General features: G+C 68.6%; 60 protein-coding genes, 2 tRNA genes and 1 pseudogene (2 of these 63 cut by a window edge). 37 read left to right on the forward strand and 26 right to left on the reverse strand.

Annotation, left to right across the window (positions count from 1 at the left end; all coding sequences use genetic code 11):
- The 3 genes in view from C3B61_RS01120 to C3B61_RS01130 are tightly spaced (at most 56 nt apart) and all read right to left on the reverse strand, a layout consistent with a single transcriptional unit that may run on beyond the window.
- Positions 1-1,770, reverse strand: the 5' portion of a protein-coding gene (locus tag C3B61_RS01120; RefSeq protein WP_103432229.1) for an RNA degradosome polyphosphate kinase. 405 nt of this gene lie to the left of the window's left edge; only the first 1,770 of its 2,175 coding nucleotides appear in the window; it begins with the start codon at positions 1,768-1,770; its stop codon lies beyond the left edge, outside the window.
- 56 nt (positions 1,771-1,826) lie between these two features.
- The gene (gene mshD / locus C3B61_RS01125; protein WP_240632255.1) at positions 1,827-2,744 is read right to left on the reverse strand and encodes a mycothiol synthase; all 918 of its coding nucleotides are present in this window, start codon (positions 2,742-2,744) and stop codon (positions 1,827-1,829) included.
- Positions 2,719-3,411, reverse strand: a complete 693-nt coding sequence (locus C3B61_RS01130) for a winged helix-turn-helix transcriptional regulator (protein WP_103432231.1) — start codon at positions 3,409-3,411, stop codon at positions 2,719-2,721. The genes mshD and C3B61_RS01130 overlap by 26 nt, the downstream gene beginning before the upstream one ends.
- A 100-nt stretch (positions 3,412-3,511) precedes the next feature.
- Here C3B61_RS01130 and C3B61_RS01135 point away from each other — a divergent pair, with 100 nt between their 5' ends.
- Positions 3,512-3,748, forward strand: coding sequence for a hypothetical protein (locus tag C3B61_RS01135; protein WP_088457063.1), 237 nt, complete (start codon positions 3,512-3,514; stop codon positions 3,746-3,748).
- 171 nt (positions 3,749-3,919) lie between these two features.
- Positions 3,920-4,558, forward strand: a complete 639-nt coding sequence (locus C3B61_RS01140) for a heme-binding beta-barrel domain-containing protein (protein ID WP_103459220.1) — start codon at positions 3,920-3,922, stop codon at positions 4,556-4,558.
- On the opposite strand, the gene C3B61_RS01145 is transcribed toward C3B61_RS01140, so the two are convergent.
- Positions 4,542-5,189 (reverse strand): Pr6Pr family membrane protein, encoded by a 648-nt coding sequence (locus C3B61_RS01145; RefSeq protein WP_103459221.1) that lies wholly within the window; start codon positions 5,187-5,189, stop codon positions 4,542-4,544. The two genes, C3B61_RS01140 and C3B61_RS01145, sit on opposite strands and share 17 nt — an antisense overlap.
- Before the next feature lie 154 nt (positions 5,190-5,343).
- Here C3B61_RS01145 and ygfZ point away from each other — a divergent pair, with 154 nt between their 5' ends.
- Together ygfZ and C3B61_RS01155 are read left to right on the forward strand one after the other, a co-directional pair.
- On the forward strand, positions 5,344-6,528 hold the full coding sequence (gene ygfZ, locus C3B61_RS01150; protein ID WP_103459222.1) for a CAF17-like 4Fe-4S cluster assembly/insertion protein YgfZ: 1,185 nt from the start codon (positions 5,344-5,346) through the stop codon (positions 6,526-6,528).
- A 76-nt stretch (positions 6,529-6,604) separates the two neighbouring features.
- Positions 6,605-7,354, forward strand: coding sequence for a phosphoglyceromutase (locus C3B61_RS01155; RefSeq protein WP_088457059.1), 750 nt, complete (start codon positions 6,605-6,607; stop codon positions 7,352-7,354).
- A gap of 60 nt (positions 7,355-7,414) precedes the next feature.
- Here the strand turns inward: C3B61_RS01155 and phoU are convergent, their stop codons facing one another.
- The gene (phoU, locus tag C3B61_RS01160; protein ID WP_103432235.1) at positions 7,415-8,074 is read right to left on the reverse strand and encodes a phosphate signaling complex protein PhoU; all 660 of its coding nucleotides are present in this window, start codon (positions 8,072-8,074) and stop codon (positions 7,415-7,417) included.
- 183 nt (positions 8,075-8,257) lie between these two features.
- On the opposite strand from phoU, the gene C3B61_RS01165 reads away from it, so the two are divergent.
- Positions 8,258-9,412: a sensor histidine kinase gene (locus C3B61_RS01165; protein WP_103459223.1), complete on the forward strand. Its 1,155-nt coding sequence runs from the start codon at positions 8,258-8,260 to the stop codon at positions 9,410-9,412.
- The gene (locus C3B61_RS01170; protein ID WP_088457056.1) at positions 9,409-10,089 is read left to right on the forward strand and encodes a response regulator transcription factor; all 681 of its coding nucleotides are present in this window, start codon (positions 9,409-9,411) and stop codon (positions 10,087-10,089) included. Before C3B61_RS01165 ends, C3B61_RS01170 begins: the two co-directional genes overlap by 4 nt.
- A gap of 83 nt (positions 10,090-10,172) precedes the next feature.
- Here the strand turns inward: C3B61_RS01170 and C3B61_RS01175 are convergent, their stop codons facing one another.
- Positions 10,173-10,715, reverse strand: a complete 543-nt coding sequence (locus C3B61_RS01175; protein ID WP_103459224.1) for a hypothetical protein — start codon at positions 10,713-10,715, stop codon at positions 10,173-10,175.
- 192 nt (positions 10,716-10,907) lie between these two features.
- Here C3B61_RS01175 and C3B61_RS01180 point away from each other — a divergent pair, with 192 nt between their 5' ends.
- The 4 genes from C3B61_RS01180 (at position 10,908) to rlmB (ending at position 15,271) form a co-directional block, all read left to right on the forward strand.
- Positions 10,908-11,390 (forward strand): CarD family transcriptional regulator, encoded by a 483-nt coding sequence (locus C3B61_RS01180; protein WP_088457054.1) that lies wholly within the window; start codon positions 10,908-10,910, stop codon positions 11,388-11,390.
- Positions 11,391-11,508: 118 nt separating this feature from the next.
- Positions 11,509-12,762: a 2-C-methyl-D-erythritol 4-phosphate cytidylyltransferase gene (gene ispD / locus C3B61_RS01185; protein WP_103459225.1), complete on the forward strand. Its 1,254-nt coding sequence runs from the start codon at positions 11,509-11,511 to the stop codon at positions 12,760-12,762.
- On the forward strand, positions 12,759-14,174 hold the full coding sequence (cysS, locus tag C3B61_RS01190) for a cysteine--tRNA ligase (protein ID WP_088457052.1): 1,416 nt from the start codon (positions 12,759-12,761) through the stop codon (positions 14,172-14,174). The genes ispD and cysS overlap by 4 nt, the downstream gene beginning before the upstream one ends.
- Positions 14,174-15,271, forward strand: coding sequence for a 23S rRNA (guanosine(2251)-2'-O)-methyltransferase RlmB (rlmB, locus tag C3B61_RS01195; RefSeq protein ID WP_103459226.1), 1,098 nt, complete (start codon positions 14,174-14,176; stop codon positions 15,269-15,271). The genes cysS and rlmB overlap by 1 nt, the downstream gene beginning before the upstream one ends.
- A 329-nt stretch (positions 15,272-15,600) precedes the next feature.
- On the opposite strand, the gene C3B61_RS01200 is transcribed toward rlmB, so the two are convergent.
- Together C3B61_RS01200 and C3B61_RS01205 are read right to left on the reverse strand one after the other, a co-directional pair.
- Positions 15,601-16,911: a DUF4032 domain-containing protein gene (locus C3B61_RS01200; protein ID WP_103459227.1), complete on the reverse strand. Its 1,311-nt coding sequence runs from the start codon at positions 16,909-16,911 to the stop codon at positions 15,601-15,603.
- A 153-nt stretch (positions 16,912-17,064) separates the two neighbouring features.
- A complete protein-coding gene (locus tag C3B61_RS01205) occupies positions 17,065-18,162 on the reverse strand; it encodes an ABC transporter ATP-binding protein (protein WP_088457049.1) in 1,098 nt (365 codons plus the stop codon).
- Between the two features lie 283 nt (positions 18,163-18,445).
- Here C3B61_RS01205 and C3B61_RS01210 point away from each other — a divergent pair, with 283 nt between their 5' ends.
- The 4 genes from C3B61_RS01210 (at position 18,446) to C3B61_RS01225 (ending at position 20,436) form a co-directional block, all read left to right on the forward strand.
- Complete coding sequence (locus C3B61_RS01210; protein ID WP_103459228.1) at positions 18,446-19,363, forward strand: DsbA family protein; 918 nt, start codon at positions 18,446-18,448, stop codon at positions 19,361-19,363.
- Between the two features lie 103 nt (positions 19,364-19,466).
- Positions 19,467-19,542 (forward strand) — tRNA-Thr (locus C3B61_RS01215).
- An 85-nt stretch (positions 19,543-19,627) separates the two neighbouring features.
- Positions 19,628-19,912, forward strand: coding sequence for a hypothetical protein (locus tag C3B61_RS01220; RefSeq protein WP_103459229.1), 285 nt, complete (start codon positions 19,628-19,630; stop codon positions 19,910-19,912).
- Positions 19,909-20,436: a nucleoside deaminase gene (locus tag C3B61_RS01225; RefSeq protein ID WP_241990262.1), complete on the forward strand. Its 528-nt coding sequence runs from the start codon at positions 19,909-19,911 to the stop codon at positions 20,434-20,436. The genes C3B61_RS01220 and C3B61_RS01225 overlap by 4 nt, the downstream gene beginning before the upstream one ends.
- A 16-nt stretch (positions 20,437-20,452) precedes the next feature.
- Here the strand turns inward: C3B61_RS01225 and C3B61_RS01230 are convergent, their stop codons facing one another.
- A complete protein-coding gene (locus tag C3B61_RS01230) occupies positions 20,453-21,814 on the reverse strand; it encodes a chloride channel protein (RefSeq protein ID WP_103459230.1) in 1,362 nt (453 codons plus the stop codon).
- Between the two features lie 176 nt (positions 21,815-21,990).
- On the opposite strand from C3B61_RS01230, the gene C3B61_RS01235 reads away from it, so the two are divergent.
- Positions 21,991-22,389, forward strand: coding sequence for a PLD nuclease N-terminal domain-containing protein (locus C3B61_RS01235; RefSeq protein WP_103459231.1), 399 nt, complete (start codon positions 21,991-21,993; stop codon positions 22,387-22,389).
- Between the two features lie 32 nt (positions 22,390-22,421).
- On the forward strand, positions 22,422-23,045 hold the full coding sequence (locus C3B61_RS01240) for a sugar O-acetyltransferase (RefSeq protein WP_240632253.1): 624 nt from the start codon (positions 22,422-22,424) through the stop codon (positions 23,043-23,045).
- 48 nt (positions 23,046-23,093) lie between these two features.
- Here C3B61_RS01240 and C3B61_RS01245 read toward each other — a convergent pair whose 3' ends face one another.
- A complete protein-coding gene (locus C3B61_RS01245; protein WP_103459232.1) occupies positions 23,094-23,321 on the reverse strand; it encodes an SHOCT domain-containing protein in 228 nt (75 codons plus the stop codon).
- 114 nt (positions 23,322-23,435) lie between these two features.
- Here C3B61_RS01245 and C3B61_RS01250 point away from each other — a divergent pair, with 114 nt between their 5' ends.
- Together C3B61_RS01250 and C3B61_RS01255 are read left to right on the forward strand one after the other, a co-directional pair.
- Complete coding sequence (locus C3B61_RS01250; RefSeq protein WP_103459233.1) at positions 23,436-24,410, forward strand: SDR family NAD(P)-dependent oxidoreductase; 975 nt, start codon at positions 23,436-23,438, stop codon at positions 24,408-24,410.
- Between the two features lie 58 nt (positions 24,411-24,468).
- Entirely contained in the window at positions 24,469-24,675 is a 207-nt protein-coding gene (locus tag C3B61_RS01255) for a helix-hairpin-helix domain-containing protein (protein WP_103459234.1), read from the forward strand.
- A 108-nt stretch (positions 24,676-24,783) separates the two neighbouring features.
- Here C3B61_RS01255 and msrB read toward each other — a convergent pair whose 3' ends face one another.
- Positions 24,784-25,185 carry a peptide-methionine (R)-S-oxide reductase MsrB gene (msrB, locus tag C3B61_RS01260; RefSeq protein WP_088457040.1) on the reverse strand — a complete coding sequence of 134 codons (402 nt, stop codon included), beginning with the start codon at positions 25,183-25,185 and terminating at the stop codon, positions 24,784-24,786.
- A 195-nt stretch (positions 25,186-25,380) separates the two neighbouring features.
- On the opposite strand from msrB, the gene C3B61_RS01265 reads away from it, so the two are divergent.
- From C3B61_RS01265 to groL, 5 genes are all read left to right on the forward strand, one after another.
- On the forward strand, positions 25,381-25,680 hold the full coding sequence (locus tag C3B61_RS01265) for a DUF3263 domain-containing protein (protein ID WP_208858749.1): 300 nt from the start codon (positions 25,381-25,383) through the stop codon (positions 25,678-25,680).
- A gap of 50 nt (positions 25,681-25,730) precedes the next feature.
- Entirely contained in the window at positions 25,731-26,291 is a 561-nt protein-coding gene (locus tag C3B61_RS01270) for a LytR C-terminal domain-containing protein (protein ID WP_103430959.1), read from the forward strand.
- A gap of 224 nt (positions 26,292-26,515) precedes the next feature.
- On the forward strand, positions 26,516-26,719 hold the full coding sequence (locus C3B61_RS01275) for a cold-shock protein (protein ID WP_088457037.1): 204 nt from the start codon (positions 26,516-26,518) through the stop codon (positions 26,717-26,719).
- Positions 26,720-26,982: 263 nt separating this feature from the next.
- Positions 26,983-27,948 (forward strand): DUF3048 domain-containing protein, encoded by a 966-nt coding sequence (locus tag C3B61_RS01280; RefSeq protein ID WP_165791108.1) that lies wholly within the window; start codon positions 26,983-26,985, stop codon positions 27,946-27,948.
- A gap of 140 nt (positions 27,949-28,088) precedes the next feature.
- A complete protein-coding gene (gene groL, locus C3B61_RS01285) occupies positions 28,089-29,717 on the forward strand; it encodes a chaperonin GroEL (RefSeq protein WP_088457035.1) in 1,629 nt (542 codons plus the stop codon).
- A gap of 86 nt (positions 29,718-29,803) precedes the next feature.
- Here groL and C3B61_RS01290 read toward each other — a convergent pair whose 3' ends face one another.
- The 3 genes from C3B61_RS01290 to C3B61_RS01300 form a co-directional block, all read right to left on the reverse strand.
- Entirely contained in the window at positions 29,804-30,094 is a 291-nt protein-coding gene (locus C3B61_RS01290; RefSeq protein WP_088457034.1) for a WXG100 family type VII secretion target, read from the reverse strand.
- A 152-nt stretch (positions 30,095-30,246) separates the two neighbouring features.
- Positions 30,247-32,028, reverse strand: coding sequence for a sensor histidine kinase (locus tag C3B61_RS01295; protein ID WP_103459237.1), 1,782 nt, complete (start codon positions 32,026-32,028; stop codon positions 30,247-30,249).
- Positions 32,029-32,057: 29 nt separating this feature from the next.
- Positions 32,058-32,750, reverse strand: a complete 693-nt coding sequence (locus C3B61_RS01300; protein WP_066597326.1) for a response regulator transcription factor — start codon at positions 32,748-32,750, stop codon at positions 32,058-32,060.
- 238 nt (positions 32,751-32,988) lie between these two features.
- Here C3B61_RS01300 and folP point away from each other — a divergent pair, with 238 nt between their 5' ends.
- Entirely contained in the window at positions 32,989-33,897 is a 909-nt protein-coding gene (gene folP / locus C3B61_RS01305; RefSeq protein WP_103459238.1) for a dihydropteroate synthase, read from the forward strand.
- Positions 33,897-34,616: a pyrimidine reductase family protein gene (locus tag C3B61_RS01310; protein WP_103459239.1), complete on the forward strand. Its 720-nt coding sequence runs from the start codon at positions 33,897-33,899 to the stop codon at positions 34,614-34,616. Before folP ends, C3B61_RS01310 begins: the two co-directional genes overlap by 1 nt.
- Positions 34,617-34,655: 39 nt before the next feature.
- Here C3B61_RS01310 and C3B61_RS01315 read toward each other — a convergent pair whose 3' ends face one another.
- From C3B61_RS01315 to C3B61_RS01325, 3 genes are all read right to left on the reverse strand, one after another.
- Positions 34,656-36,314, reverse strand: a complete 1,659-nt coding sequence (locus tag C3B61_RS01315) for a DNA repair helicase XPB (protein WP_103430964.1) — start codon at positions 36,312-36,314, stop codon at positions 34,656-34,658.
- Between the two features lie 76 nt (positions 36,315-36,390).
- A complete protein-coding gene (locus tag C3B61_RS01320) occupies positions 36,391-38,238 on the reverse strand; it encodes a helicase-associated domain-containing protein (protein ID WP_103459240.1) in 1,848 nt (615 codons plus the stop codon).
- A gap of 5 nt (positions 38,239-38,243) precedes the next feature.
- On the reverse strand, positions 38,244-38,519 hold the full coding sequence (locus C3B61_RS01325) for a hypothetical protein (protein ID WP_088457028.1): 276 nt from the start codon (positions 38,517-38,519) through the stop codon (positions 38,244-38,246).
- A gap of 94 nt (positions 38,520-38,613) precedes the next feature.
- On the opposite strand from C3B61_RS01325, the gene C3B61_RS01330 reads away from it, so the two are divergent.
- Complete coding sequence (locus tag C3B61_RS01330; RefSeq protein WP_088457027.1) at positions 38,614-38,994, forward strand: cold-shock protein; 381 nt, start codon at positions 38,614-38,616, stop codon at positions 38,992-38,994.
- Positions 38,987-39,808: a DUF3027 domain-containing protein gene (locus tag C3B61_RS01335; protein WP_244285797.1), complete on the forward strand. Its 822-nt coding sequence runs from the start codon at positions 38,987-38,989 to the stop codon at positions 39,806-39,808. Before C3B61_RS01330 ends, C3B61_RS01335 begins: the two co-directional genes overlap by 8 nt.
- Here the strand turns inward: C3B61_RS01335 and C3B61_RS01340 are convergent.
- A pseudogene (locus C3B61_RS01340) lies at positions 39,734-39,904 on the reverse strand (DUF2530 domain-containing protein); the annotation flags it as partial. The gene C3B61_RS01335 and the pseudogene C3B61_RS01340 sit on opposite strands and share 75 nt — an antisense overlap.
- 6 nt (positions 39,905-39,910) lie before the next feature.
- Positions 39,911-41,026, reverse strand: coding sequence for a phosphoserine transaminase (serC, locus tag C3B61_RS01345; RefSeq protein ID WP_088457025.1), 1,116 nt, complete (start codon positions 41,024-41,026; stop codon positions 39,911-39,913).
- Positions 41,027-41,100: 74 nt separating this feature from the next.
- Between serC and C3B61_RS01350 the strand changes: the two genes are divergently transcribed.
- From C3B61_RS01350 to C3B61_RS01380, 6 genes are all read left to right on the forward strand, one after another.
- Entirely contained in the window at positions 41,101-41,808 is a 708-nt protein-coding gene (locus C3B61_RS01350) for an iron-dependent transcriptional repressor DtxR (RefSeq protein ID WP_088457024.1), read from the forward strand.
- Between the two features lie 421 nt (positions 41,809-42,229).
- The gene (locus tag C3B61_RS19850) at positions 42,230-42,916 is read left to right on the forward strand and encodes a C40 family peptidase (protein ID WP_244285798.1); all 687 of its coding nucleotides are present in this window, start codon (positions 42,230-42,232) and stop codon (positions 42,914-42,916) included.
- A gap of 366 nt (positions 42,917-43,282) precedes the next feature.
- Positions 43,283-43,783 carry an HNH endonuclease gene (locus C3B61_RS01365; protein ID WP_088457022.1) on the forward strand — a complete coding sequence of 167 codons (501 nt, stop codon included), beginning with the start codon at positions 43,283-43,285 and terminating at the stop codon, positions 43,781-43,783.
- 146 nt (positions 43,784-43,929) lie between these two features.
- Complete coding sequence (locus C3B61_RS01370) at positions 43,930-45,111, forward strand: CHAP domain-containing protein (protein ID WP_103459243.1); 1,182 nt, start codon at positions 43,930-43,932, stop codon at positions 45,109-45,111.
- 90 nt (positions 45,112-45,201) lie between these two features.
- Positions 45,202-45,273: transfer RNA gene (locus tag C3B61_RS01375), tRNA-Arg, on the forward strand.
- Positions 45,274-45,346: 73 nt separating this feature from the next.
- Positions 45,347-46,342, forward strand: a complete 996-nt coding sequence (locus tag C3B61_RS01380) for a Gfo/Idh/MocA family protein (protein WP_103459244.1) — start codon at positions 45,347-45,349, stop codon at positions 46,340-46,342.
- A gap of 74 nt (positions 46,343-46,416) precedes the next feature.
- Here the strand turns inward: C3B61_RS01380 and C3B61_RS19380 are convergent, their stop codons facing one another.
- Positions 46,417-46,686, reverse strand: coding sequence for a hypothetical protein (locus tag C3B61_RS19380; RefSeq protein WP_133159737.1), 270 nt, complete (start codon positions 46,684-46,686; stop codon positions 46,417-46,419).
- 427 nt (positions 46,687-47,113) lie between these two features.
- Between C3B61_RS19380 and C3B61_RS01390 the strand changes: the two genes are divergently transcribed.
- The gene (locus C3B61_RS01390; protein WP_103459246.1) at positions 47,114-47,386 is read left to right on the forward strand and encodes a DUF2277 domain-containing protein; all 273 of its coding nucleotides are present in this window, start codon (positions 47,114-47,116) and stop codon (positions 47,384-47,386) included.
- Between the two features lie 23 nt (positions 47,387-47,409).
- On the opposite strand, the gene C3B61_RS01395 is transcribed toward C3B61_RS01390, so the two are convergent.
- The 3 genes from C3B61_RS01395 to C3B61_RS01405 form a co-directional block, all read right to left on the reverse strand.
- On the reverse strand, positions 47,410-48,351 hold the full coding sequence (locus C3B61_RS01395) for a S1C family serine protease (protein WP_241990263.1): 942 nt from the start codon (positions 48,349-48,351) through the stop codon (positions 47,410-47,412).
- A 160-nt stretch (positions 48,352-48,511) separates the two neighbouring features.
- Positions 48,512-49,399 carry a hypothetical protein gene (locus tag C3B61_RS01400; RefSeq protein ID WP_103459248.1) on the reverse strand — a complete coding sequence of 296 codons (888 nt, stop codon included), beginning with the start codon at positions 49,397-49,399 and terminating at the stop codon, positions 48,512-48,514.
- Positions 49,400-49,465: 66 nt separating this feature from the next.
- Positions 49,466-50,068, reverse strand: a complete 603-nt coding sequence (locus tag C3B61_RS01405) for a hypothetical protein (protein WP_088457015.1) — start codon at positions 50,066-50,068, stop codon at positions 49,466-49,468.
- Positions 50,069-50,246: 178 nt separating this feature from the next.
- Here C3B61_RS01405 and C3B61_RS01410 point away from each other — a divergent pair, with 178 nt between their 5' ends.
- Complete coding sequence (locus C3B61_RS01410) at positions 50,247-50,450, forward strand: hypothetical protein (protein ID WP_103459249.1); 204 nt, start codon at positions 50,247-50,249, stop codon at positions 50,448-50,450.
- Positions 50,451-50,482: 32 nt separating this feature from the next.
- Here C3B61_RS01410 and C3B61_RS01415 read toward each other — a convergent pair whose 3' ends face one another.
- Both C3B61_RS01415 and C3B61_RS01420 read right to left on the reverse strand, forming a co-directional pair.
- Positions 50,483-50,692 carry a hypothetical protein gene (locus C3B61_RS01415; RefSeq protein ID WP_103459250.1) on the reverse strand — a complete coding sequence of 70 codons (210 nt, stop codon included), beginning with the start codon at positions 50,690-50,692 and terminating at the stop codon, positions 50,483-50,485.
- Between the two features lie 138 nt (positions 50,693-50,830).
- The gene (locus tag C3B61_RS01420; RefSeq protein ID WP_103459251.1) at positions 50,831-51,133 is read right to left on the reverse strand and encodes a hypothetical protein; all 303 of its coding nucleotides are present in this window, start codon (positions 51,131-51,133) and stop codon (positions 50,831-50,833) included.
- A 122-nt stretch (positions 51,134-51,255) separates the two neighbouring features.
- Between C3B61_RS01420 and C3B61_RS01425 the strand changes: the two genes are divergently transcribed.
- Positions 51,256-51,843, forward strand: coding sequence for a hypothetical protein (locus C3B61_RS01425; RefSeq protein WP_103459252.1), 588 nt, complete (start codon positions 51,256-51,258; stop codon positions 51,841-51,843).
- Here the strand turns inward: C3B61_RS01425 and C3B61_RS01430 are convergent.
- Entirely contained in the window at positions 51,840-53,273 is a 1,434-nt protein-coding gene (locus tag C3B61_RS01430; protein ID WP_244285799.1) for an aminotransferase-like domain-containing protein, read from the reverse strand. The two genes, C3B61_RS01425 and C3B61_RS01430, sit on opposite strands and share 4 nt — an antisense overlap.
- Here C3B61_RS01430 and C3B61_RS01435 point away from each other — a divergent pair.
- Positions 53,272-53,335 carry the 5' portion of a DMT family transporter gene (locus tag C3B61_RS01435; RefSeq protein WP_208858750.1) on the forward strand. The gene runs 863 nt beyond the window's last position, so only the first 64 of its 927 coding nucleotides appear in the window; its start codon is at positions 53,272-53,274; its stop codon lies off the right edge, out of view. The two genes, C3B61_RS01430 and C3B61_RS01435, sit on opposite strands and share 2 nt — an antisense overlap.

Consider the following 53,335-nt stretch of genomic DNA (forward strand, 5'->3'; position numbering starts at 1 on the left):
AACGGGCACACCGGCCTGGCTGGCGCGGTACAGCGCGTCGATGATGTCCTCGTCCACCATCGAGTTGACCTTGATGCGGATGCCGGCGGGCTTGCCGGCCAGCGCGTTCGCGGTTTCATCGGCGATGCGCTTGAGCAGGGCCTTGCGCAGGTGCAGGGGAGCAACCAGCAGGCGCTTGAACTTCTTCTCGATCGCGTAGCCGGAGAGCTCGTTGAACAGCCGGGTCAGGTCCTTGCCGACCTGGTCATCCGCGGTCAGCAGCCCCATGTCTTCGTAGATGCGGCTGGTCTTGGGGTTGTAGTTGCCGGTGCCGATGTGGCTGTAGTGCCGCAGCACGCCCTTCTCATAACGCACCACCAGGGCCAGCTTGCAGTGGGTTTTCAGGCCCACGAGGCCGTAGACCACGTGCACGCCGGCCTTCTCCAGCTTGCGCGCCCAGGAGATGTTCGCCTGCTCGTCGAAGCGGGCCTTGATCTCCACCAGGGCGAGAACCTGCTTGCCCGATTCCGCGGCGGCAATCAACGCCTCCACGATCGGGCTGTCGCCGGAGGTACGGTACAGGGTCTGCTTGATGGCCAGCACGTTCGGGTCCGCGGCGGCCTGCTCGAGGAACGCCTGCACGCTGGTCGCGAAGGATTCGTACGGGTGGTGCAGCAGCACGTCGCCGCGGCTGATGGCGCGGAAGATGTCGGGTTCGTCGTTGGGTTCGCCGGTGAGCAGCTGCGCGGCCGTGGTGGGCACGTGCTTCGTGTAGTGCAGGTCGGGACGGTCGATGCGCAGGTCGAACAGCCCGCCGAGGTCCAGGGGCGCCGGCAGCCTGTACACCTCCTGCTCGGTCACGTCGAGTTCACGCACGAGCAGGCCCAGGGTCACCTCGTCCATGTCCTCGGTGACCTCAAGGCGAATGGGCGGGCCGAACCGGCGGCGCAGCAGCTCCTTCTCAAGGGCCTTGATCAGGTTCTCGGTGTCGTCTTCCTCGATGACGACGTCCTCGTTGCGGGTGACCCTGAACACGTGGTGTTCGAGGATGTCCATGCCGGGGAAGAGGTCCTCGAGGTGGTTGGCGATGAGGTCCTCGAGGGTGATGAAGCGCACCTTGTCGACGGACTCGGTGCGGTCCACCCGCACGAAGCGCGGCAGCATGGAGGGCACCTTGAGGCGGGCGAACTCCTGCTTGCCGGTCTTGGAGCTGTGCAGGCGCACGGCCAGGTTCAGCGACAAACCGGAAATATAGGGGAACGGGTGCGCGGGGTCGACGGCCAGCGGCATCAGCACCGGGAAGATCTGATTGCCGAAGTAGCCGCGCAACGACCGGCGGTCCACGTCGCTCAGGCTGTCCCAGGTGACGATGTCCACGCCGTGTTCGGCCAGCGCCGGGCGCACCAGCTCCTGGAACGCGTGAGCGTGCCGGTCCTGCAGCACGTGAGCGGCGGCGGCGATGTCGGAGAGCACATCCTGCGGGGCTCGGCCCACATTGGTGGGCACGGCCAGCCCGGTGAGGATGCGGCGCTTGAGGCCGGCGACCCGCACCATGAAAAACTCGTCGAGGTTGTTGGCGAAGATGGCCAGGAAGTTCGCCCGTTCGAGCACCGGCAGGGCCGGGTCCTCGGCGAGTTCGAGTACCCGCTGGTTGAAGGCCAGCCAGCTCAGCTCCCGGTCGAGGTACCGCTCGCTCGGTAGCGCCGGATCGTTTTTGCCGATCTGGGGGTCAAAATCGTCGTCGAGTTCGCTCTCGAGCCCTGAGGTGCCTGGGATGTTGTCGCCGTCCATCTGTCCATCTTGACACCCGGCGCCGAGCGGGCGCGACGTTCACGGTGAACGGAACGTTAACGAGGCGAACGGTGGTACTGCACATCCACCGTGCGGTCGGTGAATCCGAGGCTGCGGTACAGGCGAACCGGCCCGGCGCTCTCGGCCTCCACATACAGTTCCACGCTCGAGCAGCCGCGCCGCCGGAGGCGGGCCAGGCCCGCCAGCATGAGGGCGCGACCGAGGCCTGCGCCGGCGGCATCCGGATGCACGCCGAGCACGTAGATTTCGCCGAGCGGGGCGCCCGGTTCGATCTTGACCCAGTTGTAACCCAGGATGCGTCCGGGCGCGGCGTCATCCGTGCTCGCCCGGGCCAGCAGCAGGTCGCCGGCGTCGAACCAGGGCTCGGCCATGCGGGCGGCCAGATCGGCCTCGGTGACGGCGCCCTGCTCGGGATGCGTGGCGAAGACCAGCGCGTTCAGGCTCACCCAGTCGGCGTTGTCGCCGGGCTCGTCGGCGGTGGCCGCCCGGAACCCGGTGATGGCGACACCGTCGGGCAGCACGGGGGAGGCCTCGGTGTCGGCGTCGGTCAGCGGACGTTCCAGCTGCAGCAGGGTGCGCACGGCGCTGAAGCCGAACCTGTCGGCCAGGGTGCGGGCGCCGGGCAGGTCGCCGTGGGCCCAGGCGGTGAGGTCGCCGGACATGCCGCCCTCATCCTCGAACAGGCGGCGGAGCGCGGCGGTGGCGTGGCCGCGCCGGCGATAGCGCGGATGCACGACGAGGGCGATCTGCCCCTCCCCGACGATCGCGGCGCCGACAGCGTCTTCGCCCTCGAGCAGCAGCTGCGGGCTGCGCCGCCCCGACCGGGCATCGAGCAGGGCCTGTTCATTGAACGGGCGGTAGCCATCCGTGTGCGCAGCCGCATCGGCCACGTCGTGGAAGCGCGCCGCGAAAGCGGCGTCGGACAGGTCAGGCGCCGACAGAGTGCGGGACACGATCTCCTTCTTCCTCGTACACGTTGAACCTGTAGCCGACGTTCCGCACCGTTCCGATCAGGGACTCCTGGTCGCCGAGCTTGGCGCGCAGCCGCCGCACGTGCACGTCGACGGTGCGCGTGCCGCCGAAGTAGTCGTAGCCCCACACCTCGCTGAGCAGCTGCTCCCGGGTGAACACCCGCGACGGGTGCGCGGCGAGGAAGCGGAGCAGCTCGAATTCCTTATAGGTGAGGTCGAGCGGTTTGCCGTGCACCTTGGCGGAGTAACTGGCCTCGTCGATGACGACACCGGCGGCGCGGATGGTGGGGGAGGGCGAGTTGTGCGGGGTGCGGCCGGCGGCGAGCCGGATGCGAGCATCGACCTCGGCGGGGCCGGCGGTGTCCAGCACCACGTCATCGACACCCCAGTCCGGACTGACCGCGGTCAGACCGCCCTCGGTGATCACCAGGAGCAGCGGCACGCTGCTTCCCGTGGTGCGCAGAATCTGGCAGAGCGACTTGGCGGCCATCAGATTGGACCGGGCGTCGACCAGAATCAGGTCGGAATCGGGCGCTGTGATGAGCTGATCGGCCTGGGCCGGAATGAGTCGTGTGCTGTGGGACAGCAACGCCAGGGCCGGTAGAACGTCGTTATTCAGGGCCGAGGTCAGGATCAACAGCTGCGCCACGCAGGTCCTCCAAGTATCGTGCGGCCCATACTAGCGTGCCACGGAATGCGACTCGGGCGTGCAGAATGGGACAGTGAGCTGGAAGCGTTTGAGTGTAGTGATGATTTGGTTGGTCGCCGTCGTCTGTGCGGTGCTGACCGGCGTCCTTGTCGCCCCCGCGGACCGGCTGGTGTGGGTCAGCCTGTCCCTGGCCGGTTGTACCATCCTCACCCTCGCCGCCCAACTGTCCACGGGGCAGAAGGAAGGCTACGTGCACAGAGTCACGCTCAGCCTGGTGGGTGCCGTGCTCGTTCTCGGTGCCGCGACGGGGTTGTTCGCCCTGATCGGCCTCGTATAACACTTCGCCTCACCTGGCGGCTTCCGGCCGGCCAACGGCTAGAGTTGGGGCATGTCAACGCTCGCACTCGAAATCCTGTTCCTGGGCCTCCTCGCGCTGGCCAGCCTGTCGATCGCCTGGGTATCCGGCATCGTGCTGTTCAAGCTGTTCCGGGGCCAGCGGTAACCCAGCGTGTACGAACTTCCGGTCGGCCTCCCGTCCGAACTCGTTCCGCTGTCGTGGCTGATCGGCGTCTGGGAGGGGTCGGGGATCCTCGACTACACAGTCGACGGCAAGAAGGTCACCCGTGAGTTCGGGCACCGGATCAGTTTCAGCCACGACGGTCTGCCGCACCTGAACTACAGCTCGTATACCTGGCTCGAGCCCGAACCGGCCGACCCGGATGCCGACGGCACCGTCGCCCCGACCGGTGCACCGGTCCCGCTGATGACCGAAACCGGCTACTGGCGGCTCAGCCGCCCCCAAGAGGCCGGCGACCCCGGCCCCGGCCTGTTGCCCGGTGTCGGGCCGGCGCCGTTCCAGACCGCGGAAGCCGTGGAGACGCTGCGGAACACCGACGGGGGTTTCGACATCGAGGTGAGCCTGGTGCATCCTGGCGGCATCATCGAGCTCTACCTCGGCCAGGTGAAGGGTCCGCGCATCGATCTCGCCACCGATGCCATCGTGCAGACCAGCGGTGCCAAGCCGTACGCGGCCGCCACCCGGCTCTACGGCCTCGTCGACAGCCATCTGCTCTGGGCATGGGATATCGCCGCGCTCGGCCAGGACCTGCAATCGCACGCGTCCGGCCGGCTCAGCCGCGCGTCCTGACCGGCTCGCTGCGCACCGTGACCGGGCGCAGCCTGCTGAGCCCGAACACCGCCGCGCCGGCCGTGATGACGGCCACGGCGATCAGCAGCACGTAGAGCAGCACCGAGCCGTACCCGGTCACCGGGTTCAGGAACGGGTACGGCACCCAGCCGTCCGTCGCGCCGCGCACCAGGACAACCGCGCACCAGAGCACCGGATAGACCAGCACCACCCACAGGCGGCGCCACGGTAGCGGCCCCCGGTCGGCCACGAGCGCCCAATCGAGCAGGCAATACACCGGGAAGACAACGTGCAGCACGGTATTCGCCCAGGGCAGCTCCACGCCACCGGGCAGGCCGACAAGCAGGGTGTTGTAGACCAGGCCGACGACGATCATGTATGCCGTGGTCGCCGCCCTGGCCAGGACCAGCCAGGCCGGCGCCGTCCGGCCGAGCAGCACCAACACCGCGGTGGCGCTCAGCGCGGCGGCCGCCAGGAGGTTGGACTGGATGGTGAAGAACCCGAAGAAGTTGAACGGGTTGATGGTGGCCCGCGACGCCGTGGAGAAGAACGTGGCGCCGACGGCGATCAGGGTCAGTGCCGCCGCGCTGAGGCGGAGTACGGCGATCGAACGGGCGGGAAGACGCATCATTAGCTCCTTGCCGGGTGACGGCCGGGACGTGAGGGGAATACGGGGGACCGCTCAGACCGTTGGGCTAGCATATGGGCCGGAGTTCGCCCCTGTCGACAGCGCTCAGGCGGTCTCGTCGGCAGGGCGCCCGGAGCATTCACCGAAGGAGAGCTCGATGACCACCACCGCCGAACCGCTCGCAGCCGCCGCAGGGTCGCCGCTTCTCGAACTCGACGGCGCCGTGCAAGCCGACGGCATCGACGTCGGCGTCGCCGCGCACTACGGGAGCCCGAACACCGAACAACGCAAGCTGCTCGCCGGGACGGCCATCGTGGACCTGTCCCACCGCGGGGTGCTCTCCATCGCCGGCCCCGACCGGCTCACCTGGCTCAACTCGATGTCCAGCCAGGAGCTGCGCGGCCTCACCCCCGGCCAGTCCACCGAGACCCTGCTGCTCGACCCCGCCGGCCACCTCGAATACGCCATCGCCCTGATCGACGACGGAGTCGAGAGCTGGCTGCTCGTCGAGGCCGCCGAACTGCCCGGCCTGCAGGCCTGGCTCGACCGGATGCGGTTCACCCTGCGTGTGCAGGTGGTGGACCACACCCTCGCCTACGCCACCATCGGCACCATGGCCGCAGACCCCGCGGCGCTCCCGCTCGGCCCGGCGAGCCCGAACGGGGTGCCCGTGGTCTGGCACGACCCGTGGTCAGAGGTTGCTCCGGGCGGCTGGCAGTACGCCGCCGACACCGACCACCCCGGCGCCGCCTGGCACTGGACTGAGGTCCTGATCCCGCGGTCGGCGTTGCCGGCCCTGCGTGACGCCATCGCCGCCGGCACCGTGCAGGCCGCGGGGCTCCTGGCCCTGGAGGCGCTGCGCATTGCTGCCTGGCGCCCCCGCGGAGCCCTGGACGCCGACGAGCGCACGATCCCGCACGAACTGGACTGGCTGCGCAGCGCCGTGCACCTGAACAAGGGCTGCTACCGCGGTCAGGAGACCGTCGCGAAGGTGCACAACCTCGGCCACCCGCCGCGCCGGCTGGTGCTGCTGCACCTGGACGGTTCCGATTCGGTGTTGCCCGCGCACGGCGACGAGGTGCAGGGCGACAGGTTCGTCGCCAACGCCGCACCCGAGCGCCGCACCGTGGGCGCCATCACCTCCAGCGCCATCCACTACGAGCTCGGACCGATCGCCCTCGCCGTCATCAAGCGCACGGTGCCGGGAACGGTGACCCTGCACGTGCTCTCCCAGGGCCTCTCGATCACCGCCAGCCAGGAGGTCATCGTGCCGGAGTCGGCCGGGTCCGTGGCGGAGATCCCTCGGTTGCCGCGGTTGGGCGTGCGGGTTCCCCGCGGCTGAATGCGGGGTATCCGGCGGGACTTTCGTCACGCAGACGGGTACGGTGTGTCCGCGTGCGCCTCGCTAGAGTTGGATCATGTCTGCTCCCTATACCCTCATCCTCCTCCGCCACGGCAACAGCACCTGGAATCAGCAAAACCTCTTCACCGGTTGGGTGGATGTGCGTCTGAGCGACCAGGGCCGGGCCGAGGCTCTGCGCGCCGGCGAGCTGCTGGCCGAGTCCGGTCTGCTGCCGGACATCCTGCACACCTCCGTGCTCACCCGCGCGATCCAGACCGCGAACATCGCCCTCGAAGAGGCCGACCGCCTCTGGATCGACGTCAAGCGCTCCTGGCGCCTCAACGAACGCCACTACGGCGCTCTGCAGGGCCTGGACAAGGCCGAGACCCTCGCCACCTACGGTCCGGAGCAGTTCCAGACCTGGCGTCGTTCGTTCGACGTGCCGCCGCCCGTGCTCGACGACTCCTCCGAGTGGTCCCAGGCCAACGACGCCCGTTACGCGGACCTCGGTGACGACCTGCCCCGCACCGAAAGCCTCAAGGACGTCATCGCCCGGATGCTGCCGTACTGGGAGTCCGACATCGCCGCGGACCTCCGCACCGGCAAGACCGTGCTCGTCACCGCGCACGGCAACTCGCTGCGCGCCCTGGTGAAGCACCTCGACGGTGTCTCCGACGCCGACATCGCCGAGCTGAACATCCCCACCGGCATCCCGCTCGTCTACCGCCTCGACGAAGACCTCAAGCCGATCGGCGCCGGCGAGTACCTCGACCCCGCCGCTGCCGCAGCCGGCGCCGCCGCCGTCGCGGCCCAGGGTAAGAAGTAACCCACAGCCCAACAAAAAGCCCCCGTCACTGACGGGGGCTTTTTCGTGTGCGGATGCGACCTATTCGGTCGGCGTCGGCTGGTGCCAGTCGCCGGTGCCCAGGTACTGCACCTTCTTGGCGATCGACACCGCGTGGTCGGCGAACCGCTCGTGGTAACGGCTGGCGAGGGTGGCGTCGACGGTGTCGGCGGCCTGGCCCTTCCAGGTCTCGCCGAGCACGGCGTCGAACACGCTCAGGTGCAACGCATCCACCTTGTCGTCCTCGTTGCGGATGTCCTCGGCCAGCTGCATGTCCTCGGTGGTGAGCAGCTCGGCGAGCATCTTCGCGATCTTCACGTCGAGAGCGCCCATCTCGGCGAACGTCGGGCGCAGGCTCTTGGGGATCACCTTGTCGGGGAACCGGTACCTGGCCAGCTGCGAGATGTGCGTTGACATGTCGCCCATCCGCTCGAGCGATGCACTGATGCGCAGCGCGCTCACGACGATCCGCAGGTCCCGGGCCACCGGCTGCTGCCGGGCCAGGATGGTGATGGCCAGCTCATCGAGCTCAACGGTAAGGGCGTCGATCTTGTCGTCGTCGGCGATGACCTCTTCGGCCAGCGCCACGTCGGACTTGTTGAAAGCCTTGGTGGCCTTCTCGATGGAGATGGCCACGAGGCGCGCGATCTCGGCGAGGCGGTCCTGCACCTCGGCGAGCTCTTGCTGAAATACTTCACGCATTGTGTCTGTGGTCCTTCCTGGTCGCGCCAAAGCGCGCGAACGCATGAGACCCGCCTGGCCCCCGAACAATATTGGCGAACGAGGGTTAACGGCAGGTGCCGTGCGACTGAACAATAACCAAAGTAGCGTGTGCCCACCCTTGCCGTCGCGATCGACCCGTGCAAGAGTCACTAATCTGGTGAAATGGAATCGACCTGGCTTGTGTTGCTGTCTCTGGCACTGGGCCTCACCGTCGGCGCGGGGTTCGTGACCTTGCTGTATGTCGCGGAACGGCACGGCAAGCGGGCCGCCGAGGTGGTCAACCCGGCGGTTCCGGACGGCATCGACCAGGTTCTCGACGCGTTGGAGAGCGCCGGGGTGGTGCTGGACCCGTCGAACAACGTCATCAAGTCCTCGCCGGGGGCGTTGAGCATGGGGCTGGTGGTGAACCAACAGCTGGCCCATCCGGAGCTGCTGGACCTGGCCCGCGGCGTGCGCCGCACCGGAGAGGCCGTGTCGGAGGAGCTGGTGCTCTCCAGGGGCCCGTTCGGCGACGCGAGCATGCACCTGCGGGTGCGGCTGGCCCGATTGGGCTCCCGCTACGTGCTGCTGCTCGCGGAGGACCGCACCGAGGCGTTCAGGCTTGACGAGGTGCGCCGGGACTTCGTCGCCAACATCAGCCACGAACTGAAGACCCCGATCGCCGCCGTCGGGCTGCTCGCCGAGGCCCTCGGCCACGCCGCCGACGAGCCCGTGCAGGTGCGGCGCTTCGCCGACCGCCTCACCACCGAGGCCGGCCGGCTGGCCCGGCTCACCCAGGAGATCATCGAACTCTCCAGGCTGCAGGCCCAAGACGCCCTCCGGGAACCTGAACTGCTCGACATCGACGACATCGTGGCCGCCGGCATCGACCAGAACCGGGTCGTGGCAGATGCCGACCGCATCACCATCGCGTTGGGCAAGAAGTCCCGCGCCAAGGTCTACGGCGACGAGAGACTGCTGGTGATGGCCGTGCACAACCTGGTCGCCAATGCCGTGCACTACTCGGCGCCGGGCTCCAGGGTCGGCGTGGGGGCACGAGTGTCGGACGGGGTGATCCAGGTCACCGTCACCGACCAGGGCGTCGGCATCCCGGAGAGCGACCTGGACCGGATCTTCGAGAGGTTCTTCCGCGTCGACCAGGCCCGGTCCCGCAACACCGGCGGCACCGGCCTCGGCCTGGCCATCGTCAAGCACGTCGTGCAGATCCATGGCGGCGACATCCGGGTCTGGTCACAGCCCGGCCATGGTTCGACCTTCACCATTCGCCTGCCAGAGGCGACCCACCCCGCACCAGCGGCGACAGGAGACACCCCATGACCCGAATCCTTCTTGTTGAAGACGAGCAGGCGCTGAGCGAGCCGCTGAGCTTCCTGCTGGAACGGGAGGGCTACGAGGTGACGGTGGCCGAGGACGGCCCGAGCGCCCTCGCTGAATTCGACAAGGCAGGTGCCGATTTGGTGCTGCTGGACCTCATGCTCCCCGGCCTCCCCGGCACCGAGGTGTGCCGGGAGATCCGCACCCGCTCCGCGGTGCCGATCATCATGCTGACCGCCAAGGACTCCGAGGTGGACATCGTGGTGGGGCTCGAGCTGGGCGCCGACGACTACGTCACCAAGCCGTACTCGACCCGGGAGCTACTCGCGCGCATCCGGGCCGTGTCGCGCCGGCACACCGATCCGGCCGAAGAGGATGACGGCGTCCTCGCCGCCGGCACCGTGCGGATGGACATCGAACGGCACACGGTGTCGGTGTCCGGCGCCGTGGTGAACATGCCGCTGAAGGAATTCGAGCTGCTCGAGTTCCTGCTGCGCAACGCCGGCCGGGTGCTCACCCGCGGGCAGCTGATCGACCGCGTCTGGGGCACCGACTACTTCGGTGACACCAAGACCCTCGACGTGCACATCAAGCGCATCCGCTCGCGCATCGAGGCGACGCCGTCGGAGCCCACGATGCTCGTCACCGTGCGTGGGCTCGGCTACCGCTTCGAGGCCTGACCCGCCGGGCGGCCATCCGCCCCTGAAACATCACAATGCCCCGTGACCCAAGGTCACGGGGCATTGTGATGCGGTTCGCGGAGTTACGGGGCCGTGGTGGCTTCCGGGGTCGCCGCGGGCGCCGGGACCTCGGCGGCGGGCTCCGTCGGTGTCACCGTGGGAACCGGAGGTTCGGTGGGCACCAGGGTGGAGTACTCCGCCAGGGTGCCGTCGAGCACCGGCACGAGAAGCTCGACGCCGGTCAGGTCGCCGTACTGGAAGTACACCGGGAACAGCGAACCCGCTGTTGCGTTGAGGTTCTGGACGGCGACACTCTCGCCACCGGGGATCCCGATCTCGGTGGTCGCGTTGGCATCGATCGTCAGGGTCCTGTCGACCTTTTCGTCGACACCCTCGTACTGCACGAGCAGCTCGATGTCTTCGTCGGCGCTGTTCACCACGTGCACGACGAGGTTGGCGTTCTCACCGTCCTCGGTGATCAGCATCGCGTTGCGGATGGCCAAGTCGCCCAGGTCCCCGCTGACGCCGTCGCTGGCGTCGTACTGGATGGTCGTCGCCTGGGGGGCGAACAGATTGCATCCGCTGGTGCCCAACAGGATGCCGGCCGCCACTACGACGGTTGCCATGGTTCGCGCTCTCACAAGACCTCCACAAGAGTTCAGCGTTCAGCCCAAGTGGCGTGAACGCTGCAGATTTGGCTCGAGTTTACCTTACGGAATCGTGCCGGGCAGGGCGGGTCCTGATGAGCCGCGAATATCCCCTCAAAAGGGTGCCGGGGAGGGGTGGTATCATAGACGTTGCTGAAGGGATATCAATACATGTTATTTGAAGTCGGCGAAACAGTCGTTTATCCCCACCACGGCGCTGCGACGATCACCGAGGTGAAAACTCGCATCATCAAGGGTGAAGAAAAACTGTATTTGAAACTCAACGTCACCCAGGGGGACCTCACCATCGAGGTGCCCGCCGAGAACGTCGATCTTGTCGGTGTGCGCGACGTGATCGGTCAGGACGGCCTCGACCGGGTCTTCGAGGTCCTGCGCGCTCCGTTCACCGAAGAACCCACCAACTGGTCACGCCGGTACAAGGCCAACCTGGAGAAACTTGCCAGCGGCGACGTCATCAAGGTGTCCGAGGTCGTGCGCGACCTGTGGCGCCGGGATCAGGACCGCGGCCTGTCGGCCGGGGAGAAGCGGATGCTCGCGAAGGCGCGGCAGATCCTCATCTCCGAACTGGCCCTGGCCGAGAAGACCGACGAGGACCAGGCGTCAACCGTGCTCGATGAGGTGCTCGCCTCGTAGAAGATCCTGTTCCAACGACAGGCGGCACCCCGCGGTGCCGCCTTTCGCACGTTCAGCCCCAGCCTCACCCAGCCCTTTCCACCCTGCGTCACCGCGCCCCACCAGATAGCCTCCAGACATGACTGAATTCCCGGTAACCGCCGTCGCGGTCATCGTCGTCGCCGCCGGCAGCGGCAGCCGGCTCGGCCGAGACCAGCCCAAGGCGTTCGTGCCGCTGGGGGACCGCAGCATCCTCGAGCACGCCCTCGCCGGCGTGTTCGGCCTGAACGAACCGGCCCAGGTCATCGTGGTGGCGCCCGAGACGCACCTGGCCGAGACCAGGACCATCGCCGGCCGCGTCGCCGGCCCCGCCGCCGGGTACCTCGAGGTCGTCGCCGGCGGCGACACCCGGCAGGCATCCGTGGCCCGCGGGCTCGCCGTGGTGCGGTCCGGTGCCACCGTGGTGCTCGTGCACGACGCCGCCAGAGCGCTGACCCCCGCCGCCCTGATCGACGCCGTGGTGGCCGCCGTCCGCAGCACCGGCCATGGAATTGTGCCCGGCCTTCCCGTGGTGGACACCATCAAGAGCGTCGACGCGGCTGCCACCATCCTGGGCACCGTCGACAGGTCACAGCTCTCCGCCGTGCAGACCCCGCAGGGCTTTCCCCGCGCCATGCTCGACGCCGCCTTCGCCTGGGCCGCCACCCTGCCGTCCGCGGATGCGCAGGATCTCACCGACGACGCGGCGCTGGTCGCCGCATCCGGCAACACCGTCAGCGTCATCCCCGGTGACCCGTTGGCATTCAAGGTCACGACCGCCTGGGACCTGCGCCGCGCCGAACTCCTGCTCCGCGACGACGTCGGTGCACCGGCATCCACCGACCCGCGGGTGGGTACGGGGCTGGACGTGCACGCCTTCGATGACACCAGCGACCTGTGGCTGGCCGGCCTGCACTGGCCGGGGGAGCGAGGCCTGTCCGGGCACAGCGACGGTGACGCCGCCGTGCACGCCATCTGCGACGCCATGCTCGCCGCCGCGGGGCTGGGCGACATCGGCCAGGTCTTCGGCACCGCAGACCCCCGCCTCACAGACGCACACGGCGAGGTGTTCCTCACCGAGACCCTGCGCCTGGTCACCGAGGCCGGCTACAGGGTCGGCAACGTGACGGTGCAGATCATCGGCAACCGCCCCAAGCTCGCCCCTCGCCGGATCGAAGCCCAGGAACTGCTCACCGGCATCCTGCACGCCCCGGTGTCGGTATCGGCGACCACCACCGACGCTCTGGGCTTCACCGGACGCGGCGAGGGCATCGCCGCCCTGGCCACCGCACTGCTTCACCCGATCAGCCCCACCCGAGCATCCGACCGACCCTCGCCTAAACTGAACCAGTGAGCATGCGACTATACGACTCGAAGGCCCAGACCCTTCGCGATTTCCTGCCGATCGTTCCGGGCAAGGTGGGAATCTACGTCTGCGGACCCACCGTGCAGTCGTCGCCGCACATCGGTCACCTGCGCAGCGCCCTGGTCTATGACCAGCTGCGCCGCTGGCTCAGCTACCGCGGCAACGATGTCACCTTCATCCGCAACGTCACCGACATCGACGACAAGATCCTCCTGAACGCTGCGGGCACCACCGAGCAGTGGTGGGCGCTCGCCTACCGTTTCGAGCTCGAGTTCACCGCCGGTTACCAGAAGCTGGGCATCCTGGCGCCCACCTACGAACCCCGCGCCACCGCGAGTGTGCAGGAGATGCAGGACATCATCGGCCGCCTCATCGACAACGGGCACGCCTACCCGGCCGCCGACGACTCCGGCGACGTGTACTTCGACACCCGCAGCTGGCCCGCGTACGGCGAGCTGACCCGGCAGAACCCCGACAACATGGAAGCGGCCACCGACGCCGACCCGCGCGGCAAGCGCGACGCGCGCGACTTCGCCCTCTGGAAGGGTCACAAGGCCGACGAACCTGCCTCGGCGGGCTGGGTCTCCCCGTGGGGAACCGGCCGGCCCGGCTGGCACATCGAATGCTCCGCCATGGCCGCTCGTTACCTCGGCCCGCAGTTCGACATCCACGGCGGCGGCCTCGACCTGCGCTTCCCGCACCACGAGAACGAGCTGGCCCAGTCCAATGCGGCCGGTGACGGTTTCGCGAATTTCTGGGTGCACAACGGCCTGGTCAACACCAACGGCCAGAAGATGTCCAAGTCGCTGGGCAACTCGGTCTACGCGGCCGAGCTGCTCGATCAGGCCCGCGCCATCGTGGTGCGCTACTACCTCGGCGCCGCGCACTACAGGTCCACCCTCGACTTCCACGAGGGGTCGCTGGCCGAGGCCGAGGCCGCCCTCGAACGCATCGAGAGCTTCCTCGACCGCGCCGACCGGCGCCTGGCCGACACCCGCTTCGCCGGCTCCGGCGTCGAGATCGTGCCGGATGACTTCGCCACGGCCATGGACGACGACCTCGCGGTTCCGCAGGCGCTCGGCGTGCTGCACGACACCGTGCGCGCCGGCAACGCGGCCCTCGACGCCGAGGACCTGCACGCGGCCGCGGCCGCGCGCGGTCAGGTTCTCGCGATGAGCGAAGTCCTCGGCATCAACCCCCTGTCGCCCGGCTGGGCCGTCGCGACAGATGAACCCGCCATGGTGGCCCTCACCGCCCTCGTCGAGCGCCTGCTCGACGACCGGGAGACCGCCAGGCAGAGCCGCGATTACGCGGCCGCAGACCGTATCCGGGACGAGCTCGTCGCCGCCGGCATTACCATCGAAGACACCCCGTCGGGTGCACATTGGAGTTTTGACTGATGAAGAACACAGATCGCAAGTCGCGCACCGGCGCGGTGCGCAAGGGCAGCAGGGGACCGCAGGTCGGTTCCGGCGGCCAGGGCCGTCAGGCTCTCGAGGGCAAGAAGCCCACCCCCAAGGCCGAAGACCGTCCGTACCACCCCGCCGGTAAGGCCAAGGCCGCCAAGGACCGCTTCGCCGCGGCCGGCGGCGGCCGCAGCCGGGCCCCGGGCGGCTCCGGTGCCCCGCGCAACGGCCGCAACACCGGAACCGGCAACACCGGCGGCGGCGGTTCGTCCACCCGCAAGGCGAAGTCGGATGCCGAGTTCGAGGTCGTCACCGGCCGCAACTCGGTGCTCGAGGCGCTGCGCGCCAAGATCCCCGCGTCGGCGCTGTACGTGGCCACCCGCATCGAAATGGATGACCGGGTCAAGGAAGTCCTCAAGCTCGCGACGACCCGCAACATCCCGGTGCTCGAGGTCATGCGCCCCGAAATCGACCGGCTCTCCGGTAAGGACGCCGTGCACCAGGGCCTCGCGCTCAAGGTGCCCGCGTACGAGTACGCGCACCCGATCGAGCTGCTCGACCTCACCATCAGCCGCGGCCACAAGCCGCTGTTCGTGGCGCTGGACGGCATCACCGACCCGCGCAACCTGGGTGCGATCATCCGCTCCACCGCGGCGTTCGGCGGCCACGGCGTCATCGTGCCGCAGCGCCGTTCCGTCGGCGTGACCGCGTCGGCCTGGAAGACCTCGGCCGGTGCGGCCGCCCGTCTGCCCGTGGCCATGGCTCCCAACCTCACCCAGACGCTCAAGGCTCTCAAGGAGCGCGGCATGCTCGTGATCGGCCTCGACGGCGGCGGCGACACCGAGCTGCCCGAGCTGGGCCTCGGCTATGCCGAGCGTCCCATCGTCGTGGTCGTCGGCAGCGAGGGCAAGGGCCTGTCCCGCCTCGTCACCGAGACCTGCGACGCCATCGTGTCGATCCCGATCAACGCGAACACCGAATCGCTGAACGCCGGAATCGCCGCCGGTGTCACCCTGTACGAGATCTCCAAGCTGCGCGCCGAGGCCCTCGCGGCCAAGGTCGCCAAGGCTGCCGCGGCGGCGGAGGCCTAACCCGCCAGGTTGCTCGCCTGAGAACGGCGTAGATCGTCCCTTCGGGGTCGGTCTGCGCCGTTTCTTGTTGGTGGTGGAGGTGCTGTGGCCCGGTTCAGGGCGTGCTGATTATGGATGCGGGTGCTTCGGTGGGTGCCGCGCGTCCCGTCCCGGAGACCCTGCGGGCGCCACTTCGTGGGCCCAGATGCGTGAGTTGCCGCAAAGTGTCCCTAGGGAGCATCCGAAGGGGTCTTTGGGCGCAAGTCGGCGCATCCAAGTGTCGCCAGAACGCGCAAAATGCCCCTTCGGACCTGCCGAAGGGGCATTCTGGCGCAACTCATGGGGCTGTGTTAAACGTTCAGGCGCCAATCGTCGGCGTCGGCGCCGACCTCGTCAGACTCGAGGTCGTCGTCGTCGCCTTCCTGCACCTCGATCGGCGTGGTGGGCGGGTCGATGACGGTGGCTTCGTCGCGGCGGTGACGCAGCACATCCTGAACGTACGAGGTGACGGCCTCGGCCAGCGGAATGTCCCGGTTCGCGTTCTGCGCCATGTACCAGCGGTGGTCCAGCAGCTGGTGGAACACCTCGGCGGGCTCGAGCTTGCCCTTGAGCTCACGCGGGATGGCGCGCACGACGGGCTCGAAGACCCGCACCAGCCACTCGTGCGCCATCATCTCCTCGTCGGCATCGGGGTTGCCGTAGGCGACCCCGTAGGAGTCGAGGTCGTTGAGCAGGCGGCGGGCCTGGTTCTCCTCGGCGTCGAGGCCGGTCAGGCGCAGCAGCCGGCGCTGGTGGTGGCCGGCGTCGACGACCTTGGGCTGGATGCGCACTGTCGTGCCGTTCTCGTCGGTCTTGATCGCGAGTTCCTCGATGTCGAAACCGAGGTGGTTGAGGCGTTCCACGCGCTCGGTGATGCGCCAGCGCTCGCTGCTGGCGAAGGACTCGGATCCGGTGAGTTCCTTCCACAGCAGCCGGTAGGCCGCGACGATGCCGTTGCTCACGTTCACAGGGTCGAGCTCGTCGGCCACGCGGCCGCCGGCCTCGAGGTCCATCAGTTCGCCGGCGATGTTCACCCGAGCGATTTCGAGGTCGTTCTCGCGCTGCCCGTTCGACAGGCCGCCGGGGTAGAGCTGCCCGGTCTCGGCGTCGACGAGGTAGGCCGCGAACGCCCCGGCGTCCCGGCGGAAGAGGGTGTTGGACAGCGACACGTCACCCCAGAACAGGCCAACCATGTGCACGCGCACCAGCAGCAGGGCGAGGGCATCGACGAGGCGGGTGGCCGTATCCGGGCGCAGGGCCTGGGAGTACAGCGCCCGGTAGGGCAGCGAGAACTTGAGGTGCCGGGTCACCAGCACCGAGTTGAGCGGGTCACCGTCTTCGTCGGTGCGGTTGGTGATCACCGCGAGCGGTTCGACGCAGGGAATTTCCAGGCTCTGCAGGGTGCGGAGCATCTCGTACTCGCGCTTGGCCATCTCACTGGTGGTCTCCTTGATGGCCACGACACGGCCACTGAGGTGGGCGAAGCGCACCAGGTGCCGGGAGAGGCCCTTGGGCAGCGAGGCGATGTTCTCGTTCGGCCAGGCATCCAGCGGAACGTTCCAGGGGAGATCGAGCAGGGCCGGATCGGCCGTGGCGGAGGTGATGTTGAGAGAACCGCTCATGAGGAGCCTAACTATCGAAAAGGCCCGTCAGGGCCGCAAGCCGCCCCGGCCGGAATCGGCACGAAGACGAGGAAAAGGCGCCGGGGAACCCGGGCGCCGATATGACAAACTCGACCGCCGAAACTGCCGGCGGTCGAGTTTGTCGATCAGTGCTTAGTCGGTGACGGCGCCGCCGAGACGGAGACCGGACTCTGCGTTGAACACGTGCAGGTGGTTCGGCGTCGTGGTCAGGTAGACGGTGTCGCCGGCCGACGGGTGCGAACGGCCATCGACGCGGGCGACGATGTCGGTGCGCTTGCCCTCGACGGTGGAGTGGCCGTACAGGTAACCGTCGGCGCCGAGCTCCTCGACCAGGTCGACGTCAACGGCGAGGCCTTCGCCCATCGTGGTCGACAGCTGGATGTCCTCGGGGCGCACTCCGATGGTGACCTTGGGGCCGTTGGCTCCGGACAGCGTCTCGCGGGATACGGGGACCGTCGCGGTGCCGAACTTGATGCCGCCGTCGACGGCGTCGGCCAGGAACAGGTTCATGGCCGGGCTGCCGATGAAGCCGGCAACGAAGACGTTGTTCGGCTTGGCGTACAGGTCGCGCGGGGTGCCGACCTGCTGCAGGACGCCATCCTTGAGGACAGCGATGCGGTCACCCATGGTGAGCGCCTCGGTCTGGTCGTGGGTGACGTAGACGGTGGTGACGCCCAGGCGACGCTGCAGCGACGCGATCTGGGTGCGGGTCTGCACGCGCAGCTTGGCGTCGAGGTTCGACAGCGGCTCGTCCATGAGGAACACCTGAGGCTGACGCACGATGGCGCGACCCATGGCAACACGCTGACGCTGGCCACCGGAGAGGGCCTTCGGCTTGCGGCTGAGGTAAGGCTCGAGGTCGAGCAGCTTGGCGGCTTCGAGAACGCGGGTGGCGCGCTCGTCCTTGTTGACGCCGGCGATCTTGAGCGCGAAGCCCATGTTCTCTGCGACGGTCATGTGCGGGTACAGGGCGTAGTTCTGGAAGACCATGGCGATGTCACGGTCCTTCGGGGGAACGTCGGTGACGTTGCGCTCGCCGATGAAGATGTCGCCGTCGTTGACCTCTTCGAGGCCGGCGAGCATGCGCAGCGAGGTGGACTTTCCACAGCCGGACGGGCCGACCAGGACGAGGAACTCACCATCGGCGACCGACAGGTCGAGGTGATCGACCGCGGGGCGGGTGGAACCCGGGTACAGACGGGTGGCCTTGTCAAAGGTTACTGAAGCCATTATTTCGTTATTCTCCTTCACCGGCAGGTACGTGCCGGACGATCCGTTGTGATGGGATTTATGTCCGGCCGACGTAGCGCCAGCGCAAGACCTCTCTAGTATGGCATGCCCGGGATGGGTGACCGCTGAATTGACAGCTCACCGCGAGCCGGAGGGACCCGGTGAGCCCGCAGTGAGCCCGCTGTGAGCTGCCGGTTGGTTATTTCCCAGACTGGGGTCCTACTATTTGGAGTGCTACCGCGCACAACCGCGAGCGCACCCCCTCAACTCGGAGCGATCATCCATGACAACTGGCGGCCCAGGCGACCCCCGTCCCTCGAAGAATCAGCGACGCGACGCAGCGCGCACGAAGGCAGCACAGATTCGAGTCGAGCAGAAGAAGCGGGATCGCCGCAACCGGGTGTTCCTGCAGGGCGGTATCGCCCTGGCCGCCATCGCCGTCGTGACGGCCATCGTCCTGATCATCGTCAACTCCGTTCAGCCCGCCGGACCGGGCCCGCGCAACATGGCCAGTGACGGTCTCCTGGTCGGCGAGGGCCTGACCGCGGTGACCACCCCCGCGCTGCAGCCGGATGCCGAGCCGGTGCCGTCCACCCCGGACGCCACCGGGACCATCGCCGACATCCGCGTCTACGTCGACTACCTCTGCCCGTTCTGCGGCACCTTCGAGACCACCAACGCCGAGCAGATCTCTCAGTGGGTCGACTCCGGCGCCGCCACCGTCGAGATCCACCCGATCTCGATCCTGACCAGCAAGTCTGCCGGAACGCAGTACTCACTGCGTGCCGCGAACGCGGCCGCGTGCGTGGCGGATTCCGCGCCGGACGACTTCCTAGCGTTCAACTCGGCGCTCTTTGCGGCCCAGCCCGTCGAAGGCACCGCCGGCCTCAGTGACGACGAGATCAAGGAGATCGTGAAGAGCTCGGGTGTGTCGGAGAACCTCACCGCAATCAACGAGTGCATCGACGAGACCACCTTCAAGTCCTGGGTTCTCGCCTCCACGGATCGGGCTCTGAGCGGACCGATCCCGAACTCGTCCTCCCTCGAAGCGATCACCGGAACCCCGACGGTGCTGGTGAACGGCAAACAGTACGTCGGCGCCCTCGACGACGCCAAGGAGTTCGCGGCCTTCGTGCTGCAGGCCGCCAGCGAGGCGTACTCCACCGCGACGCCGACGCCCACTCCGACGCCGGCCGGGTAACCGGTCGTTTCCCGGGCCGGATGCCGCGCCGATGCACGATTGCGTCGGCATCCGGTCGCCGGGTGATTTAGGATGAATGCTCGAGGCAGTTCGATCGCCTCATGCCGGCCTGGCGCAATTGGTAGCGCACCACTCTTGTAAAGTGGGGGTTACGGGTTCAAGTCCCGTGGCCGGCCCCATCTTTCGGCACTTCTCGACGGCACTGCCCGGGCTACGATGTCCGCGTGCCGGCCAGCCTCAGTGCCGGCGGAATCGAGGATTCCCATGTTCACCCTGCACATCGAACACTCCGTCGGGGACTACGACGCGTGGAAGCAGATGTTCGACTCTGATCCGCTCGGCCGCAAGACCGCCGGCGTCAGCAGCTTCCGGGTCATGCGCCCGGTCGACGACCGTTCGGCGGTCCGGATCGATCTTGACTTCGGCTCCCGCACCGATGCCGAGAAGATGAAGGTCGCGCTCGAGGAACTCTGGAAGGGTCCGGGGGCTGCTCTGATGCGCAATCCGCGCGCCCTGCTCACCGAGACCGTGGAGGACGTCGCCCTGTGATCGGATTCCGTCCGGACAGCGAGACCGTCGCCGACCCGACCCTGATCTCGGCAGCCGACGAGACGCACCTCGCCCGGGCCATCGACGTGGCTCGTCTGGCGCGCGCGAACGGTAATCACCCGTTCGGCGCCATCCTGGTGGCCCGTGACGGCACGATCATCGAGGGCCAGAACAGCGTGGTCACCGCGGGCGACCCGACCGGCCATGCCGAGACCAACCTCGTTCGCCTGGCCAGTGCCCGGCTCTCGAAGGACGACCTGCGCGCGAGCACGCTCTATACGAGCACCGAACCGTGCGTGATGTGTTCCGGCGCCATCTACTGGGCCGGAATCGGCCGGGTCGCCTACGCGCTGCCCGAGCAGATGCTCGGCGAGATGGTGCCGGAACAAGGCGGCGAAGCGACGCTCGACCTGCCCTGCCGGGAGGTGTTCGCCCGCGGCGGCAACACCGTGATCGTCGCCGGCCCCGCCTTGATCGACGCAGCGGCCTCAGTACACGCGGGATTCTGGGACGCCGCACCCTGACGGCGGGCAGGCCGGGTCAGACCGTCGACGGGCTGGCGGAGGGGAGCGCGCCGCTCAGCCGCCGGCCCGGCGGCTCGGGTAACCGGCCGGTGATCACGTGCGCGACGACCACCGCCACGATCACCAGCGGCATCACGGCATACGCGTCGCTGCTGAGCAACACCGTGGCCAGCAGCACACTGGTCAGCGGCAGGCGCAGCATCGACACGCACATGGCGCCGATGCCCACCCCCACCGCCGGCACCAGCGCCATGCCGGGCAGGTGCGAGGCCGCGATCCCCAAAGCGGCACCGACGAACATGGCCGGGAACACCGGACCGCCGCGGAACGCGCTCAGCGACAGGCCGTAGGCGAGCGCTTTGCACAGGATCAGCAGCCCGACGGCGCCGAGCGGCCAGGAGGCCCCGTCATTGATCAGCGACGGCAAGGCCGACTGGCCGGAGAAGAGCACTTCGCCGGTGTTCTCCCCGGTCACCTGCGCGAACAGCACTGCCAGGCCCGCGATCGCCAGGCCGAGCACCGGGGTCACCAGGAGCCGATGGGCGTGCACGTACGGGCGCACGATGCGGGCCAGGGCCCGGATGCCCCACGCCAACAGCGGGCAGGCGAACCCGATCCCCAGCGCCCAGAGGAACATGGCCGCGGTGGGGGTGGAAAACGACGGCAGGTCGGGGAGTGCGAGGGAGAACGTGCCCAGGCCGGTCCAGGAGTCCAGGCCCACGAAGACCAGGGAGCCGATGCCGGAGGCGAGCAGACCGGGCAGCAGGCCCACCCCCAGCATCGCGCCGGCCAGCCCGGATGCCTCCATCAAGAGGAAGGCGCCGAGCAGCGGCGAGCCGAGGAGGGTGCTCACCGCCGCGAAACTGCCCGCGGAGGCGACCACCGCCACGGCCGACGGCGGTGAGTCTTTCTTGATCAGCCGAATCGCCAGGGCGCCCAAGCCGCCCCCGAGCGCGATCAGCGGCGCCTCCGGACCGAGCACGGCGCCGAGAGCCAGGGTGGCCAGAGCAGCAAGCACCACTCCGGGCAGCTCCCGGGGTTGCGGGAAGCCGCCGGCCTTGAACCCCTCAGACGGCGGATGCCCGCTGGTGCCCGGCAGTCGCTGGATGCACAGACCCACCAACAGTCCCGACAGGGCCAACAGGGGAAACGGCCACCAGAGCGGCACGTCGGCGAAGCCCAGAACACCGGGCAGTTCGGTGAACAGGTACTCCTGCAGCCAGTCGACCAGCGCGAGGAAGCCGTAGGCGGCGATCGACACCGGCACCCCGATGAGCCCGGCCAGCAACAGGATGCGCAGGTAGCCGCGGGAGCGGATCACCGCCAGTGGGTCGGGCGATGGTTTCGCCGGCGCCGACGGGTCGGGGTGCGCGTCCATGTCGCGGTCCTCCTCGATCGGGTGCGGGCGTGCCGGCGTCCCAGTCCACGCTGGCCCGGACGAATCGACAACGCAAGGCCCCACGGACCCGGCCGGGGGCGGGTTTGACCGGTCGCAGCATCCGGCCGTAAATGGGGGCTGGTCGGTCGAGCGCCCCGTTCACTAGGCTGACCGGCATGTATGCGCTGTTCTCCGCTGTGCTCCTGGTTCTCATCGTCTCCGCCCTCGTGGACATCATCACCCGGCAGGACGGTCAGGTGAAACACCTGCCCAAGGTCCTGTGGGTGCTGTTGGTGATCTTTCTCCCGGTGATCGGCAGCCTGCTCTGGTTCGCGATCGGCCGGGAGTATCCCGCCCCGGCCGCGCGGTCGAGCAGAAGCGCGCCGCGCCGGGGGCCCGCATCGGCCGGGGCATCCGCTGTGCTGCCCGCACGCCGGGTGTCGAGCACCGAGGAGGAACTGGCCGCTCTCGACCGCGAGATCGACTTCCACGCCGAACAGGCCCGCATCCGTCGCCTTGAGGCCGAGCTGGCCGAACGACGCCGGCTGGCGGAGGGGCGTGAGTCGTCGGTCTGACGCCGACCCGGCGACGGGCTACGCTTGGGTTTGTGGTTACAGACAACAAAACACCCCAGGATTCTGCTCGCTCCGAATTCGACAAGATGGTGGCGGGGGACTGGTACCGGTATCGCTCCGGTCCCGAACTCGCCGAGATGACGACAAGCACTCAACGCACCTGCCGGCAGATCACCGCGCTCTACGACGACGACCAGCCCGCGGCGCATGCGCTGTTCACTGAGCTGCTCGGCAGCGTGGGAGCCGGCGCGGACTTCCGGCCGCCGCTGTACCTCGACTACGGGTCCCGGCTGCACGTGGGCGCCAACACCTTCATCAATGCGGACTTCCTCGCTTTGGGCGGTGGCGAGATCACCATCGGCGCCAACGTGCTGGTCGGACCCAGCGCCCGCCTGTACACCCCGACTCACGCCGTGGACGTTGCGGAACGCCGCGCCGGCTTCGAGCGTGTCTCGCCGATCACCATCGAAGACGACGTCTGGCTGGGCGGCAACGTCGTGGTCTGCCCAGGCGTGACCATCGGCGCGGGCAGCATCATCGGCGCCGGCTCCGTCGTCACCAAGGACGTGCCGGCCGGGGTCATCGCCGCCGGCAACCCGGCCCGCGTGGTCCGCGAGATCGGGCCGGGCGACCGGGTCGGCCTTGGCGTGGCCTGACCTACGGCGTCGACCGGGAGCGTATGCGGGACCGCAGTACCCGGCGCGTCAGAGCCGCCCGAGGATATCCTGGCGCTTAGTTGCGTATTCGGCGTCGGACAACAGTCCCTTGGCATGCAACTGCTCCAGCTGCGCCAACCGGTCAGCGTGATCGCCCACCTGCCGACGGCGCGCCACGTGAATGGCCAAGAACACGATCGCGAGGGCGACCAGGACCATCGCGCTGAGCGCGCCCAGGATGATGAGCGCGTGCCAACCAGTCAGATTGCTGAGCATCAGTTCCCCCCAATGCCGGCCTTCCCGGCCGGTCGGGGGAAGTCTATCCGTGCCGGCCGGCCCCGGTCTGCTGACCTCGCAGGATCCCGCAGTGGGCGAGCGTACGCTGGAGCGATGACCCTCACGCCCCAGCACGCCCTGTCCACCGGATTCACCGCCCAGTCCACCGCGACCGAGGTGCTCGCGGGTGTCGACCTGAGCGGTAAGACGGCGATCGTCACCGGCGGCTACTCCGGCCTCGGCATCGAAACCGTCGCCGCGCTCGCCGCGGCCGGCGCCCAGGTGATCGTGCCGGCCCGGCGTCCGGAGGTGGCCTGGGCCGCCCTGGCTGCGCGCGGCCTGAACGCCGTGGCGGTCGAGGCCCTCGACCTGGCCGATCTGGTCAGCGTGCGCGCGTTCGCCGAACGGTTCGTGGCCACCGGACGCAGCCTCGACATCCTGATCAACAACGCCGCCATCATGGCGTCCGCCGAGGCCAGGGTCGGAGACGACTGGGAATCCCAGTTCGCCACCAACCACCTCGGCCACTACGTGCTCACCAACCTGCTCTGGCCCGCGCTTACGGCCGAGGGTGGTGCTCGGGTCGTTGCCCTCTCCTCGACGGGCCACAAGCTCAGCGGCATCCGCTTCGACGACCCCGACTTCAGCACCGGCTACGACAAGTGGCAGGCGTACGGACAGGCGAAGACCGCCAACAGCCTCTTCGCGGTGCACCTGGATGCTCTCGGCGCCACCCGTGGCGTGCGCGCGTTCGCGGTGCACCCCGGCGGCATCATGACCGAGTTGCAGCGGCACCTGCCCCGGGAGGAGATGGTCGCCGCGGGTTGGATGACCGAGAATGGTACCGTCAATCCGCTGTTCAAATCACCGGAGCAGGGTGCCGCCACCTCCACCTGGGCGGCCACGTCGCCGATGCTCGACGGGATGGGCGGTGTTTACTGCGAAGACTGTGACATCGCCGAACCCACCGAGCCCGACAGCTCCACGGCCCGGATCAGCGGGGTCGACTCCCACGCTATCGATCCGGATGCGGCGGCCCGGCTCTGGGCGTTCTCGGCCGAGCTCACCGGAGTGAATGCCTTCGCCTGAGCTCTGCACCGTACGGGTAACAGTTGTGGCTCCGGAACCCGAATCATAGGTTGGAGACATGGCTCAGGACGGTTCTGGCAGTGCGGATGCGGATGAGGCGGTCTGGCTGGCTCAGGGGATCCCTGCTCCAGCGCGGCGCGCGCTCGTGGCCGCCGGCATCCTGACCGTCGACGACCTGCGTGCGACGGACCTTGACGTCCTCGTCCGACTGCACGGGATGGGCCCGAAGGCGCTGGCGCGGCTGCGTCCGCTGCGCGAAGGCTGAGGTGCCCGGTGACCACGCAACTGGTCCCGCTACGGACAAGTGCACCCGGTGTGCCGGGTGCCTTTGTCCGCACGGGTAACAGTCGCGGCCGCGGAGGCCGGCGCCGGACTAGTCGACGGGGGTGAAGTTGAGCGAGATCGAGTTCATGCAGTACCGGTCTCCGGTGGGGGTGCCGAAACCATCGTCGAACACGTGGCCCAGGTGCGAACCGCACGCTGCGCAGCGCACCTCGGTGCGCACCACGCCGAGCGACCGGTCTTCGATGAGCTCCACGGCCTCTGGCCGCACGGACTCGTAGAAGCTCGGCCAGCCGCAGCCGGAGTCGAACTTCGTGCCGCTCTTGAACAGCTCGGCATTGCAGGCGCCGCAGGTGTAGACGCCCGAACGGCCCTCGTCGAGGAGCTCACCGGTCCAGGCGCGTTCGGTGGCCGCCCCGCGCAACACGGCGTACTGCTCGGCGGTGAGCTCCGCCTTCCATTCGGCGTCAGACTTGGTGACCTCGTAGTCCATGGTGCGTCCTTTCGATCCAGTCTCGGCAGAGAACTGCCTCCAGCGTAAACTCGGCCGGGGTCCCCGGCATTCCCGCAAGCGGCGCACCCGGTGATTCCCCAGCCGATTCCCACCCTCGACGCTAGCGGGTCCGTGTTGCGCGACAGGCGGGACCGGTCAGCGAAAACCCAGTCCGTGCCAAATAGGATGACGCGTATGGCGACCAGCGGGCACGACGAGAGCACGCGGGGCGCTGAGGGCTCCGTCGGGCTCAGCCTTCGTGACGAAAACCTGCTCGCGTTCGAGCGGCGACTGTGGTCACACCCCGGTGCCAAGGAACAGGCCATTCGCTCCGAATTCGGTCTGTCGGCCGCCCGGTACTATCAATTGTTGGGTGCCCTGCTCGACTCCCCGCTTGCCCTCGCCCACGATCCCATGCTGGTCAACCGACTGCAACGGATGCGTGACGCACGGTCGCAGGCGCGGTCGGCCCGAGCCATCCGCCCCATCGAGTAGGGAACCTCCTACCGTGTGTTCAGCCAAACGAGGATCGAACCAGACAGACGATGCCCACTTCGTACCCGAAAGACCGCTTCGATGACCTCCCGCACAAGCTCGACCGCGTGGGGGCGCACCGCGCACCAGCCAAGAAGGGGCGTCGCTGGGTTGCCGTCTGGTGGGCCCTCGCCGCGACCGCCCTCCTCATCGGGGTCGGCGCGATCGGTCTGACGGTCCTGAACAACCGGCTGAATATCACCATCCCCGGCATCGAGGCCGAGACCACGCCCGCGGAGCCCACGCCGGAGCCGGTGCCCACCGCCGAGCCAACCACTGACCCCAGTGCGAGTGTCACGGTGCTCAATGGGACTCCGACGAGCGGGGTGGCCCGGTCGGTTGGCGACCTGCTCACGACCGGCGGCTGGACCGTCGGCAGCACCAGCGACGCCGACACCGAGGACGTCGTCACGACGACCGTCTACTATGCGGACGCGGCCCTGGAGGGCGCTGCACGCGGTGTGGCGGCTCTGCTGCCCGGTTCCGAGGTGCTGCTGGCGGATGACTTCGCGGGCTCGGATGCCACCCTCACCGTCGTCGTGGGCAGCGACTACGCGATGCCCGCCGGCTGACCCGGCCTGACGACTCCCTGCCCTACTGGGGTTGCCCTTCCCAGTCAACCCCCTATTGAGTTTCACTCCCGTCACTAGTGTCTGCAGTGGTCGCTCATTTTCTCGGCTGAGCGCTCTCTACCCGAGAGTGCTCGTTTCGAGACGGTGGACGCAGCTTCTGCGCCAGGCCCGGTAGCACCAACGGGTGAGTGCCGAAACACAACACTGCAACAGGGGAGTTTCACATGGCGAACGGAACCGTCAAATGGTTCAACGCTGAAAAGGGTTTCGGCTTCATCACCGTCGATGGAGGTGGGCAGGACGTCTTCGTTCACTACTCCGCCATAGACATGCACGGCTACAAGGTTCTCGAGGAAGGCCAGCACGTCATCTTCGAACTCGGTACCGGAGCCAAGGGTCCGCAGGCCGAGTCGGTTCGCCCGGCCTAACCGCCCGGCGTCGAACGCAGCCAGCCTCAACCAGCTGAGAACACGACGCACGTGCTCGACCACTGATCATCGGATGATCGGTCGACCACCGAGTGTCAGTCACGCCACCACCGTGACCGCCGGGCAGACATACCGGGCGGGCTAGGGTGTGTGGCGTGACTGCGTTTCGGATGTTCCCTGCTGCTGCCCGTCGAATCCGATCCGGACGGCGGACGCCTGGCGGCGCGGCCCTGATCGGCGCGGGTCTGTGCTTGGGGCTGGGCTTGGGACTGAGCTTGGGGCTGGTCGGCTGCTCTGCGCCGGTGCCCGAAGCGACGGCGTCGGCGGACCCGACACCGCAACCGGGCATCATGCCGCTGCGCGGCACACCGGTGGACCCGTCCCGTGCCGAGCATCCGTCCCTGGCCGTGAAGATCGACAACCACCCGGCCGCGAGGCCGCAACTCGGTCTCGAGCGCGCCGACCTGGTCTTTGAAGAGCTGGTCGAGGGCGGCCTCACCCGCTACGTCGCCCTCTGGCACTCCGACGTGCCGGATGCTGTCGGCCCGGTGCGTTCCATCCGTCCGATGGACCCGGAGATCCTGAGCTCGTTCGGCGGCATCGTGGCGTATTCCGGCGGCCAGCCGCAGTTCGTCGCCGCGATGAGGGCCTCTCCGCTGCTGAACGTGGTCTTCGACGACGACGCCGGAGGCCTGTTCGTCCGGGCCGACGACCGGGATTCGCCGCACGACGTGGTGCTCGCCGCGGACGAGACCGTCACCCTGCACTCCGACCTCGCGCCGCCGACCGGCCAGTTCGACTACGCCGACAGCGCCGCGGAGGCCACAGCGTCCCTCGCCGGCGATCCGACCACCACCATCGTCACCCGGTTCTCCGAATCCGGCGGGAGGGCCTGGGCCTGGGACCCGGCGGCCACCGGGTACCTGCGCAGCCAGGACGGCGCTGCCGACCTGGACAGCACCGGTGCCCAGCTCAACGCCACCAACGTCGTGGTGCTTCGGGTGGAGGTCGATCGCGGCAGCGACGTGCCCCGCACCATCTTGACCGGGTCGGGCACGGCGTGGGTGTCGACCGGCGGTTCGACGATGCCCGCCACCTGGTTCAAGGATGCCGCGGCCGCGCCGATCCGGCTGGCCGACGCTGTCGGGGCCACGATCGAGCTCGCTCCGGGCAACACCTGGATCGAACTGGTACCCACCGACGACGGCAGCGTGGAACTGGTGCCGTAGGTGGGCCGGAACCCGGCACCGGCCCCCGCCGTTCACTTGCACTCTCGACCCCAGAGTGCCAGAATCGGTTTAGCACTCTGCTGTTCGGAGTGCTAACCCATCATCGTTTTGGTAACGTCCGGGAGGGACGAGAAACACATATGGCAAAGATCATTGCTTTCAATGAAGAGGCCCGTCGCGGCCTTGAGCGCGGCCTCAACATCCTCGCTGACACGGTCAAGGTGACCCTCGGCCCGCGCGGACGCAACGTCGTGCTGGAGAAGAAGTGGGGCGCCCCCACGATCACCAACGACGGCGTGTCCATCGCCAAGGAGATCGAGCTCGACGACCCGTACGAGAAGATCGGTGCGGAGCTCGTCAAGGAGGTCGCCAAGAAGACCGACGACGTCGCCGGCGACGGTACCACCACCGCCACCGTCCTCGCTCAGGCCCTGGTTCGCGAAGGCCTGCGCAACGTCGCGGCCGGCGCCGACCCGATCAGCCTCAAGCGTGGCATCGAGAAGGCGACCGCTGCGGTCATCGCCGAGCTCATCGCCAGCGCCAAGGAGATCGAGACCAAGGAAGAGATCGCGGCCACGGCCTCCATCTCTGCCGGTGACGCCGAAATCGGCGCGATCATCGCCGAGGCCATCGACAAGGTCGGCAAGGAAGGTGTTGTCACCGTTGAGGAGTCGAACACCTTCGGCACCGAGCTGGAGCTCACCGAGGGCATGCGCTTCGACAAGGGCTTCCTGTCGGCGTACTTCGTCACCGACCCCGACCGTCAGGAAGCGGTCTTCGAAGACCCGTACATCCTGATCGTCAACTCCAAGGTCTCCAACATCAAGGACCTGCTGCCGATCGTCGACAAGGTCATCCAGAGCGGCAAGCAGCTGCTCATCATTGCCGAGGACGTCGACGGCGAGGCCCTGGCCACGCTCGTCGTGAACAAGATCCGTGGCATCTTCAAGTCGGTTGCCGTCAAGGCCCCCGGATTCGGCGACCGCCGCAAGGCGCAGCTGCAGGACATCGCCATCCTCACCGGTGGCCAGGTCATCTCCGAGGAGGTCGGCCTCAAGCTCGAGAACGTCACCCTCGACCTGCTCGGTAACGCCCGCAAGGTCGTCATCACCAAGGACGAGACCACCATCGTCGAGGGTGCCGGCGACGCCGAGGCCATCGCCGGTCGTGTTCAGCAGATCCGCAACGAGATCGAGAACACCGACTCGGACTACGACCGTGAGAAGCTGCAGGAGCGCCTGGCCAAGCTCGCCGGTGGCGTTGCCGTCATCAAGGCCGGCGCCGCGACGGAGGTTGAGCTCAAGGAGCGCAAGCACCGCATCGAGGACGCCGTTCGTAACGCGAAGGCAGCCGTCGAAGAGGGCATCGTCGCCGGTGGTGGCGTTGCGCTGATCCAGGCCGGCAAGACCGCATTCGAGGGCAAGGCAATTCTTGACCTCGTCGGCGACGAGGCAACCGGCGCGAACATCGTGCGCGTTGCCATCGACGCTCCGCTCAAGCAGATCGCGCTCAACGCCGGCATGGAGCCGGGCGTTGTCGCCGACAAGGTACGCAACCTGCCCGTCGGATTCGGCCTCAACGCCGCAACCGGTGAGTACGTCGACATGATCGCTGCCGGCATCAATGACCCGGTGAAGGTCACCCGCTCCGCGCTGCTGAACGCATCGTCGATCGCCGGACTGTTCCTCACCACCGAGGCCGTTGTCGCCGACAAGCCCGAGAAGAACTCGGCTCCGGCCGGCGACCCCTCTGGTGGCATGGACTTCTAAGTCCCGCAGCCCCTGCACAAACGCACCACCTCAGGCTGGGCGTCTCCTTCGGGAGGCGCCCAGCCTTTGTCGTATCCGGTGTCGGGCTACCGGGCGAACAGCCGGGCGTTGGCCTGCTCCACCTCGGCGTACTGCTGGCCGGCCTGCCCGAGCGCCTGATTGAGCGCATCCGCGCTCTGCTCGACGTGCAGCTGCGTGGTGCGCCACGCCGCGACGGCCCCCTGGAACTGGGCCGACGCCTGCCCGGTCCAGGAACCCTCCAGCCCGGTGAGTTGACCGAGTAGCGCCGCCACCTCGGCCTGGATGCGGGCCATGGTGGCGCGTGCCGCGCCGGTGGTGGTGATCAATGCATCGCTGTCGACCTGGAACTGGGTCATCAAGAGGCTCCGTCCGCTCGTGTGGGCGTCGGGGTGACGCCCGCGGGCGACGCTACGGCGTGCGGGAAGCCGCCGCAGGGCCCGAGGCGGCCCTGAGGACAACCCGTCGCCCCACCGGGCTGGGGAGGAGCGGGCCCGGCCGCCGGCGCCGGTCAGTCCAGGGTCGGCGACGTGAGCGCCTGCGGGGCGGCGGGCGACTCGGCCAGCGGGAACCAGACCCTGAAGGTGGCTCCGCCGCCCGGGGTCTCGACGACCTCGATCGAGCCGTTGTGGCTGGCCACGATGGACGCCACGATCGCCAGGCCGAGTCCGCTGCCGCCCGTTTCCCTGGCGCGGGAGGTGTCGGCCCGCCAGAAGCGCTGGAAGATCTTGTCGCGGATCTGTGGCGGGATGCCCTCGCCGTGGTCGATGATCGAGATAGAGGCCCGCTGGTTGCGGCGGTCGACGGAGACCTCGAGTTCCACCGGGCTGTCGGCCGGGCTGAACCGGAGGGCGTTGCCCATCAGGTTGGTGATGACCTGGCGCACCTTGTTCTCTTCGGCCATGATCACCGCGTCCAGCTCAGGTGGGGCCTCCACGACCTCGGGGGTCTCGGCGGCGGGTGTAGCCGCATCCGTGCGCCTGGGCCTGCGCGTGCGGAGGCGGGCGAGGGTGGCGCCGGCGAACGAGATGGTGCCGGTGCCTGACGTTTCGCCCTTGGCGGCCGCACCCTTGGTCGCGGCGGCTTTGACTGCCGCGGGCTTGGCCGGTGTCCCCTCGGCGGCAGGGGTCGGCGAAGGCGTCAGCGGGGCTGGTGCGACCTCGCCGGTGGAGTGCGCCAAATCGATGGACGACGCCGGGGCTTCCGCGTCGAACTCGGTGGGATGGCTGGTCAGTACCGTGACCTGACGGCCGGGGGAGGAGGCCATCGCGTCCAGCGCGGCGTCGTGGGCGAGGGGCAGCAGGTCCACTCGGGTGAGGACGAGGGGTTTGGTCTCATCCAGCCTGGCGAGCTCGAGCAGGTCCTCGACGAGACCGCCCATGCGGATCGCCTCCTTCTCGATGCGCTCCATGGCCTGGGCCACGTCTTCGGGGGTCTGCAGTGCGCCCATCCGGTAGAGCTCGGCGTAGCCGCGTACCGAGACCAGTGGTGTGCGCAGCTCGTGGCTCGCGTCGCCGACGAAGCGGCGCATCTGGTCGATCGTGCGGGCCCGGTCCTTGAAGGCCCGGTCGATACGGCTGAGCATGGTGTTGAGGGACCGGTTGAGCCGGCCGACCTCGGTATTGGGGGTGGCCCCGCCCAGCCGTTGGCTGAAGTCGCCGTCGGCGATGGCCGCCGCCGTACGCTCGGCCTCGCGCAGCGGCGCGAAGGTCGTGGTGACGAGCAGCCGGGTGAGCATGGCGCCCACCAGCACCACCCCCACACCGAAGCCGAGGAAGATGCTGAGGTACGTGTTGACGGTGTTCTGCGCTGATTGCAGGGACACGGCCATCAGCAGGGTGCCGTAGGTGCCGGTGGAGTTGATCACGAACGGCACCGCCACCGCGTGGAACTCGGTGGAGCCTTCCGCGTCGGACAGCTTCTGCACGGCGCCGTTCATGGCGATCACGCTGGGCAGGTCCAACGCCATGGTCACCGCGGGCAGGCTGGAGCGCGGGCGGTCCCGCCAGGTGCGGTCCTTCAGAACACCGTTCTGGTCATAGATCGCGACAAAGTAGTCGGAGTCCACCCCGGCGGCGCTGCCGTTGGCCATCGAGTTGCGATAGTCCATCAGGGTGGTCTGCGCCTCGGTCTGCAGGCTGGCATCCACCTGCTGCACGACGTAGTTGCGCAGGATGACCATGGTGCCCACCCCGGAGACGAGCAGGCCAAGGGTCAGCATCAGCACGGTCACACCGGTGATCTTGGAGCGGAGCGAAATCCGGCTCCAACGGTCCATCAGGGCCACATGCATGGTTCCAGTCTAAGGAGGGGAAACTGGGTCTATGCCTTGGCGGCCTTGAGCATGTAGCCGAAGCCGCGCTTGGTCTGGATCAGCGGCTCGCTGGAGTGCATGTCCACCTTGCGGCGCAGGTAGGAGATGTAGGACTCCACGATGCCCGCATCGCCGTTGAAGTCGTATTCCCAGACGTGGTCGAGGATCTGCGCCTTGGAGAGCACCCGGTTCGGGTTGAGCATCAGGTAGCGCAGCAGCTTGAACTCGGTGGGGCTGAGCTCGATGGGCTGGTCGCCGACGAGGACTTCGTGGGTGTCCTGGTCCATGGTGAGCTCGCCGGCACGGATGACCGCGTCTTCGTCGGCGTGCATGGTGCGGCGCAGAATGGCCTTGATCCGTGCCACGATCTCGTCGAGGCTGAACGGCTTGGTGACGTAGTCGTCGCCGCCGACGGTGAGGCCGGTGATCTTGTCTTCGGTGTCGTCCTTGGCCGTGAGGAAGAGGATCGGCGCGGTGTAACCGGCCGAACGGAGGCGTTTGGTGACGCCGAAGCCGTTCATGTCGGGCAGCATCACGTCGAGGATGATCAGATCGGGCTCTTCCTCAAGCACGGCGGAAATCGCCTGGGCACCGTTTCCCACGGCGCGCACGGCGAACCCGGCGAAGCGGAGGCTGGTGGTGAGGAGATCCCGGATATTGGGTTCGTCGTCAACGATAAGGATGCGGGGGCCGTCAGTCATGCCCCTAGTATCTGCGCGTTAGCTGGCGCTTTCCTGTGAGTGGGCGGTATGTGCGCGGATGATCCGGTGACAACGCTTTCGGCATGTCGAGGTTGTCTTCCGCGGCGCGTCAGGGTGGACCAGCGCCGACTGGCGGATGAGAGCATAGCCTGGGAAGACCTGCTCGATCCGTCACCGGGCGCCGCCTGAACGCACACCCGTCGCCGTCGCACCGCGGCCCAGCACCACAAGGAGTCAGATGGTCAGCTCGACCGACCCGATCGGGGTCATCCGGCCCCGGCTGGACGTGCCCCGGCGCCGCATCAACGGGCGTGACTTCGACTTCGCGCGTGAGGTGGCGGTAATGGCGGTGATCAACCGCACGCCGGACTCCTTCTATGATCAGGGCGCCACCTTCGCGCTCGATCAGGCCGTGGCGGCGGCACATCGGGCCATCGACGACGGTGCCGACTGGGTCGACATCGGCGGGGCCAAGTTCGCCCCGGGTCCGGCCGTTCCGGTCGCGGAGGAGATCGACCGGGTGGTACCCGTCGTCGCCGCCCTGCGGGGCACCGGCGTCGTGATCTCCGTCGACACCTTCGACCCCGACGTGGCCAGGGCCAGCATCAACGCCGGCGCGCACGTGATCAACGACACCACCGGTGTGCACGACCCGCGGATGGCCGAGGTCGTCGCGGACAGCGACGCCACTCTGGTGATCACGCACAGCCTGGCCCGGCCCCGCACGCCGTACCCGGCGCCGCAGTACACCGACGTCGCCGCCGAGGTGTCCGCCTTCCTGCAGGCCAGGGTGCAGCGCGCCCTCGACCACGGGATGCCGGCGGACCGGCTGGTGATCGATCCCGGGCACGACCTGAACAAGAACACCCGGCACTCCCTCGAGCTGACCCGCCGGTTGGCGGAGATCACCACGCTCGGCCTGCCCACGCTGGTGGCGGTCTCGAACAAGGACTTCATCGGAGAGACCCTCAACCGTGGCCGCGACCAGCGGGTGGAGGGCACCCTCGCCGCCGTCGTCTACTGCATCATGCAGGGCGCCCGCATCGTGCGGGTGCACAACGTGTCGGCCGCGGTGGACGCCGTGCGGATGACCGAAGCTATTCTCGGCTGGCGAGAACCGGCGTACCTGCGCCACAACCTCACCTGATGAGCGCCATCGATCCCGGCGACGTGCTGGCCCGTTACACGGTGCACGACAGGTCCGCCCCGCACCTGCGGGTGAACTTCATCAGCAGCCTGGACGGCGCCGCCACCCACGACGGCCTGAGCGGCGGGCTCGGCGACGACGCCGACAAGTTGGTTTTCGACACCGTGCGGATGCTCTCCGACGTGATCCTCGTCGGTGCGGGCACCGTGCGCGCCGAGGGCTATGGCGGCATCCGGTTCACCGACGAGGCGGTGGCCTGGCGAGTTGCCCACGCGCTGCCGGAGCACCCGCCGGTGGCGTTGGTGTCCGGCCGTCTCGACCTGGACCCGGCGCACCCGGTGTTCACCGCCGCCGCCACCCGGCCGATCGTGATCACCCACGCCCAGGCCCCCGCCCAACGCCGGGCGGCGCTCGCCGCGGTGGCCGACGTGTGGGTCTGCGGGGAGGCATCCGTCGACCATGCGTTGATGGTGCGCACCCTCACCGCGCGGGGCTACCCGCAGGTGCTCTGCGAGGGCGGCCCGAGCCTGTTCGGCTCACTCCTGGCCGCGGATGCCGTGGACGAGCTCTGCCTCACCCTGGCCCCGCTGCTGGAGTCCGGCCGGGCAGCGCGCATCGCCGGCGCGCCGGACGCATCGCCGCGCCGGATGCGCCTGGCCCACGCCCTCCCGGCCGGCGACACCCTGCTGCTGCGCTACGTTCGCGCCCGCGAACTGTGAGCTGAGCCCCTAAAACTCGCGCGTTCTGGGGCTTTTCTCTCAGTTCGCGGCCACGGTGGGACGGGTGAGGGAGTGCGCGTCGAGGATCGTGTACGAGTAGCCCTGCTCGGCCAGGAAGCGTTGGCGGTTCTGGGCGAAGTCCTGATCGACGGTGTCGCGGGCGACGAGAGTGTAGAAGCTGGCGGTGAGGCCGGACTCCTTCGGGCGCAGCAGCCGGCCGAGGCGTTGGGCCTCCTCCTGCCGGGACCCGTAGGATCCGGATACCTGGATGGCGACGGAGGCCTCGGGCAGGTCGATCGAGAAGTTGGCCACCTTCGACACCACGAGCAGGTTCTCCTCTCCCACCCTGAACGCCTGGTACAGCCGTTCGCGTTCATCCACCGGCGTGGCCCCGGTGAGCTTGGGCGCCTGCAGGGCCTCGGCGAGCTCGTCGATCTGGTCGAGGTACTGGCCGATCACAAGGATGCGTTCGCCGGGGTGCATAGCCACCAGCTCCTTGACGATGTCCAGCTTCGCCGGCGCGGTGGCGGCCATCCGGTAGCGCTCGTCGTCGGGCGCAGCGGCGTAACGGAGCCGCTCGCTGTGGGGCAGGTCGATACGTACCTCGAAGCAGGCGGCGGGGGAGATGAAGCCCTGGGCCTCGATCTCCTTCCACGGGGCGTCGAACCGCTTGGGCCCGATCAGGCTGAAGACGTCGCCCTCGCGGCCGTCCTCGCGTACCAGGGTGGCGGTCAGGCCGAGCCGGCGCCGGGCCTGCAACTCGGCGGTGAGCTTGAACACCGGGGCGGGCAGCAGGTGTACCTCGTCGTAGATCACCAGGCCCCAGTCCATGGCGTCGAGCAGCTCGAGGTGCGCGTACTCGCCCTTCCGCTTGGCGGTGAGGATTTGGTAGGTCGCGATGGTGACGGGCTTGACCTCCTTGACCTGGCCGGAGTACTCGCCGATCTCCTCCGCCGTGAGGGTGGTGCGCTTCTGCAACTCGTCGCGCCACTGCCGGGCAGAGACCGTGTTGGTGACCAGGATCAGGGTGTTGGTCTTGGCGGTGGCCATCGCGCCGGCGCCCACGAGGGTCTTGCCCGCGCCGCAGGGCAGCACCACGACGCCGGAGCCGGCCTCGAAGAAGTTCGCCACGGCCTTGTGCTGGTAGTCACGCAGCGCCCAACCGTCTTCCAGCAGCGCGATGTCGTGCGGGGTGCCCGGGGTATAGCCGGCGAGGTCCTCGGCGGGCCAGCCGAGCTTCACCAGCTCCTGCTTGAGCTGCCCGCGCGCCCACGGCGCCACCAGGAACGAGTCCGGGGTGGGCTGGCCGATCAGCAGCGGGGCGATGCGCCGCGCACCGGCCACCTCGGTGAGCACCGGCGCGTCAAGACTGCGCAGCACCAGCTGGCCCTCGGGGTCCCGGTCGATGACCAGGCGGCCGTAGCGGCCCACGGTCTCTTCAAGGTCGACCGTGACGGTCTGCGGAATCGCGAACTTGGAGTATTTCTCGAGCGTGGCCAGCATGTTGGCCGCGTCATGCCCGGCGGCGCGGGCGTTCCAGAGGCCGAGCCGGGTGATGCGGTAGGTGTGGATGTGTTCCGGCGCGCGTTCCAGTTCGGCGAACACGGCCAGGTCGTGCCGGGCATCCTCGGCCAGAGGGTGCGCGACTTCGAGCAGAACCGTGCGGTCACTTTGGACGATCAGCGGGCCATCGGACATAAGCAACAATGCTACGCCCGTGGGCTGTGACCGTGCCTACCCGCGTACGGGGGTGCGCCCGACCGGCCCCGCCGGGTCAGGGAGCGGGGACGATGCTGACGACGCTGGAGAGTGGCAGTGTGCGCTCGATATCGGCCCGACGGTCCCGGGCGCGGAACCGGCCGCCGCCGACGCTGGCCGGTTCGAGGAGGTAGTCCACCACGTCGCCGCCGGGCATCTGCACGCTCACCAGCACCGTCTGCCGGTGCTTGATGGCGGAATCCAATTGCCGGGCCAGCCAGGCGTGCGCGGCCTTCGCCTCGCCGCCGTCGGTGGCGCGCAACTCCTCGACGAGCGCGACCGTGGGGTCCGGTATCTCCACCCGGCTCGAACGGAGGACGGGGTGCCGGCGCGGATGCACCACCTCACCTGCCGCGTTCTCGGCGGCGACGGGGTAGCGGGCATCGGTGAGCGCCCAGAACACAGTGTCGGCGGGATGGGGGCTGGTGAGGCGGCTGGGGGAGACCATTGTCAGCGCGAGCGCCGTGAACGTCTGGTCGACGGCGATGGCGCCGAGCACCGCGGTGTCCTCGGACGCGATGTAGCTGGGCCCGGCCGGGTCCTCCGGGTCGATGCGGCCCACCCGCACCGTCCCATACCGGCTGGCGGCGTCACGGATGAGGTAGTCCACCGGCTGCGGGACACCGGTGAGCGAGATCGTGGCCAGGAAGTGCAGGATGGAGTCTGCGTCGTCGCCGGTCGCGAGGGCGCGGTTGACCGACGCACCGCTCAACCGGTAGCTGGACGCCAGCTCGCGGCTCTCGACATCCGCGAAGGTGCGCAACCGGGCGTCGATCGAGGCTGACAACGGGCCGGGCGCCACGATCGAGAGATCGTGCTGAAGGTAGACGGTACCCACCTCGGCGGGCAGCGACGCGGCGATGGTGGCGATGGCGGCGTCGATGTCGCCGCGGAGCACTGAGGCGCCGGCCGGGCTGGTGGACTGGCGAGCGGTGATGCCGATCAGCTCGCCCTCGTGGGCGAAGTCGGCGATGCGGTCATCCATCCAGGTGCCGCCGGCCGGGTACAGCCAGGCCACAAAACGGTGCAGGGCATCGCCCCAGGCCACGCCGGGCCGCTCGGCGACGATCTGGCGGACGTCGGCGGGCAGGGCAGCCAGCCAGGATGCGGCCAGCACGCCCCAGCGGGCCGGTGCGTTCTCGAGCAGCCAGGCCACTCCCTCGGCGGACTCCGACCAGTAACCGGAGCCCAGGGTGACCAGTTCGGCGCGGGCGGCGATGCCCACAAGCGGGGCAACGGCGTCCAGGTCGACCCGCATGGCGACGGAAAGACGTTTGGTGTCAGGCAGGCCGAGGCCGCCCCGACTGAGTTCGCGGGCCGGCTCCTGGCTGAGTTCGGTGAGGAGTTCGGCGATCGAGGAGACGGCGGTGAAGGCACGCTCGGCGGCCAGTCGCTCGGTGAAACGGCTGTCGGTGGCCGAGAGCGGGGCCAGTGGGGTGGGGGCGGGCACCCCGGCCAGCTCGGCGGCGCTGGGCAGACCCTCCTCCGGCCAGGACCGAAGCCGTTCGGCGACGGCTGCATACGGCCGCACGGTGTCGTCGGTGCGCACCAGGAGCATCAGCTCGTCGAGGCGGTCGACGCGAGCGGAGATGTCGTCGGCGTTCAGGGTGTCGTGCCCGAGGTCGGCCAGTCGTTCGACAAGTTCGCCCATCGGGGCGGCGCCCAGTTCGCCGGCCACGGCCAGAACGGCGAGGGTGCTGCGGTCCAGGTGCGCGAGCGTCGACTGGATCGCTGCGGGCTCGAGGAGCGCTTCGGCGAGGTCGAAGAAGTCGTGGATGCCGTGCGGGGGAATCGATCGGAGCACGATAGTGCGGCGCAGTGCTGCGTCGTTCAGTGCGCGGAGGCGTGAGGCGAGCGTCAGCATGTCGGTTACTCCAGTTTCTGTCGAGCCTCGCGAGCACGGCGGACTCCGCTGACGACCATCAGGGCGATGATCAACAGGAAGCCGAGGGGAAGACCGAAGAGGGGCAGAGTGAGCACGGCGGGCCAGACGCCCTTGCTGAATCCGTCGTTGTCGCCGGCCCCGGCCGCGGTGCCGAGAATCACGGCGAGGAAGGCCAGGATGGACAGCCCGACCACACCCGCAACCATGTAGGCCAGGATCTTCTCGAGCCGGCCGGGGTCGTGGGGAGTTTGAGTGGTCACAGACCTAAGGATACGGGGCATAGTCAGCTACAACGGAATATGCTGAGTGAAGCGGCGCGTATTCTGCGCGCCTCAAAATCACAGCGAGGTTCAGATGCCCACCGGCAAAGTCAAGTTCTACGACGAGGAGAAGGGCTTTGGCTTCATCACGTCCGATGAAGGCCACGAGGTCTTCCTGCACGCTTCCGCAGTGCCCGCCGGAGTGACGGTGAAGGCCGGGATGAAGCTCGAGTTCGGCATCGCCGACGGCAAGCGCGGCGCTCAGGCGCTGTCCGTGCGCGTGATCGAGGCTCCGCCGAGCCTGGCCAAGCTCAGCCGCAAGCCGGCTGACGACATGGCCATCATCGTCGAGGACCTGGTGAAGTTGCTCGACGGTATCGGCTCGAGCCTCCGCCGCGGTCGGTACCCCGACTCCGCGCACAGCAAGAAGATCGCGGCCGTGCTGCGCAAGGTCGCCGAGGAACTGGATGCTTAATCCTTTCGACCCCACCCCGCCCCAGGCCCCGCCGGTCGTTCCGACCGACACCCCGGCGGCTGAGGCTCCCGTCAACGAACCCACGGCCGACGAGACCACTGTCGTCGACGACGGCCGGGCGGGTGTGACAGGGGACGGTCCCGCCGAGGACGCCGACGAGGTTGCCGACGACGAGGTCTTCGAGGCCGATGAGGTGCTCGTGGCCGCCGTCGACCAGGCCAGGTCCGCTCTCGAACTGATCACCCCGGCCGACACGATCGGTGAACCGCTCGGTTACATCGTCGAGGGTGAGCACGTGCTGTCGCTGCTCTTCGACTGCCTGATGACCGGTTACCCGGGCTGGCGCTGGACGGTCAGCCTGTCCCGCGTCGACGGCGACTCCGAGCCGCAGGTGCTGGAAACCGAACTCATGCCCGGCGACGATGCCCTGCTCGCTCCGGAATGGGTGCCGTGGAGCGACCGGCTCGCTGACTCCAAGGTCGCCGAGGAGCTGGCTGCCGCCGGGCTCGCCGAGTCCGAGGACGACGACGACAGCGACGACGACGACGATCATGATGATGACGACGACGACAGTGACGACGACGACGACAGTGACGACGACGACGAGAGCGCAGAGTCCGACGACGCCGTCGACAACGGCGTCGACGTTCTCGACGGGATCGACGTGGACGAGGCGCTAGCGGCGTCTGAACAGCACGAAGCCGAGTCCGCAGAGGCCGAGGCCCAGACCGATGACGGCGCACCACAGCCACCAGCCCAGGCCGGCGTCGTTCAGTTCAGCTCGGAAGACGACGGCCAGCACCAGCAGCACTAACCAGCCGACCGAACCCGCTGCCACCGCTTTCCGCGCATTCGCGCGGGCGGGCAGCGGGTCGGGCCGCCGTTCGCTGTCTCTGAGCCAGAAACGCATGGGCGACTAACCCAGGTTGGCCACTACGTATTCGATCGACGAGACGAGCTTGCGCACGTCCGCCGGGTCGATGGCCGTGAAGGTGGCGACACGCAACTGGTTGCGACCGAGCTTGCGGTACGGCTCGGTGTCGACGATGCCGTTGGCACGCAGGATTTTGGCAATGGCCGCGGCATCGATCGCGTCGTCGAAGTCGATCGTGGCGACGACCTGTGAGCGGTGGCTCGGGTCGGTCACGAACGGCGTCGCGTAGTCCACGGTCGCGGCCCAGTCGTAGAGCACCGAGGAGGACTCCGCGGTGCGCGCCGACGCCCAGGCCAAGCCGCCGTTGCCGTTGATCCAGTCGAGCTGGTTCTCCATCAGCAGCAGCGTCGACACGGCGGGCGTGTTGAGCGTCTGCTTGAGACGGGAGTTGTCGATGGCGTTCTTGAGGCTGAGGAATTCGGGGATGTACCGCCCGCTGGCGGCGATGCGTTCGACGCGCTCAATGGCCGCGGGGGAAAACAGCGCCAGCCAGATGCCGCCGTCAGAGGCGAGGTTCTTCTGCGGAGCGAAGTAGTAGACATCGGCCTGGTCGGCTTCGAAGTCGATGCCGGCGGCGGCGCTGGTGGCGTCGATGACGGTCAGGGCACCAGCGTCTCCGTGCACCCGGGTGACCGGGGCCATCACGCCGGTAGACGTTTCGTTCTGCGGCCAGGCGTACACGTCGATGCCCTCGGTGGGTACGGCGGTGGCGCGCGAGCCGGGGGCGGCCTTGATGACGTCGGGAGCCGTGAGGAACGGCGCGGCGGCGGCGGCGGCGAACTTGCCACCGAACTCACCGAAAACGAGGTTCTGGGCGCGGGTCTCGATGAGCGAGAACGCGGCGGCGTCCCAGAACGCGGTCGAGCCGCCGTTGCCCATGACGAGCTCGTAGCCCTCCGGGGCGCGGAACAGGTCGGTGAGGCCGGTGCGGACGCGCCCGACCAGGTTCTTCACCGGTGCCTGGCGGTGGGAGGTACCCAGGATGCTCGCGCCGGCGCCGGACAGGTAGTCCAGCTGCTCCTGACGGATCTTGGACGGGCCGCAGCCAAAACGTCCATCGGCGGGCAGCAATTCTGTGGGGATCTGTAGGTCCGGCATAACAGGATTCTAGTTGCCCGCCTCGCACGGGTAGTGTTGTGGCGTTGCACATATGGCCGAGCGGGAGGCTGCGGATGACTGACCTTATCGACACGACCGAAATGTATCTCCGCACCATCCTCGACCTCGAGGAGGAAAACATCGTTCCCCTCCGAGCCCGCATCTCCGAGCGGTTGGGTCACTCCGGACCCACGGTGTCCCAGACCGTCGCCCGGATGGAGCGCGATGGTCTCGTCGTCGTCTCCGGCGACCGGCACCTCGAGCTCACTCTCACCGGCCGCACCAAGGCCGTGCATGTGATGCGCAAGCACCGCCTCGCGGAACGCCTGCTCAGCGACGTCATCGGTCTCGAGTGGGAGTTCGTCCACGACGAAGCCTGCCGCTGGGAGCACGTGATGAGCGAACAGGTCGAGCGCAAGATCCTCGAAATCCTCGGTCACCCCACCGAATCCCCGTACGGAAACCCGATTCCCGGCCTCGACGAACTGGGCGACTCCCCGGCCGTGGCGTTCATGGCGGGCGTCACCAACCTGCTCGACGTCGTCGCGGCGTCGGAGGCCCCCGTGACCGCCGTCATCCGTCGGCTGGGGGAGCCCGTGCAGTTCGACCCGGTTCTCCTCGCTCAGCTCAAGCAGTCCGGTGTTCTGCCCGGCAACACCGGTGTGTTCTCCGCCGTGGGCTCCTACGTTCTGGTGCAGGTGGAGGGCTTCGGCGCTGGCCTGGAGCTACCAAACGAGGTCGCCGGTCACATCTTCGTGACCACCCCCGTCACGGGCTCCTAGCCGGACCGGATTTCCGGCGACATTCACCGTCCTGTTACCAATTCGTTAGAAATCGTCCATTTTGGGTGACAAACCGGATTCGGTCACGTAGCCTCGACCTGCCCACAGATCAGAGACCGATCGACGGGCCCGCGCAAGACGTCTCTACCCTTCCCGTCGCTTGCTGCGGAAATTCACGCGTTCACTCGCACCTGGACGGGGCAACTTCCTAGTGTTGTCGAGGCGCCGGAGGTCCGAATTGACTCTGTTAAAAAGAAGACTGTCCAGGCGCGGTCGACGTGCCACTGCTGTGGCCATCCGCCCCGCTCCCGCCGATCCGATGCGCGCGACACAATCCGAGGTGGGGCCGCGCATCGTCATGAGGCCGGGGGCGCCCGTCAGGCGATCCAGACTCCGCAGCACAGTGGGTCCGGTCGTGATGATGACCCTGGCAACCGGCCTCGTCGCCACCATGGCGCTGCCGGCCTACGCGTTCGCCCCGGCGGACCCCGCGGGTAACTTTGCGGCCACGGATGCCACCGAGCTGACCCAGGCGGGCGCCCAGGGGGTGGCCGTCGATGACGGTGCCGCTTCGGTCTCGGTCGCCCAGGACGCCTTCGCGGCCACGCCGCAGGCTGAGATCGACGCCGCCGAAGCCGCCGAAGCCGCCGAAGCCGCCGAAGCCGCCGAGGCCGCGCGAGCGGCCGCGGCGACCTCAATGACCACCTATGCGGAGTCGTTCACCGGCCCGTCGGCGGCCGACTACCTGGCCAGCTCGGCCTACCCGAGTTTCAGCCTCTCGTCGGTCTACAGCGTTGCGTTGCAATATCAGGGCGTTCCCTACGTTTACGGGGGCGCCACCCCGGCCGGGTTCGACTGCTCCGGCTTCGTGATGTACGTATATGCGCAGTTCGGCATCTCCCTGCCGCACTCTTCCACCGGACAGGGCGCGGCCGGCACCCGGATCGACCTGGCGGATGCCCAGCCGGGCGACCTGGTGATCATGGACGGCCACGACGGGTTCTACGCCGGCAACGGCAACATCCTGCACGCGCCGTACGAAGGGGCGGCGGTGCGGGTGCAGCCGATCTGGACCGCTGACTATTACATCGTGCGATTGGGCATCTGAGCCGTTTGATCTGGCCGCTCCTGAGACCGCCCGGGTAAACACTGGGTTACGCATAGCACAAATGGTGCGACACGTTTTCGTAGCGCACCATTTGTGGGTTAACCTGATGCCCTGATGTTCTGCGGGATTTTGGGAGAGCCAATGCGCAAGCTACGCACGATCCACACCATGGATGTGCGCGGACACTTCGCGCTGCGGCACAGCAGTCAAATCTGTCTGGGTGTCGTGTGCCCCGAGCACACCGAAGCCCATGGGGCGTTGTCATGATGACGACGCCCCTTTTGTTTGCCCGCATCTCCTCCCCGTCGACGCCAGACAGCAGTTCGAATGGCTGGAAGCCGTCCAGCCTTTTTCGAAAGGGAGCGCATGCGCACACTGGTCCTCAACGCGGGATATGAACCTCTCGCGGTCGTGTCGTTCAAGCGGGCACTCGTGCTCGTCATGAACCAGAAGGCAACAATCATTCAGGCGGACCAGGGACACCCGGTCTGGGCGGCGACGGAGTCGTGGGAGCGGCCCAGCGTCATCCTGCTCACCCGTTACGTGCGCCTGCCGCGGTCGCGGGCCGTGCCGGTCAGCAGGCGCGGAGTGCTGCGGCGCGACGACCACCGCTGCGGCTACTGCGGCAAAAACGCCAGCACCATTGACCACGTGCAGCCGCGGTCACGCGGCGGCCGCGACACCTGGGACAACCTCGTGGCCTGCTGCCTGCGCTGCAACAACCTCAAGAGCGACCGCACACCCGCCGAAATGGGCTGGGACCTGCGCTTCGACCCCCGGATGCCGCAGGGCACCACCTGGGTGGTCAGTGGCGTGGAACGACCGTTGCCGCAGTGGGACGAGTTCCTCGCACCGGCCGCCGCGTAGTCTCATCGCTCGGCTCGACTTTGTGGATGTGCACCCCTTTATAGTGCCATTGTCACGAAAACGTAACGCTCAACGTGACAGCCGACCACGCATCGCCTACAGTTGAAAAGTCCCCCTTCCGGTAGTGGCTGTTTAGAGGATTATCTGTGACTCATTCCGGCCCCGCCGGCTCGCCTGAGGGCGTCGGCGCGTTATCCACGCGCCGCGAGGCCCGGGCCCAGCGCGCAGCCGCTGAGGCATCCGGCACCTCCGCCATCGTCGTTTCTTCCGAGGCCGTTGTCGTGCCCGCCGAGGCCGTCATCGTTTCCGCCGAGTCGGTTGTGGTTTCCGCTGAGTCCGTCGACGTCACCGCCGAGTCCGCTGTCGTTTCCGCCGAGACGATCGCCGTCACCGCGGTTCCCGTACCGCCGGTTTCGATCCGGTCGGTGTCAGCGGACCTCGCTGTCATCGTCGGCAGCGCGAGCACCTCGGCCGACGAGTCGTCAGCGCAGGACGACACCGTTCCGCCGCGTGCGGTCCGCCCGGCCCGGTTCCGGCCGTTCTCCGCACCGTCCACGGCACCCGCCGGCGCCCGCACCGGTCCCGCCCGGCGGCCCGTCAAGCGCCGCAAGCAGTTCGCCAAGATGGTTACCCTGCTGGCGATCCCGGCCATTTTCCTCACTGCCGCGCTGCCCGCCTACGCGTTCACCCCGCAGGGCGGCTCGACCGCTCTCAGTGCCAAGGCCTCCGGGGACACCCAGGCCGTCACCGTGGGCGCCGCCGCTGCCGCCGTGACTATTTCGGCCGACAGCTTCACCGCCACGAGCCAGGCCGAACTCGACGAGATCGAGGCGAACATCGCGGCGGACCTCGAGCAGCAGCAGGTTGCCGAAGAGACCCGCAGCTCCGCGGCCGAATACGCCGTGGTCGGCATCCGGGCCGAGGGTGACGACTACCCCTGGCGGGACGCCGCCACCGAATCCCAGGGCGGCGGGTTCTCCCCGCTCGGCTACTACTACCGCGAGTGCGTGGACTTCGTGGCCTGGCGGCTCAACCGCGACGCCGGCGCCACCGGCCCGTTCAAGTGGACCTGGTCGACGATGACTCCCGGCGGCGGCAACGCATCCGCCTGGGCCAATGCCTGGGCGAACAAGGGTTGGGCCAGCAGCAAGGCGCCCGTCGTGGGTGCCGTGGCCTGGTTCACCTACAACCACGTCGCCTATGTGCAGTCGGTGCCGGGGGACGGCACCGTTGTGCTCGAGGAATACAACTGGAACGGCTCGCACGCGTATCACACGCGTACAGTGCCGATCAGCGAGGTTCCGGTCTACCTCTACCCGCCGACCTAGTTCCTGTCGCGGCGTGCCCGCCTCCGAACGAGGGCAGCCCGGCGTACCTGCGCTCAACCGGCGCGGATAACGGCTAAACTTTCCCGGTCAGCCTCTGTAGCTCAATGGAAGAGCAGTTCCGTCCTAAGGAAAGGGTTGGGGGTTCGAGTCCCTCCAGGGGCACCCCGCACCGCCGCAACAGATTCAGCTCCCTCACCGGGAAAAGTTCGTCGCCGAAGGTTGGTACCTTCGAGGAATGAAGACTACGCGGTGGGCAATCCTAGGACCTGGCGATATCGGCGGCTGGTTCGCCCGGGCTCTGCCCGGCTCGGCGCACGGCACTCTGCACGCAGTCGGTAGCACCAACGCCGAGCGGGCGGCCGCGTTCGCGGCCACGTACGGGGCGCCCGTCACCGGAACCTACGAGGAACTCCTCTCCCGGGACGACATCGACGCCGTGTACATCTCCACGGTCAACACGACCCACGCGGACCTCGCCGTGGCCGCGCTGCGGGCCGGCAAGGCGGTGCTGTGCGAGAAGCCGGTAGCGCCGACCGTGGCGGAGGTCGAACGGGTCCTGGACCAGGCCGCGGCCTCCGGACTGCCGTTCGTCGAGGCGTACAAGCACCGGTTCGGACCGTTCGCGCGGGCCCTGGACGCCGCCGTCGCCAACCGGGAGGTCGGCACTTCGTTGCAGCTGGTCGCCTCGTTCGGCTTCGCGGCGGGGCAGCGATCGGGACGCCTGTTCGATCCGGAGCTGGCCGGCGGGGCGATCCTCGACGTGGGCGGCTACCCCGTATCGCTCGCGGTGGCACTCGCCGCTGCTGCCGGCGTTGACCCGGCAGACCTGACGGTCACCGTCGCCACGGGCGAGGTCGGCGACACCGGCGTGGACGAACACGCCAGCGCGACCATTGCCGCGGCGGGATTCTCCGCGGAGGCGGAGTGCTCCATCGTCGCCGAGCTGCCGCGGTCGGCGAGGCTCAGCGGGAGCGCCGGGGTCATCGAGCTGGCCGATGTGTTCGGCAGCCGCAGCGACTCGGCCGCGTCGTTCCTCGTGCGGGCGGATGGCCGTGACCGACTGGTGGAGGTGCCGACGGTGGACCCGTTCGCGACAGAGGCCGATGCCGTGTCGCTGGCCCTGCTGGACGGGCGGACCGAGGCGCCCGAGGTGCCGTGGGCGCACAGCCGCAGCGTCGCGCGCCTGCTCGCGCAGTGGCGGGCTGGACTGGACGCGGCACCGCGCGGCTGAGCGCATCCGAAGCCGGTACCGACGCGTGAGCCTGACCCGCATAACGCGGTCGGGGTGCGACGTGGGGGCACCGGTCACCGGAACTGGGTCAGCTTCAGGACCAGATGCTCGTCTCGAACCCGGTCCAATTCCCGGCGGGCTGCGATCGACTCGGGAGCGAGAGCGGGACGTTCCCGGCGACGAGCCCTGACGGGCCGGCGACCCCAGCGGATCAGCGCGACACCGAGGTGCATGGCAGCGCGATCGATCAGGCCTACGCGGCGCACCGGGTGCGCCTCGGGCGAACGAACGGGTTGGGGTGGGTGATCGTGGCGGCCCGGATCGGGCGCCAGTTGGGTATTCATGATGATGCGTTCCTTAACGAGGACGGTTCGCGAATCCGGGCGCTCTGGAAGAGCGTTCGGGGTCGCCGAATGAAGGGTGGCCGCGCACGGCGGCACGAGGGCGACGCGCGAAGTGCGCGCCGCTCACGGGGTGAGTGACCCGGGCAGACGGATGCAGAGGGTGCGGGATGCACCGAGTGCGGATGCTGCCTGGTCGGGCTTCGAGAGCGTCACCACCGTCTGGACCGGTGGGTTACCTACTGGCCGATCAGGCGGTGAAGACGCCGACGAAGCCGGCGGTGGTACGGAATGCGAATGCAATCTTCTGAGTAATCACGCGAGGCTCCTTTCGTCGTATGGCGTAGGCATCACCGTAGTGGGCAATCCGCTCTTCGCGCAACACTTTCTCGCACTTCCGTGGCCGGGCCCGGCTGGGTACCCTCGAAGTATGTGTCGGAACATTCATCAGCTTCACAATTTTGAACCTGCCGCCACCGACGACGAGGTGTATGCGGCGTCGCTGCAGTTCGTGCGCAAGATCAGCGGGTCGACCAAGCCGTCGAAGGCCAACGAGGAGGCCTTCAACCGGGCGGTCGCGGAAATCGCCCACATCTCGCGGCATCTGCTCGAAGACCTGGTCACGACCGCTCCGCCCAAGAACCGCGAGGTGGAGGCGGACAAGGCCAGGGCTCGCTCGGCGAAGCGGTTCGCCGCGGCCTGATCGACCGGCAGTGTTGGGCCGGGTCAGGACTCCGGGAGTTCCCGCGGCACGGTGATCGCGTCGACCAGGGCGCCGTTTCGCCAGACCGTGATCTCGATGGGTGTGTCGATCGCGGCCTCGACCATCAGCTGCTGCACTGCCGTGGCCGTGACCACCGGCTGCCCGGCGAGTTCGACCACGATGTCGCCGCGGTGCAACCCGGCCTCCTCTGCCGGGCTGCCCGGGGACACTGCCGCCACCCGTAGGCCGGTCGGCGAGCCGATCCGGGCCGCCAGGGTCGGTGGCAGCGGCACCTGGGCGCCGGCGATGCCCAGCCAGGCCCGCCGCATCCGCCCGGTGGTCATCAGCGCCGTGATGATCGCCCGGGTGCTCACATTGATCGGCACCGCCAGCCCCACGCCGATGCCCGCCACCGCGGTGTTGACCCCGACCATGCGCCCGGTGCTGTCGGCCAGCACCCCGCCGCTGTTGCCCGGGTTGAGGGCTGCGTCGGTCTGGATCACCTCGTCGATCACCCGCCCGGACCGGGTGGGGAGCGACCGGCCGAGCGCCGAGACGATGCCGGCGGTGACGCTGCCGGCCAGACCCAGCGGATTGCCCAGGGCCACCACCACCTGGCCGACGCGCAACCGCGCGGCGTCGCCGAACCGCACCGGCGGCGGGGTGGCATCGCGTGCGTGCAGCACGGCCAGATCGGAGAGGGTGTCGCGGCCGACGACGTCGACCCGGCTCCCGGTGCCGTCGGCGAACCCGACGTCAGCGGTGCCGGCGCCCGCGACGACATGTGCGCTGGTGAGGAGGAATCCGTCGTCGGTGATGACACTCGCGCTGCCCGCTCCCGCTCCCTGGGAACTGCGCACCGAGACACTGGCCACGCTGGGCAGCACCCGCGTGGCCACGGCCGTGACGGTTCTCGAGTAGGCGTCGAGCAGCCCGTCGTCATCCATCGCCGGGATATCGTTCATGGCACCAGAGCGTACGTCCGTCGGATTGGACTGTGGGCGCCGTTCGCTGCCAGCAGACTGTGGCGTTCGGGACGGCCGGACGACGGCGTGCCGCGAGGGTCGGCGTGCCGGCGGCGAGTGCCGAAGACACCGATGGGTTCGCCGGGTGCCGCCGGCCGGATCAGTCGCCCTCCTCGAGGGAGTCGGCGACCTCGCGTGCGTCGCGGGCGCGGGTTCTGGAGTCCTCCCCAGCGGTGTGCGCCTCGGCGCGGGCGTCGGCCAGGGCGCTCTCGTCGGCGACGACGGAGGCGAGCGCCGCGGAGGCCGTATCCAGCTGTTCCCGAAGCTCCGCAATCTCCGCTTCGAGGCTGGTCCGGCGAAGCGTGAGCCGGTGGGCGCGACGGTCCAGGGCGTCGACTTCCGCCTCGGCGACGTCCGCGTCGCGCTCCAGACGTTCCGCTTCCCGCCTGGCCTCCTTCCGGCGGCGGACGTCGGCGAGTTGAACGGGATCCGGCAGTGCCGCGCCGCGGGAGCGGCCCCGAGGCTCCGGCCACGACTCCGGATCAGACACGGCCACGGCACCGTCCAGGTCGACGGGCTCATAACCGACCGCCCGCAACGGCTTGACCAGAAGTCCGCTGGCGATCGCCGCGGCGGCCGAAGGATCGGACGTTGCGGCCTGCAGGGTCTGCTCGACCTCGCCGACGACGCTCGCAGTAGGCCGGTGACCGAGGCCGGCGGCGAGGTCGGCGCCCGCAGCGGCGAGGGCGGCGATGGCGACTCGGCGCTCGCCGCCGAGCCGCCTGAGCGCGTCACGCTCGAGATGCTCCTGCGCTGTGCGCATCTGTTCGCCGAGGTCGAGGAGCGCAGTAAGTTCGTCGACGTTCTCCCGGGCGAGGAGGTTGACCACCCAGGCCGCAGGAGAGGGTTTCTTCAAAACCGCGACCTGCTTGGCGAGAGCGGCATCCGATGATTTCAGCTCCTGTGCCCTGGCATTGCGCGCGGCCGTGAAGTCCTGGGGCCGAAGGCCGTACAGTTCCCGAGCGACATCCGTGAGAATTGCGACCATGGGACCATCCTCGCTCGCACCGGCGGCAGCCGCCAGCACCACGCGGTACCGGGCACGGATGGTGCCTCAGCGGATGCGCACCCCCGAGGCCTTGAGCTCCAGCGCGGCGAGTGAGCGCATCACCTCGGGGTCGCCCCGACGCCACGCGGACACGGGGTCGGCGTCGACCGCCGCAAACACCGACAGCTTCTGATTCGTCAGGGCCCGCAGCGCGAGCAGGTCCACGGTGATGCCTGCCCGAACCAGCCGCCGTGTCGTGGCCGCCCGGCGCGTGAACCGCAGGCGGGGTACGAGCCAGAACAGCAGGATCGTCGCGACAGGCACGACGGCGATTCCCCACCCCAGGCCGACGGCGAGATTCAGCACGGCCTCCTGCTGGCTGCGGCCGGCCGCCTCCAGGCTCTGGCCCGCGCCGCTGGCGGCCTCGAACGGTGCCCGGATGCCGCCGCCGATGAGCGGCATACCGCCGAACCTGTCGCCGATGTCAGTCATCGTGGTCGAGAAGTCGGAGCCGGCGGACTCCATCTGCTCGCCGAACCGGGCGAGGTCGATCACCAGCGAGTAGACGAAAGCGCCGAGCCCGATCCAAGCGGCGATGGCGGCGACGGCGATCACGTCGACCGCGACCTGACGGGAGCGATGGGCGGCGTAGTCGGAGTAGATCTGCATCCCCTCACTATCGCGTAAACGCCGATGTCGTCGTGCGGGCTCCCTGCTCGCCGATGCCGTTCGCTGACGATCGGATCGGACCCGACGGCCGCTCTGCGGCGGTATCGCTTCGCGGTCAGCGCGGTTACCCTGTGTGCCATCGGGTAGTCAGGGAGTTCTCACGGGAGCGGAGGATCTGATGGCATCGGACGGTCGTGGCAACGTGACGGTGGGAGACGGGGGGTGGGGGTTCTTCTTCCTTCTGGCTTACGTCGGAGCGGCCATCTACTTCGTCTCCACGTCGGACGGATCGTTCTGGGGCTTCATCCTGGGCCTGTTCCAGGCCATCGTCTGGCCGGTCTATCTGACCTATGAGGTGTTACTTCTGCTGGTCGGGCCCTGATCGGGGAGCCCGACGGTCCTTCCTGCGGTGGTCTACGCCGCGCGGTCGATCCCGGCCGGCTGGGCCGCCCACAGTGCAATCCGGTCGAGGGAGTGGGCAGGCACCCGGTCGACGGCCACGGGCGGGCCGGCGGGCAGGTCGGCGGGACCGTGGGTGCCGGCCGACACCATGACCAGGGTCGCCGTCATGACGATGGGGCGCAGGGACCGGTGGGCGGGACGGGTGTGCAGGATCGTGGTCATGGGGTTCCTCTCGACGGGCGGCTGCCGATCGGGTGAACGGGATCGGTACCTCCATCGTCGCGAATTACGGGTACGCAGACATCCCCTGGACGGATGAACCCGGGTACTACCGGCGATGTAGTCGGCGTACCGTGCTGGTTAGCCGCGGGACTGTAGGAAGACCATGACGAGGGTGCCCGCGCCGTAGAGCAGCAGCTTGCCCTTGTAGCCGGCCCACCACTGACGCGGTGCCGGCTCGGTGTCCTCGAGGTCCTCGGGGAGATCGGCATCCGAGTCGCCGTCAACAGTCGTGTTGCCGTCCGACCGGTCTCTGGGGGTGGGCCGGATGGGCGTGCCGACGCCCGGTCCGCCGGCAAGGCGCTCGAAAGGCCGGGCCAGAAACTCGGGTATCTTGATACGGTCGAACTCGTCGCGCGGTTCGTCGCTCTTGTTCTTGCTCATCCGAAAATGCCCCCTTCGCTCTCAGTCTAGGGACTCCGCGCGGCCATCACATCGCCCGGGGTGCCCGGCGTCGGACCTGGCAGAAGACACCCAGTATTGTCGTGCCGAGCACAGGAGTCCCGATGACCGAACACGAAACCTTCACACGCACCCGGGTCTGGGCGGCCGAGCCCGTGCAGACCGACGACGCGATCCTCGAGAACACCGGGCATGCGTGGGAGGAGTGGGTCGATCTCATCGACGACGGCCCCGGCCGCCAGGCCGGGCACACCGCCATCGCCGCCTGGGTGCACGCCGCGCACGGTGTGGACGGCTGGTGGGCGCAGGGCGTGACCGTGGGTTACGAACGCATCACCGGCCTGAGGCTGCCCGGCCAGATGCCCGACGGCAGCTTCAGCGTGAGCCGCACGCGGGTGCTGGCCCTGGACCGCGACGTGCTGCGCGAACTGCTGCTCGACGAGGGTGGCCGCGCCGATCTGTTTCCCGGTCTCGACCTGGTGCTGCGCTCGAAGCCGGCGTCGAAGGCACTGCGATTCACCCTCGCGCGTGCGGACGAGCCGCTGGGGTCGATCCTGTTCTCCACCGACCTGCTGCCCGACGGGCGGCTGCGGCTGGGCGTGACGCACGACAAGGTGGCGTCGTTCGACGAGGCCGAGCGGTGGAAACTGTTCTGGGCCGAGTGGCTCGCCGCCGTCGAGCGGCTGGCCTAGGGCAGCAGTCCGGCGATGGTCGCCACGGCGGCCTCGAAGAGCTCTGGGCGGGCGCGGGAGTAGTTCAGCCTGAAGAAGGAACCGGTCGGTTCGGCCGGGAACCAGTCGCCGCCGGGGGAGAACAGCACCCCCTCGGCGCGACTGCGCCGGGCCAGGTCGGCCACGTCCACCCCGTCGGCAGCGCGCACCCACAGGTTCAGCCCGCCCCTGGGCACCAGCTCAAGGGCGTCAGCGCCCAACTGTCCGCGCACCTGCCGGGCCAGCTCGTCGCGGCGGCCGCGCAACGACCCACGCAACCGGGTGAGGTGGCTGCGCCAGCCCGGGTCGGTGAGCACATCGACCGCCGCCGCCTGCAGGATCCCGCTGACGTACAGGTCGTCCACGGTGCGGTCCACCTGGATCCGGGCCAGGGCGGGGCCGCGGGCCACGACCGCCGCCACCCGGATGGCGGGGGAGAGACTCTTGGTGAGCGAGCGCACGTAGACGATGTGGCCGTCGGCGTCGTCGGCGGCGAGGGTGGCCACATCCGCTTCGATGCCGAAATCATGCGCCCAGTCGTCCTCGATCAGGTACGCCCCGCGGGCGCGGAGGACCGCGGTGATGGCACTGCGATCGGCGCTGCTCCACAACGCCCCGGTGGGATTGGCGAAGTGCGGCTGCGCGTAGAACAGGCGGGCCCCGCTGGCGCCCAGGGCGTCGTCGAGGTCGGCAGCCGCGGGGGCGCCGGCGCCGCGGGAGATGGGCACGATGCGCAACCCGGCCTGCCGGGCGGCGGCCATGGCGCCCCAGTAGGTAGGGGACTCCATCACGATCGCGTCGCCCGGAACGGCCAGCGCCCGGAAGATCGACGACAGCGCGCTCTGGCCGCCCGGGGTGATGACGACGTCGTCGGCGGCCGGCGGGGCGGCGGCGGAGGCGCCGACAGGTGCCAGCTCCGCCGCAAACCAGCTGCGGAGCTCCGGCAACCCCGAAATCGGGGCCCGGTCGACGGCGGTGCCGGTACGAGCCGCGCGGACCAGGGCGGTGCGCACCAGCCGGGTGGGCAGCAGCTCCTCGGCCGGGTACCCGGAGTGCAGGGCGATCATGCCCGGTCCGGCGCTCGTCATGGCGGTGCCGATCGCGTCGGCACCGGTGCGGGCCGCGCCGAGCGCCGTGGTCTGCCAGCCGAAGTCGGCCCGGTGCACGGCATGCGGCCGCGCCACGAAGCTACCCGCGCCCGGTCGGGTCTCCACCAGGCCCTCGAGCACCAGCCGCTGCAGCGCGCGCTGCACAGTGAGCGGGCTGGCGGCATGGTCGAGCACCAGGGTGCGGGTGGAGGGCAGCTGGTCGCCGGCCGGCCGGCTGGCGACCAGGGCACGCAGACGGCGTTCGATGGCGAGGTGCGCCGATTCGTTGTCCGCGGAACCCGCTCGGGTGCTATCCTCTTTCATGAAAATACAGAATAGCGCTATCGACGCGTCGCCACCAGCGCTATCGCCACCGGAAGCGTCGC

This window comes from Cryobacterium zongtaii (assembly GCF_002909375.1).
In the GTDB taxonomy this organism is placed as follows: Bacteria; Actinomycetota; Actinomycetes; order Actinomycetales; family Microbacteriaceae; genus Cryobacterium; species Cryobacterium zongtaii.

Excerpts from the sequence above, each read along its gene's own strand:
- C3B61_RS01400 (WP_103459248.1), bottom strand. The coding sequence starts at position 49,399 with ATGGTCGCAATTCTCACGGATGTCGCTCGGGAACTGTACGGCCTTCGG.
- C3B61_RS01265 (WP_208858749.1), top strand. The coding sequence starts at position 25,381 with ATGGCGACCAGCGGGCACGACGAGAGCACGCGGGGCGCTGAGGGCTCC.
- C3B61_RS01155 (WP_088457059.1), top strand. The coding sequence starts at position 6,605 with ATGTCTGCTCCCTATACCCTCATCCTCCTCCGCCACGGCAACAGCACC.
- C3B61_RS01430 (WP_244285799.1), bottom strand. The coding sequence starts at position 53,273 with ATGAAAGAGGATAGCACCCGAGCGGGTTCCGCGGACAACGAATCGGCG.
- C3B61_RS01245 (WP_103459232.1), bottom strand. The coding sequence starts at position 23,321 with ATGCTCAGCAATCTGACTGGTTGGCACGCGCTCATCATCCTGGGCGCG.
- C3B61_RS01415 (WP_103459250.1), bottom strand. The coding sequence starts at position 50,692 with ATGACCACGATCCTGCACACCCGTCCCGCCCACCGGTCCCTGCGCCCC.
- C3B61_RS01300 (WP_066597326.1), bottom strand. The coding sequence starts at position 32,750 with ATGACTGACGGCCCCCGCATCCTTATCGTTGACGACGAACCCAATATC.
- phoU (WP_103432235.1), bottom strand. The coding sequence starts at position 8,074 with ATGCGTGAAGTATTTCAGCAAGAGCTCGCCGAGGTGCAGGACCGCCTC.
- C3B61_RS01165 (WP_103459223.1), top strand. The coding sequence starts at position 8,258 with ATGGAATCGACCTGGCTTGTGTTGCTGTCTCTGGCACTGGGCCTCACC.
- C3B61_RS01235 (WP_103459231.1), top strand. The coding sequence starts at position 21,991 with ATGTATGCGCTGTTCTCCGCTGTGCTCCTGGTTCTCATCGTCTCCGCC.
- C3B61_RS01180 (WP_088457054.1), top strand. The coding sequence starts at position 10,908 with ATGTTATTTGAAGTCGGCGAAACAGTCGTTTATCCCCACCACGGCGCT.
- C3B61_RS01175 (WP_103459224.1), bottom strand. The coding sequence starts at position 10,715 with ATGGCAACCGTCGTAGTGGCGGCCGGCATCCTGTTGGGCACCAGCGGA.
- C3B61_RS01200 (WP_103459227.1), bottom strand. The coding sequence starts at position 16,911 with ATGAGCGGTTCTCTCAACATCACCTCCGCCACGGCCGATCCGGCCCTG.
- groL (WP_088457035.1), top strand. The coding sequence starts at position 28,089 with ATGGCAAAGATCATTGCTTTCAATGAAGAGGCCCGTCGCGGCCTTGAG.
- C3B61_RS19380 (WP_133159737.1), bottom strand. The coding sequence starts at position 46,686 with ATGAATACCCAACTGGCGCCCGATCCGGGCCGCCACGATCACCCACCC.
- C3B61_RS01255 (WP_103459234.1), top strand. The coding sequence starts at position 24,469 with ATGGCTCAGGACGGTTCTGGCAGTGCGGATGCGGATGAGGCGGTCTGG.
- C3B61_RS01270 (WP_103430959.1), top strand. The coding sequence starts at position 25,731 with ATGCCCACTTCGTACCCGAAAGACCGCTTCGATGACCTCCCGCACAAG.
- C3B61_RS01365 (WP_088457022.1), top strand. The coding sequence starts at position 43,283 with ATGCGCACACTGGTCCTCAACGCGGGATATGAACCTCTCGCGGTCGTG.
- C3B61_RS01315 (WP_103430964.1), bottom strand. The coding sequence starts at position 36,314 with ATGTCCGATGGCCCGCTGATCGTCCAAAGTGACCGCACGGTTCTGCTC.
- C3B61_RS01425 (WP_103459252.1), top strand. The coding sequence starts at position 51,256 with ATGACCGAACACGAAACCTTCACACGCACCCGGGTCTGGGCGGCCGAG.
- C3B61_RS01135 (WP_088457063.1), top strand. The coding sequence starts at position 3,512 with ATGATTTGGTTGGTCGCCGTCGTCTGTGCGGTGCTGACCGGCGTCCTT.
- C3B61_RS01395 (WP_241990263.1), bottom strand. The coding sequence starts at position 48,351 with ATGAACGATATCCCGGCGATGGATGACGACGGGCTGCTCGACGCCTAC.
- C3B61_RS01405 (WP_088457015.1), bottom strand. The coding sequence starts at position 50,068 with ATGCAGATCTACTCCGACTACGCCGCCCATCGCTCCCGTCAGGTCGCG.
- msrB (WP_088457040.1), bottom strand. The coding sequence starts at position 25,185 with ATGGACTACGAGGTCACCAAGTCTGACGCCGAATGGAAGGCGGAGCTC.
- serC (WP_088457025.1), bottom strand. The coding sequence starts at position 41,026 with ATGCCGGACCTACAGATCCCCACAGAATTGCTGCCCGCCGATGGACGT.
- C3B61_RS01335 (WP_244285797.1), top strand. The coding sequence starts at position 38,987 with ATGCTTAATCCTTTCGACCCCACCCCGCCCCAGGCCCCGCCGGTCGTT.
- C3B61_RS01275 (WP_088457037.1), top strand. The coding sequence starts at position 26,516 with ATGGCGAACGGAACCGTCAAATGGTTCAACGCTGAAAAGGGTTTCGGC.
- C3B61_RS19850 (WP_244285798.1), top strand. The coding sequence starts at position 42,230 with ATGACCCTGGCAACCGGCCTCGTCGCCACCATGGCGCTGCCGGCCTAC.
- C3B61_RS01210 (WP_103459228.1), top strand. The coding sequence starts at position 18,446 with ATGACAACTGGCGGCCCAGGCGACCCCCGTCCCTCGAAGAATCAGCGA.
- folP (WP_103459238.1), top strand. The coding sequence starts at position 32,989 with ATGGTCAGCTCGACCGACCCGATCGGGGTCATCCGGCCCCGGCTGGAC.
- C3B61_RS01330 (WP_088457027.1), top strand. The coding sequence starts at position 38,614 with ATGCCCACCGGCAAAGTCAAGTTCTACGACGAGGAGAAGGGCTTTGGC.
- C3B61_RS01220 (WP_103459229.1), top strand. The coding sequence starts at position 19,628 with ATGTTCACCCTGCACATCGAACACTCCGTCGGGGACTACGACGCGTGG.
- C3B61_RS01145 (WP_103459221.1), bottom strand. The coding sequence starts at position 5,189 with ATGATGCGTCTTCCCGCCCGTTCGATCGCCGTACTCCGCCTCAGCGCG.
- C3B61_RS01295 (WP_103459237.1), bottom strand. The coding sequence starts at position 32,028 with ATGCATGTGGCCCTGATGGACCGTTGGAGCCGGATTTCGCTCCGCTCC.
- C3B61_RS01380 (WP_103459244.1), top strand. The coding sequence starts at position 45,347 with ATGAAGACTACGCGGTGGGCAATCCTAGGACCTGGCGATATCGGCGGC.
- C3B61_RS01250 (WP_103459233.1), top strand. The coding sequence starts at position 23,436 with ATGACCCTCACGCCCCAGCACGCCCTGTCCACCGGATTCACCGCCCAG.
- C3B61_RS01170 (WP_088457056.1), top strand. The coding sequence starts at position 9,409 with ATGACCCGAATCCTTCTTGTTGAAGACGAGCAGGCGCTGAGCGAGCCG.
- ispD (WP_103459225.1), top strand. The coding sequence starts at position 11,509 with ATGACTGAATTCCCGGTAACCGCCGTCGCGGTCATCGTCGTCGCCGCC.
- C3B61_RS01390 (WP_103459246.1), top strand. The coding sequence starts at position 47,114 with ATGTGTCGGAACATTCATCAGCTTCACAATTTTGAACCTGCCGCCACC.
- C3B61_RS01290 (WP_088457034.1), bottom strand. The coding sequence starts at position 30,094 with ATGACCCAGTTCCAGGTCGACAGCGATGCATTGATCACCACCACCGGC.
- C3B61_RS01350 (WP_088457024.1), top strand. The coding sequence starts at position 41,101 with ATGACTGACCTTATCGACACGACCGAAATGTATCTCCGCACCATCCTC.
- rlmB (WP_103459226.1), top strand. The coding sequence starts at position 14,174 with ATGAAGAACACAGATCGCAAGTCGCGCACCGGCGCGGTGCGCAAGGGC.
- C3B61_RS01410 (WP_103459249.1), top strand. The coding sequence starts at position 50,247 with ATGGCATCGGACGGTCGTGGCAACGTGACGGTGGGAGACGGGGGGTGG.
- C3B61_RS01310 (WP_103459239.1), top strand. The coding sequence starts at position 33,897 with ATGAGCGCCATCGATCCCGGCGACGTGCTGGCCCGTTACACGGTGCAC.
- C3B61_RS01205 (WP_088457049.1), bottom strand. The coding sequence starts at position 18,162 with ATGGCTTCAGTAACCTTTGACAAGGCCACCCGTCTGTACCCGGGTTCC.
- C3B61_RS01320 (WP_103459240.1), bottom strand. The coding sequence starts at position 38,238 with ATGCTGACGCTCGCCTCACGCCTCCGCGCACTGAACGACGCAGCACTG.
- C3B61_RS01230 (WP_103459230.1), bottom strand. The coding sequence starts at position 21,814 with ATGGACGCGCACCCCGACCCGTCGGCGCCGGCGAAACCATCGCCCGAC.
- ygfZ (WP_103459222.1), top strand. The coding sequence starts at position 5,344 with ATGACCACCACCGCCGAACCGCTCGCAGCCGCCGCAGGGTCGCCGCTT.
- C3B61_RS01420 (WP_103459251.1), bottom strand. The coding sequence starts at position 51,133 with ATGAGCAAGAACAAGAGCGACGAACCGCGCGACGAGTTCGACCGTATC.